This is a genomic window from Paraniabella hibiscisoli (assembly GCF_022512515.1).
GTDB classification, from domain to species: domain Bacteria; phylum Bacteroidota; class Bacteroidia; order Chitinophagales; family Chitinophagaceae; genus Niabella; species Niabella hibiscisoli.
Map to the genome: position 1 here is coordinate 1,122,464 of NZ_JAKWBK010000001.1, position 52,642 is coordinate 1,175,105.

The 52,642-nt window shown below is 42.5% G+C and carries 83 protein-coding genes, 4 pseudogenes and 1 riboswitch (2 of these 88 cut by a window edge); of the genes and pseudogenes, 52 read left to right on the forward strand and 35 right to left on the reverse strand.

What is annotated here, in order from left to right; genetic code table 11:
* On the reverse strand, positions 1-172 hold the beginning of the coding sequence (locus MKP07_RS07235; RefSeq protein ID WP_317235961.1) for a VOC family protein. The gene continues 185 nt to the left of window position 1, outside the view; 172 of the gene's 357 nt are visible here — the first part of the coding sequence; the start codon lies at positions 170-172; its stop codon lies beyond the left edge, outside the window.
* 327 nt (positions 173-499) lie between these two features.
* On the opposite strand from MKP07_RS07235, the gene MKP07_RS07240 reads away from it, so the two are divergent.
* The 13 genes from MKP07_RS07240 to MKP07_RS07300 all read left to right on the forward strand — a co-directional run bounded on the left by MKP07_RS07240 (position 500) and on the right by MKP07_RS07300 (position 8,356).
* Positions 500-1,081, forward strand: a complete 582-nt coding sequence (locus tag MKP07_RS07240) for a (2Fe-2S)-binding protein (RefSeq protein WP_240846211.1) — start codon at positions 500-502, stop codon at positions 1,079-1,081.
* Positions 1,078-1,443, forward strand: coding sequence for an FAD binding domain-containing protein (locus MKP07_RS37885; protein WP_262919188.1), 366 nt, complete (start codon positions 1,078-1,080; stop codon positions 1,441-1,443). Before MKP07_RS07240 ends, MKP07_RS37885 begins: the two co-directional genes overlap by 4 nt.
* A gap of 62 nt (positions 1,444-1,505) precedes the next feature.
* Positions 1,506-2,054: an FAD binding domain-containing protein gene (locus MKP07_RS37890; protein WP_262919189.1), complete on the forward strand. Its 549-nt coding sequence runs from the start codon at positions 1,506-1,508 to the stop codon at positions 2,052-2,054.
* A 76-nt stretch (positions 2,055-2,130) separates the two neighbouring features.
* Entirely contained in the window at positions 2,131-3,117 is a 987-nt protein-coding gene (locus tag MKP07_RS07255) for a xanthine dehydrogenase family protein molybdopterin-binding subunit (protein WP_240846213.1), read from the forward strand.
* Positions 3,118-3,195: 78 nt separating this feature from the next.
* Entirely contained in the window at positions 3,196-3,852 is a 657-nt protein-coding gene (locus tag MKP07_RS07260) for a molybdopterin cofactor-binding domain-containing protein (protein WP_240846215.1), read from the forward strand.
* Positions 3,853-3,910: 58 nt separating this feature from the next.
* On the forward strand, positions 3,911-4,348 hold the full coding sequence (locus MKP07_RS07265; RefSeq protein WP_262919632.1) for a molybdopterin cofactor-binding domain-containing protein: 438 nt from the start codon (positions 3,911-3,913) through the stop codon (positions 4,346-4,348).
* Between the two features lie 8 nt (positions 4,349-4,356).
* Positions 4,357-4,716, forward strand: coding sequence for a bleomycin resistance protein (locus MKP07_RS07270; protein ID WP_240846219.1), 360 nt, complete (start codon positions 4,357-4,359; stop codon positions 4,714-4,716).
* A gap of 267 nt (positions 4,717-4,983) precedes the next feature.
* On the forward strand, positions 4,984-5,394 hold the full coding sequence (locus MKP07_RS07275; protein WP_240846221.1) for an asparaginase domain-containing protein: 411 nt from the start codon (positions 4,984-4,986) through the stop codon (positions 5,392-5,394).
* Between the two features lie 218 nt (positions 5,395-5,612).
* Positions 5,613-6,887, forward strand: coding sequence for a TCR/Tet family MFS transporter (locus MKP07_RS07280; RefSeq protein WP_240846223.1), 1,275 nt, complete (start codon positions 5,613-5,615; stop codon positions 6,885-6,887).
* A gap of 105 nt (positions 6,888-6,992) precedes the next feature.
* Positions 6,993-7,373: an AraC family ligand binding domain-containing protein gene (locus MKP07_RS07285; protein ID WP_240846225.1), complete on the forward strand. Its 381-nt coding sequence runs from the start codon at positions 6,993-6,995 to the stop codon at positions 7,371-7,373.
* 41 nt (positions 7,374-7,414) lie between these two features.
* Positions 7,415-7,654 (forward strand): hypothetical protein, encoded by a 240-nt coding sequence (locus MKP07_RS07290; RefSeq protein WP_240846226.1) that lies wholly within the window; start codon positions 7,415-7,417, stop codon positions 7,652-7,654.
* Positions 7,651-7,866 (forward strand): helix-turn-helix domain-containing protein, encoded by a 216-nt coding sequence (locus MKP07_RS07295; protein ID WP_240846228.1) that lies wholly within the window; start codon positions 7,651-7,653, stop codon positions 7,864-7,866. Before MKP07_RS07290 ends, MKP07_RS07295 begins: the two co-directional genes overlap by 4 nt.
* A 10-nt stretch (positions 7,867-7,876) precedes the next feature.
* Complete coding sequence (locus MKP07_RS07300; RefSeq protein ID WP_240846230.1) at positions 7,877-8,356, forward strand: DUF983 domain-containing protein; 480 nt, start codon at positions 7,877-7,879, stop codon at positions 8,354-8,356.
* A gap of 2 nt (positions 8,357-8,358) precedes the next feature.
* On the opposite strand, the gene MKP07_RS07305 is transcribed toward MKP07_RS07300, so the two are convergent.
* The gene (locus MKP07_RS07305; RefSeq protein ID WP_240846233.1) at positions 8,359-8,715 is read right to left on the reverse strand and encodes an arsenate reductase family protein; all 357 of its coding nucleotides are present in this window, start codon (positions 8,713-8,715) and stop codon (positions 8,359-8,361) included.
* 105 nt (positions 8,716-8,820) lie between these two features.
* Between MKP07_RS07305 and MKP07_RS07310 the strand changes: the two genes are divergently transcribed.
* Positions 8,821-9,765, forward strand: coding sequence for a hypothetical protein (locus MKP07_RS07310; RefSeq protein WP_240846236.1), 945 nt, complete (start codon positions 8,821-8,823; stop codon positions 9,763-9,765).
* Positions 9,766-9,814: 49 nt separating this feature from the next.
* Here MKP07_RS07310 and MKP07_RS07315 read toward each other — a convergent pair whose 3' ends face one another.
* The 4 genes from MKP07_RS07315 to MKP07_RS07330 all read right to left on the reverse strand — a co-directional run bounded on the left by MKP07_RS07315 (position 9,815) and on the right by MKP07_RS07330 (position 12,438).
* Positions 9,815-10,627, reverse strand: a complete 813-nt coding sequence (locus MKP07_RS07315; RefSeq protein ID WP_240846238.1) for a vWA domain-containing protein — start codon at positions 10,625-10,627, stop codon at positions 9,815-9,817.
* Positions 10,628-10,731: 104 nt separating this feature from the next.
* Positions 10,732-11,118: an OmpA family protein gene (locus tag MKP07_RS07320; protein ID WP_240846240.1), complete on the reverse strand. Its 387-nt coding sequence runs from the start codon at positions 11,116-11,118 to the stop codon at positions 10,732-10,734.
* Positions 11,119-11,131: 13 nt separating this feature from the next.
* Entirely contained in the window at positions 11,132-11,983 is an 852-nt protein-coding gene (locus MKP07_RS07325; RefSeq protein WP_240846242.1) for an MSCRAMM family protein, read from the reverse strand.
* 41 nt (positions 11,984-12,024) lie between these two features.
* Positions 12,025-12,438 carry a hypothetical protein gene (locus MKP07_RS07330; protein ID WP_240846245.1) on the reverse strand — a complete coding sequence of 138 codons (414 nt, stop codon included), beginning with the start codon at positions 12,436-12,438 and terminating at the stop codon, positions 12,025-12,027.
* A gap of 285 nt (positions 12,439-12,723) precedes the next feature.
* Here MKP07_RS07330 and MKP07_RS07335 point away from each other — a divergent pair, with 285 nt between their 5' ends.
* The 4 genes from MKP07_RS07335 (at position 12,724) to MKP07_RS07350 (ending at position 15,064) form a co-directional block, all read left to right on the forward strand.
* Entirely contained in the window at positions 12,724-13,320 is a 597-nt protein-coding gene (locus MKP07_RS07335; protein WP_114790215.1) for a NifU family protein, read from the forward strand.
* 84 nt (positions 13,321-13,404) lie between these two features.
* Positions 13,405-14,034 carry a nicotinamide riboside transporter PnuC gene (gene pnuC / locus MKP07_RS07340; RefSeq protein WP_240846248.1) on the forward strand — a complete coding sequence of 210 codons (630 nt, stop codon included), beginning with the start codon at positions 13,405-13,407 and terminating at the stop codon, positions 14,032-14,034.
* A gap of 12 nt (positions 14,035-14,046) precedes the next feature.
* Entirely contained in the window at positions 14,047-14,601 is a 555-nt protein-coding gene (locus tag MKP07_RS07345; RefSeq protein ID WP_240850690.1) for an AAA family ATPase, read from the forward strand.
* The gene (locus tag MKP07_RS07350; protein ID WP_240846250.1) at positions 14,585-15,064 is read left to right on the forward strand and encodes an SRPBCC family protein; all 480 of its coding nucleotides are present in this window, start codon (positions 14,585-14,587) and stop codon (positions 15,062-15,064) included. The genes MKP07_RS07345 and MKP07_RS07350 overlap by 17 nt, the downstream gene beginning before the upstream one ends.
* Here the strand turns inward: MKP07_RS07350 and trxA are convergent.
* The 9 genes from trxA to MKP07_RS07380 form a co-directional block, all read right to left on the reverse strand.
* Complete coding sequence (trxA, locus tag MKP07_RS07355; RefSeq protein WP_240846252.1) at positions 15,061-15,360, reverse strand: thioredoxin; 300 nt, start codon at positions 15,358-15,360, stop codon at positions 15,061-15,063. The genes MKP07_RS07350 and trxA overlap by 4 nt on opposite strands.
* Positions 15,361-15,466: 106 nt before the next feature.
* A complete protein-coding gene (locus MKP07_RS07360) occupies positions 15,467-15,844 on the reverse strand; it encodes a transglycosylase domain-containing protein (protein WP_317235962.1) in 378 nt (125 codons plus the stop codon).
* The gene (locus MKP07_RS41045) at positions 15,757-16,161 is read right to left on the reverse strand and encodes a transglycosylase domain-containing protein (protein ID WP_317235784.1); all 405 of its coding nucleotides are present in this window, start codon (positions 16,159-16,161) and stop codon (positions 15,757-15,759) included. Before MKP07_RS41045 ends, MKP07_RS07360 begins: the two co-directional genes overlap by 88 nt.
* Before the next feature lie 104 nt (positions 16,162-16,265).
* The gene (locus MKP07_RS07365; protein ID WP_240846255.1) at positions 16,266-16,898 is read right to left on the reverse strand and encodes a LysE family translocator; all 633 of its coding nucleotides are present in this window, start codon (positions 16,896-16,898) and stop codon (positions 16,266-16,268) included.
* A 39-nt stretch (positions 16,899-16,937) separates the two neighbouring features.
* Complete coding sequence (locus tag MKP07_RS07370) at positions 16,938-17,636, reverse strand: GH3 domain-containing protein (protein ID WP_240846257.1); 699 nt, start codon at positions 17,634-17,636, stop codon at positions 16,938-16,940.
* An 8-nt stretch (positions 17,637-17,644) separates the two neighbouring features.
* On the reverse strand, positions 17,645-17,794 hold the full coding sequence (locus MKP07_RS43655) for a GH3 family domain-containing protein (protein WP_449588832.1): 150 nt from the start codon (positions 17,792-17,794) through the stop codon (positions 17,645-17,647).
* An 89-nt stretch (positions 17,795-17,883) separates the two neighbouring features.
* On the reverse strand, positions 17,884-18,018 hold the full coding sequence (locus MKP07_RS37900) for a hypothetical protein (RefSeq protein WP_262919190.1): 135 nt from the start codon (positions 18,016-18,018) through the stop codon (positions 17,884-17,886).
* Positions 18,019-18,032: 14 nt separating this feature from the next.
* Positions 18,033-18,467 (reverse strand): GH3 family domain-containing protein, encoded by a 435-nt coding sequence (locus MKP07_RS07375; RefSeq protein WP_240846260.1) that lies wholly within the window; start codon positions 18,465-18,467, stop codon positions 18,033-18,035.
* Positions 18,468-18,853: 386 nt separating this feature from the next.
* Positions 18,854-19,000 (reverse strand): hypothetical protein, encoded by a 147-nt coding sequence (locus tag MKP07_RS07380; protein ID WP_240846262.1) that lies wholly within the window; start codon positions 18,998-19,000, stop codon positions 18,854-18,856.
* Positions 19,001-19,100: 100 nt separating this feature from the next.
* Here MKP07_RS07380 and MKP07_RS37905 point away from each other — a divergent pair, with 100 nt between their 5' ends.
* The 7 genes from MKP07_RS37905 to MKP07_RS41050 all read left to right on the forward strand — a co-directional run bounded on the left by MKP07_RS37905 (position 19,101) and on the right by MKP07_RS41050 (position 22,986).
* Complete coding sequence (locus MKP07_RS37905) at positions 19,101-19,424, forward strand: inositol monophosphatase family protein (protein WP_317235785.1); 324 nt, start codon at positions 19,101-19,103, stop codon at positions 19,422-19,424.
* A complete protein-coding gene (locus MKP07_RS37910) occupies positions 19,394-19,726 on the forward strand; it encodes an inositol monophosphatase family protein (RefSeq protein WP_317235963.1) in 333 nt (110 codons plus the stop codon). The genes MKP07_RS37905 and MKP07_RS37910 overlap by 31 nt, the downstream gene beginning before the upstream one ends.
* A 31-nt stretch (positions 19,727-19,757) precedes the next feature.
* Positions 19,758-19,892: a hypothetical protein gene (locus MKP07_RS37915; protein WP_262919191.1), complete on the forward strand. Its 135-nt coding sequence runs from the start codon at positions 19,758-19,760 to the stop codon at positions 19,890-19,892.
* A 131-nt stretch (positions 19,893-20,023) separates the two neighbouring features.
* Positions 20,024-20,374: a four helix bundle protein gene (locus MKP07_RS07390; protein WP_240846264.1), complete on the forward strand. Its 351-nt coding sequence runs from the start codon at positions 20,024-20,026 to the stop codon at positions 20,372-20,374.
* A gap of 47 nt (positions 20,375-20,421) precedes the next feature.
* A complete protein-coding gene (thiL, locus tag MKP07_RS07395; protein ID WP_240846266.1) occupies positions 20,422-21,234 on the forward strand; it encodes a thiamine-phosphate kinase in 813 nt (270 codons plus the stop codon).
* Complete coding sequence (locus tag MKP07_RS07400; protein WP_240846268.1) at positions 21,203-21,448, forward strand: hypothetical protein; 246 nt, start codon at positions 21,203-21,205, stop codon at positions 21,446-21,448. The genes thiL and MKP07_RS07400 overlap by 32 nt, the downstream gene beginning before the upstream one ends.
* Entirely contained in the window at positions 21,430-22,986 is a 1,557-nt protein-coding gene (locus MKP07_RS41050) for a S41 family peptidase (RefSeq protein WP_240846270.1), read from the forward strand. The genes MKP07_RS07400 and MKP07_RS41050 overlap by 19 nt, the downstream gene beginning before the upstream one ends.
* Here the strand turns inward: MKP07_RS41050 and MKP07_RS07410 are convergent.
* The 10 genes from MKP07_RS07410 to MKP07_RS07455 all read right to left on the reverse strand — a co-directional run bounded on the left by MKP07_RS07410 (position 22,970) and on the right by MKP07_RS07455 (position 28,522).
* Positions 22,970-23,737 (reverse strand): hypothetical protein, encoded by a 768-nt coding sequence (locus tag MKP07_RS07410; RefSeq protein ID WP_240846273.1) that lies wholly within the window; start codon positions 23,735-23,737, stop codon positions 22,970-22,972. The genes MKP07_RS41050 and MKP07_RS07410 overlap by 17 nt on opposite strands.
* 24 nt (positions 23,738-23,761) lie before the next feature.
* Positions 23,762-24,343 (reverse strand): hypothetical protein, encoded by a 582-nt coding sequence (locus tag MKP07_RS07415; protein ID WP_240846276.1) that lies wholly within the window; start codon positions 24,341-24,343, stop codon positions 23,762-23,764.
* A 1-nt stretch (position 24,344) separates the two neighbouring features.
* A complete protein-coding gene (locus MKP07_RS07420) occupies positions 24,345-24,677 on the reverse strand; it encodes a PadR family transcriptional regulator (protein ID WP_240846278.1) in 333 nt (110 codons plus the stop codon).
* Positions 24,678-24,781: 104 nt separating this feature from the next.
* On the reverse strand, positions 24,782-25,540 hold the full coding sequence (locus MKP07_RS07425; protein ID WP_240846281.1) for a nitrilase-related carbon-nitrogen hydrolase: 759 nt from the start codon (positions 25,538-25,540) through the stop codon (positions 24,782-24,784).
* A 1-nt stretch (position 25,541) separates the two neighbouring features.
* Complete coding sequence (locus MKP07_RS07430) at positions 25,542-25,826, reverse strand: regulatory protein RecX (RefSeq protein ID WP_317235964.1); 285 nt, start codon at positions 25,824-25,826, stop codon at positions 25,542-25,544.
* Positions 25,763-26,032: a regulatory protein RecX gene (locus MKP07_RS07435; protein WP_240846283.1), complete on the reverse strand. Its 270-nt coding sequence runs from the start codon at positions 26,030-26,032 to the stop codon at positions 25,763-25,765. The genes MKP07_RS07430 and MKP07_RS07435 overlap by 64 nt, the downstream gene beginning before the upstream one ends.
* A 148-nt stretch (positions 26,033-26,180) precedes the next feature.
* Positions 26,181-26,591 (reverse strand): type III secretion system chaperone family protein, encoded by a 411-nt coding sequence (locus MKP07_RS07440; protein WP_240846285.1) that lies wholly within the window; start codon positions 26,589-26,591, stop codon positions 26,181-26,183.
* Positions 26,592-26,689: 98 nt separating this feature from the next.
* Positions 26,690-27,145 carry a S1C family serine protease gene (locus tag MKP07_RS07445; protein ID WP_240846287.1) on the reverse strand — a complete coding sequence of 152 codons (456 nt, stop codon included), beginning with the start codon at positions 27,143-27,145 and terminating at the stop codon, positions 26,690-26,692.
* Positions 27,146-27,197: 52 nt separating this feature from the next.
* On the reverse strand, positions 27,198-28,313 hold the full coding sequence (locus MKP07_RS07450; protein WP_240846290.1) for a YbjN domain-containing protein: 1,116 nt from the start codon (positions 28,311-28,313) through the stop codon (positions 27,198-27,200).
* 50 nt (positions 28,314-28,363) lie between these two features.
* Positions 28,364-28,522: a hypothetical protein gene (locus tag MKP07_RS07455; RefSeq protein ID WP_240846292.1), complete on the reverse strand. Its 159-nt coding sequence runs from the start codon at positions 28,520-28,522 to the stop codon at positions 28,364-28,366.
* Between the two features lie 419 nt (positions 28,523-28,941).
* Here MKP07_RS07455 and dnaN point away from each other — a divergent pair, with 419 nt between their 5' ends.
* The 3 genes from dnaN to MKP07_RS07470 are packed head-to-tail and all read left to right on the forward strand — an operon-like array spanning position 28,942 to position 30,764.
* On the forward strand, positions 28,942-30,057 hold the full coding sequence (dnaN, locus tag MKP07_RS07460) for a DNA polymerase III subunit beta (RefSeq protein ID WP_240846294.1): 1,116 nt from the start codon (positions 28,942-28,944) through the stop codon (positions 30,055-30,057).
* 30 nt (positions 30,058-30,087) lie between these two features.
* Positions 30,088-30,444, forward strand: coding sequence for a hypothetical protein (locus MKP07_RS07465; protein ID WP_240846296.1), 357 nt, complete (start codon positions 30,088-30,090; stop codon positions 30,442-30,444).
* 11 nt (positions 30,445-30,455) lie between these two features.
* Positions 30,456-30,764, forward strand: a complete 309-nt coding sequence (locus tag MKP07_RS07470; RefSeq protein ID WP_240850694.1) for a TPM domain-containing protein — start codon at positions 30,456-30,458, stop codon at positions 30,762-30,764.
* 13 nt (positions 30,765-30,777) lie between these two features.
* Here the strand turns inward: MKP07_RS07470 and MKP07_RS07475 are convergent, their stop codons facing one another.
* Entirely contained in the window at positions 30,778-30,987 is a 210-nt protein-coding gene (locus MKP07_RS07475) for a hypothetical protein (RefSeq protein ID WP_240846299.1), read from the reverse strand.
* Positions 30,988-31,027: 40 nt separating this feature from the next.
* On the opposite strand from MKP07_RS07475, the pseudogene MKP07_RS07480 reads away from it, so the two are divergent.
* The 17 genes and pseudogenes from MKP07_RS07480 (at position 31,028) to kdsB (ending at position 41,181) form a co-directional block, all read left to right on the forward strand.
* A pseudogene (locus MKP07_RS07480) lies at positions 31,028-31,776 on the forward strand (PQQ-dependent sugar dehydrogenase).
* 41 nt (positions 31,777-31,817) lie between these two features.
* On the forward strand, positions 31,818-32,471 hold the full coding sequence (locus MKP07_RS07485) for a hypothetical protein (RefSeq protein WP_240846302.1): 654 nt from the start codon (positions 31,818-31,820) through the stop codon (positions 32,469-32,471).
* A 119-nt stretch (positions 32,472-32,590) separates the two neighbouring features.
* A riboswitch (cobalamin riboswitch) is annotated at positions 32,591-32,795 on the forward strand.
* A gap of 100 nt (positions 32,796-32,895) precedes the next feature.
* Positions 32,896-33,099, forward strand: a complete 204-nt coding sequence (locus tag MKP07_RS07490; RefSeq protein ID WP_240846304.1) for a hypothetical protein — start codon at positions 32,896-32,898, stop codon at positions 33,097-33,099.
* Positions 33,069-33,164: pseudogene (locus tag MKP07_RS42230) on the forward strand (hypothetical protein); the annotation flags it as partial. The gene MKP07_RS07490 and the pseudogene MKP07_RS42230, both read left to right, overlap by 31 nt.
* A gap of 98 nt (positions 33,165-33,262) precedes the next feature.
* Positions 33,263-33,871, forward strand: coding sequence for a hypothetical protein (locus MKP07_RS07495; RefSeq protein WP_240846306.1), 609 nt, complete (start codon positions 33,263-33,265; stop codon positions 33,869-33,871).
* A 126-nt stretch (positions 33,872-33,997) separates the two neighbouring features.
* The gene (locus MKP07_RS07500; protein ID WP_240846309.1) at positions 33,998-34,177 is read left to right on the forward strand and encodes a hypothetical protein; all 180 of its coding nucleotides are present in this window, start codon (positions 33,998-34,000) and stop codon (positions 34,175-34,177) included.
* Between the two features lie 26 nt (positions 34,178-34,203).
* Positions 34,204-34,911, forward strand: coding sequence for a TonB-dependent receptor domain-containing protein (locus MKP07_RS07505; RefSeq protein WP_240850696.1), 708 nt, complete (start codon positions 34,204-34,206; stop codon positions 34,909-34,911).
* A gap of 10 nt (positions 34,912-34,921) precedes the next feature.
* Positions 34,922-35,059 (forward strand): hypothetical protein, encoded by a 138-nt coding sequence (locus MKP07_RS07510; protein WP_240846311.1) that lies wholly within the window; start codon positions 34,922-34,924, stop codon positions 35,057-35,059.
* A gap of 126 nt (positions 35,060-35,185) precedes the next feature.
* Positions 35,186-36,022, forward strand: a complete 837-nt coding sequence (locus MKP07_RS07515) for a DUF6923 family protein (protein WP_240846314.1) — start codon at positions 35,186-35,188, stop codon at positions 36,020-36,022.
* Positions 36,023-36,055: 33 nt separating this feature from the next.
* On the forward strand, positions 36,056-37,180 hold the full coding sequence (locus MKP07_RS07520) for a hypothetical protein (protein WP_240846316.1): 1,125 nt from the start codon (positions 36,056-36,058) through the stop codon (positions 37,178-37,180).
* 16 nt (positions 37,181-37,196) lie between these two features.
* Positions 37,197-37,739: a DUF5074 domain-containing protein gene (locus tag MKP07_RS07525; protein ID WP_240846319.1), complete on the forward strand. Its 543-nt coding sequence runs from the start codon at positions 37,197-37,199 to the stop codon at positions 37,737-37,739.
* Entirely contained in the window at positions 37,733-38,308 is a 576-nt protein-coding gene (locus tag MKP07_RS07530) for a DUF5074 domain-containing protein (protein ID WP_240846322.1), read from the forward strand. The genes MKP07_RS07525 and MKP07_RS07530 overlap by 7 nt, the downstream gene beginning before the upstream one ends.
* Before the next feature lie 79 nt (positions 38,309-38,387).
* A complete protein-coding gene (locus MKP07_RS07535; RefSeq protein WP_240846324.1) occupies positions 38,388-38,786 on the forward strand; it encodes a putative signal transducing protein in 399 nt (132 codons plus the stop codon).
* Between the two features lie 105 nt (positions 38,787-38,891).
* Positions 38,892-39,125 (forward strand): SRPBCC family protein, encoded by a 234-nt coding sequence (locus MKP07_RS07540; RefSeq protein WP_240846325.1) that lies wholly within the window; start codon positions 38,892-38,894, stop codon positions 39,123-39,125.
* A 113-nt stretch (positions 39,126-39,238) separates the two neighbouring features.
* Positions 39,239-39,424 (forward strand): SRPBCC family protein, encoded by a 186-nt coding sequence (locus tag MKP07_RS07545; protein WP_240846328.1) that lies wholly within the window; start codon positions 39,239-39,241, stop codon positions 39,422-39,424.
* A 283-nt stretch (positions 39,425-39,707) separates the two neighbouring features.
* A complete protein-coding gene (locus MKP07_RS07550) occupies positions 39,708-40,355 on the forward strand; it encodes a sterol desaturase family protein (RefSeq protein ID WP_240846331.1) in 648 nt (215 codons plus the stop codon).
* A 94-nt stretch (positions 40,356-40,449) separates the two neighbouring features.
* Positions 40,450-41,181: a 3-deoxy-manno-octulosonate cytidylyltransferase gene (gene kdsB / locus MKP07_RS07555; RefSeq protein ID WP_240846334.1), complete on the forward strand. Its 732-nt coding sequence runs from the start codon at positions 40,450-40,452 to the stop codon at positions 41,179-41,181.
* Between the two features lie 284 nt (positions 41,182-41,465).
* On the opposite strand, the gene MKP07_RS07560 is transcribed toward kdsB, so the two are convergent.
* The 3 genes from MKP07_RS07560 to MKP07_RS07570 are packed head-to-tail and all read right to left on the reverse strand — an operon-like array spanning position 41,466 to position 42,297.
* A complete protein-coding gene (locus MKP07_RS07560) occupies positions 41,466-41,822 on the reverse strand; it encodes a hypothetical protein (RefSeq protein ID WP_240846336.1) in 357 nt (118 codons plus the stop codon).
* A gap of 5 nt (positions 41,823-41,827) precedes the next feature.
* On the reverse strand, positions 41,828-42,187 hold the full coding sequence (locus MKP07_RS07565) for an RNA polymerase sigma factor (RefSeq protein WP_240846338.1): 360 nt from the start codon (positions 42,185-42,187) through the stop codon (positions 41,828-41,830).
* Positions 42,109-42,297 carry a hypothetical protein gene (locus tag MKP07_RS07570; protein ID WP_240851115.1) on the reverse strand — a complete coding sequence of 63 codons (189 nt, stop codon included), beginning with the start codon at positions 42,295-42,297 and terminating at the stop codon, positions 42,109-42,111. The genes MKP07_RS07565 and MKP07_RS07570 overlap by 79 nt, the downstream gene beginning before the upstream one ends.
* A gap of 103 nt (positions 42,298-42,400) precedes the next feature.
* Between MKP07_RS07570 and MKP07_RS37925 the strand changes: the two genes are divergently transcribed.
* From MKP07_RS37925 to MKP07_RS07590, 5 genes are all read left to right on the forward strand, one after another.
* Positions 42,401-42,907, forward strand: coding sequence for a CorA family divalent cation transporter (locus MKP07_RS37925; protein WP_262919192.1), 507 nt, complete (start codon positions 42,401-42,403; stop codon positions 42,905-42,907).
* Positions 42,844-43,512, forward strand: coding sequence for a magnesium/cobalt transporter CorA (gene corA, locus MKP07_RS37930; protein ID WP_262919193.1), 669 nt, complete (start codon positions 42,844-42,846; stop codon positions 43,510-43,512). Before MKP07_RS37925 ends, corA begins: the two co-directional genes overlap by 64 nt.
* Positions 43,513-43,629: 117 nt before the next feature.
* The gene (locus tag MKP07_RS07580; protein ID WP_240846341.1) at positions 43,630-44,289 is read left to right on the forward strand and encodes a DPP IV N-terminal domain-containing protein; all 660 of its coding nucleotides are present in this window, start codon (positions 43,630-43,632) and stop codon (positions 44,287-44,289) included.
* Positions 44,286-44,522 (forward strand): hypothetical protein, encoded by a 237-nt coding sequence (locus MKP07_RS07585; RefSeq protein WP_240846344.1) that lies wholly within the window; start codon positions 44,286-44,288, stop codon positions 44,520-44,522. The genes MKP07_RS07580 and MKP07_RS07585 overlap by 4 nt, the downstream gene beginning before the upstream one ends.
* Positions 44,471-45,736, forward strand: a complete 1,266-nt coding sequence (locus MKP07_RS07590) for a S9 family peptidase (protein ID WP_240846346.1) — start codon at positions 44,471-44,473, stop codon at positions 45,734-45,736. Before MKP07_RS07585 ends, MKP07_RS07590 begins: the two co-directional genes overlap by 52 nt.
* 58 nt (positions 45,737-45,794) lie before the next feature.
* Here MKP07_RS07590 and MKP07_RS07595 read toward each other — a convergent pair whose 3' ends face one another.
* The 6 genes and pseudogenes from MKP07_RS07595 to MKP07_RS07625 all read right to left on the reverse strand — a co-directional run bounded on the left by MKP07_RS07595 (position 45,795) and on the right by MKP07_RS07625 (position 51,750).
* Positions 45,795-47,834: a M43 family zinc metalloprotease gene (locus MKP07_RS07595; protein WP_240846349.1), complete on the reverse strand. Its 2,040-nt coding sequence runs from the start codon at positions 47,832-47,834 to the stop codon at positions 45,795-45,797.
* Positions 47,835-48,032: 198 nt separating this feature from the next.
* Positions 48,033-48,539: a DUF2480 family protein gene (locus MKP07_RS07600; RefSeq protein WP_240846352.1), complete on the reverse strand. Its 507-nt coding sequence runs from the start codon at positions 48,537-48,539 to the stop codon at positions 48,033-48,035.
* A gap of 96 nt (positions 48,540-48,635) precedes the next feature.
* Positions 48,636-50,042 carry a peptidylprolyl isomerase gene (locus tag MKP07_RS07605; RefSeq protein WP_240846353.1) on the reverse strand — a complete coding sequence of 469 codons (1,407 nt, stop codon included), beginning with the start codon at positions 50,040-50,042 and terminating at the stop codon, positions 48,636-48,638.
* A complete protein-coding gene (locus MKP07_RS07610) occupies positions 49,952-50,773 on the reverse strand; it encodes a SurA N-terminal domain-containing protein (RefSeq protein ID WP_240846355.1) in 822 nt (273 codons plus the stop codon). Before MKP07_RS07610 ends, MKP07_RS07605 begins: the two co-directional genes overlap by 91 nt.
* Before the next feature lie 290 nt (positions 50,774-51,063).
* Positions 51,064-51,295, reverse strand: a pseudogene (locus tag MKP07_RS42235) (4a-hydroxytetrahydrobiopterin dehydratase).
* 11 nt (positions 51,296-51,306) lie between these two features.
* Positions 51,307-51,750 carry an IPExxxVDY family protein gene (locus MKP07_RS07625; protein ID WP_240846362.1) on the reverse strand — a complete coding sequence of 148 codons (444 nt, stop codon included), beginning with the start codon at positions 51,748-51,750 and terminating at the stop codon, positions 51,307-51,309.
* A gap of 159 nt (positions 51,751-51,909) precedes the next feature.
* On the opposite strand from MKP07_RS07625, the pseudogene MKP07_RS07630 reads away from it, so the two are divergent.
* Both MKP07_RS07630 and MKP07_RS07635 read left to right on the forward strand, forming a co-directional pair.
* Positions 51,910-52,499, forward strand: a pseudogene (locus tag MKP07_RS07630) (FeoB small GTPase domain-containing protein).
* Positions 52,397-52,642, forward strand: the 5' portion of a protein-coding gene (locus MKP07_RS07635; RefSeq protein ID WP_240851116.1) for a hypothetical protein. It continues 219 nt past the right edge of the window; only the first 246 of its 465 coding nucleotides appear in the window; its start codon is at positions 52,397-52,399; its stop codon lies off the right edge, out of view. The pseudogene MKP07_RS07630 and the gene MKP07_RS07635 overlap by 103 nt, the downstream one beginning before the upstream one ends.

The following is a 52,642-nucleotide window of genomic DNA, read 5'->3' on the forward strand; positions in this document are numbered from 1 at the left end:
TGAACGTAAGCATATTCTTGTCAAACATCCCCTGGAAAAGTCCTATAACTGAAGTGCCGTTTTTGAGCACGATCCAGTTTTGATTAATGTCGCCGCCTTTATAGGTAAATCCCAGCTTCTCATAAAACGCTTTAGAAGCGTGAATATCTTTACTGTCAGGCTTACTGAAAATGCGCCAAGTTTTATGTTATCCATTTGATCCTTATTTTATATATAATAAATGTATTAAAATTTATTTCCCCGAAAAAATCTGATCGCAGTGGTCAGAGTCCTGCACAGGGTATTTATCGCAGAGAGCAAGAGAAGCTGAGATCAAGCAGAATCGTTCGCATTACATGTTCCAGGTTTTATTTCATCAGAATTGAACTATTCCCCGGCGAATCCCCTGCGTCCTCATTTCTTTGTAGTTAGCAGATTTAAGCAACTTTTAGTTATATTTATTGTATCGAAAACGTTAAGTAAAGACCTCTCCAAGGGTCTTTATGTAATATCTGCATACATGACAAGTTCACGCCGTTCGTTCATCAAAATTTCGGGAGCATTAGCAGCACTGGCCGCCCTGCCTAAGTCAGTAAAGGCTTTATACCAGGATGTAAAAAACTTTTTTGTTCCACCCAAACAAACGATCCCACTCACCATTAATATTAATAAAACCCCGTATCGGGTAACTGCCGATACCCGTACTACCCTGCTCGACCTGTTAAGAGAGGAGTTACAGTTGACGGGTACTAAAAAAGGATGCGACCATGGACAGTGTGGCGCATGCACAGTACATATCAACGGGGAACGAGTGCTCAGCTGTCTTACCCTTTCGGCGCAGGCTGCTGGTAAAGAAGTCACTACTATTGAAGGTTTGGCCAATGGAGACAAGTTGCATCCCATGCAGCAAGCTTTTATAGAATGTGATGGGTTTCAGTGCGGATACTGCACGCCGGGGCAGATCATGTCTGCTGTTGCCTGTGTAAAAGAAGGACATACCAAATCGGTTGCAGAAATAAAAGAATTTATGAGTGGCAATCTCTGCCGGTGTGGCGCTTACAACGGTATTGTTGAATCTATTCAAAAAGTAGCAGCTGTATGAGACCATTTAGTTTTACTAAAACGGAAAATGCCGCTAAAGCGGTAGCGGCGAAGAAGGAATTGACCCAGTTTGTTGCCGGTGGTACCAACCTGGTAGACCTGATGAAGAAGCATATTGCGCAGCCCGAAGCTTTGATTGATGTAACCGGCTCGCTTTCGGATAAAATAGAAACCACCGCCAATGGCATACGGATAGGAGCGATGGTTCGCAATACCTTGTTAACCACCGATAATCAAATACTGTCTAAATATCCCCTGGTAGCAAAAGCAGTTCTGGCCGGTGCCTCTCCCCAAATTCGTAATATGGCTAGCACCGGGGTAACCTGCTGCAACGCACCCGCTGCCCTTATTTTTATGATATAACGAGTCCTTGCAACAAGCGCAAACCGGGATCAGGTTGCAGCGCCATACAAGGAGAAAACAGGATGAGCGCCGTAGTAGGTTATAGTGAGCAGTGTGTGGCCGTACATCCATCAGACTTATGTGTGGCACTCGCAGCCCTTGATGCTTCCGTAAACATTATCGATCAAAAACAACAAAAAGCTTCAATTGCCTTTAAGGATTTTCATAGGCTGCCCGGCAATCAGCCCCAGTCAGACAACAAATTACCTGTTAACGCCTTAATTACGTCCGTTGATATGGCCGCCAACCCTTTTCATAAAAACAGTGCTTATGTAAAAATTCGGGACCGCGATTCTTATGCATTTGCCCTGGTTTCTGTGGCTGCTGCGCTCCATTTACAAGATAATAAAATTATGGATGCGAGACTGGCTTCCGGCGGCGTAGCGCATAAACCCTGGCGTTGGCATGCAGCCGAGGTCTATTTAAAAGGCAAAGAAGCGAGCTCTTTACATTTCGAAAAAGCAGCAACTATTGCTACAGAAGGATTGAAACCCTTAACCGGCAATGCTTTTAAAATACACATGTTAAAAGGTGCTATAGAAACTGCGCTGCAAAACTGTTTGACGGGCTAATGGGTTCATTTTAATAAAGATCAATTACGACGAAATATTATTCAACAAAAGCACCGGCTGATAAATAAAGTTTATTATGGCATTTTTTGATGAACCTTTTGATCTGATAGCACCTCCGGAAGGTAGGGTAGAAGGCGTTGCAAAAGTAACCGGTAAAGGAAAATATGCAGCAGAATACGAAGTGGCTGGTATTTGTTATGCTGTGCTGGTAGACAGCTCCATTGCCTCCGGTACCATCAAAAATATAAACCTGCAACACGCCAAACAGGTTGCGGGCTTGATCGATATTGTAACCCATCAGCACAAACCACTCGTTCCCGGCCTGGCAGATGAAGGTAAAATAAAAGAATCGAGGTTCGGACTTCCTGTTTTTCATACCGATAAAATATACTTTAAGGGTCAGCCCATTGCTATGGTCATCGCTGAAACCCTGGAAGACGCCACTTATGCCGCCTCGCTGGTTACAGCCGACTATGACTCTACTCCTTTTAAAGTTGATTTTGACAAAGAGCATCCCTTAAATCCGCTGTCTAATGCGGGAAAAGAAAGGGGCTCTTTAGATGCCTGGGGCAGCCTTCCCCATATAGTAGAAGCTTCTTATAATATAAAAGCAGAAGTGCATAACCCCATGGAAATGCATGCAACTATCGCGCACTGGGTTAGTAGCGATCAGCTTAAACTATTTGATAAAAACCAGGGGGTAAATAATGTACAGCGCAGTTTTGCCCGGCTTTTCAATATTCCTGAAAAAAATATAGAAGTGTTCAGCGAATTTGTTGGTGGGGGATTTGGCTCAGGTTTAAGAGTATGGCCCAGCGCCCTGGCTGCAGTAATGGCTGCAAAGCAGGTAAGCAGGCCTGTAAAGCTGATGTTAACGCGTCCGCAAATGTTCCACTCGGTGGGTTACCGCCCGGCATCCTGGCAAAAAGTGAAAATGGGAGCAGATAATGAGGGCAATATTGCGGGTGTATGGCACCAGGCAAAAACGGAACTTCTGTTTATGAAAGCTTTGGAGAGGGCATCACCAGGGTTACCCGCCTTATTTACAAATTTCCCAACCTGAAAGCAGAGTCATCGATCGTACCACTGAACCTTTCTACACCCACCTGGATGAGAGGACCGGGCGACTGTACCGGCGATTTTGCGCATCGAGAGCGCTATTGATGAGTTAAGCTATAAGATAGAAATGGATCCGGTACAGTTGCGGCTTAAAAATCTTGCCCTGGATAAAAACCCGGATTCAGGCTTACCCTGGTCAACCAACTATATTCATGAGTGTATCGAAAAAGGGGCCTCTATTATCGATTGGACTCAACGAAAAACACAGCCCGCGCAGGTAAAAGAGGGTGATTGGAGTGTTGGCTACGGCATGGCTGTGGGCATGTGGAACGCCGGGCGGGGAAATGCCAGTGCAGGCATCGAAATGCGAAAAGATGGCAGCATAACCGTACAAACAGCAATGACAGATATTGGCACCGGAACCGGAACGGGTATGTATAATATTGCACATGAGGTTACCGGTATTCCTAAAAGCAAAATAAAAATTGAACTGGGTAATTCTACTTTGCCACCTGCGCCCAGCCAGGGCGGTAGTAACGGATTATCTTCTGTTAGCGGAGCTGTAGTAGCTGTTTGCAATGCCTTAAAGCTGAAGCTGGCCGAATATGCTGCAACTATCAACGAAAAATATAAGGGGCCGCGGTTGCGGATATATTACTTTCGGAAAAGGGCATTTCTTATAAAACAGGCAATAGTGAATTTATTTCCTACGAACAGATCTGGGGTAAAAACAAGCTGACGGTCATCGACCTGGAAGCCAGTTCCGGCCCCGGCGATGAAAGAAAGCAATATGCCTTCTGCTCTCTGCCGCCCATTTTTGTAAAGTACGGGTGCATACCAAAACGGGAAAGGTGAAAGTAGAAAAACTGGTTTGCGTGGCAGATGGTGGTAAAATAGTAAATGAAAAAGCAGCCGCTAACCAAATGTCAGGTGCAGCAGTAGGCGGTATTGGAATGGCGTTGATGGAAGAGCAGGTGGCTGATGCCCGTTTGGGTGGACTGGTGGGCAATGACCTGGCGGGTTATCATTTTGCCGTAAATGCTGATGCACCTATTATCGAAGTGGCATTTATAGGTAAGCCGGATGTTAATATAAATCCTACAGGTGCTAAAGGTTTGGGTGAAGTAGGTATTATTGGTGTGGCTGCAGCCATTTCCAACGCTATTTATAATGCAACCGGCAAACGTTTAAGAGATTTGCCTATTACTCCCGATAAAATACTAGATTTAGCCTAAAAAGATCGATGCTTACAGCTATTAATCCCAAATTACCCATGCGTAGCAAGTCGGCTACCAAAGCTTATTATATTGACCGCCTGGGTTTTAAAAACTGTGGTGTGGTTGACTACGATGGCTACCTGATGATAGAAAAAGAAGGTATAGAGATCCATTTTTTTGAGTTCAAAGAACTTAACCCGGCAGAGAATTATGGACAGGTTTATATCCGTACCGATAATATCGATGGATTGTATCAATCTTTACTAGACAATAATATCCCTATTCATCCCAATGGAAAACTGGAAACTAAACCCTGGGGACAGAAAGAGTTTTCTTTGCTGGATCCGGACAATAACCTGCTGACTTTTGGCCAAAGCCTCCCTTAGTCCGGAATTAGTTCCATTAAGATTATTAGGAACCGCCACCTGATTTTCCGCTCCTCAAAGGTTTACCTGTTGACGGGCAACCCTAACAGCATTTTATTTTTTCCAAATGATGTTGGTATCCAGGTGTTTTCTCCTTATATCTGGTAGGTAGTGTTAAATGAATTAAAAGGATTCGGGCATTTTCTTTTATACTGTCCATTACTCCATTTAGGGGTTACCCGGCAGCAGGACAAAGTTCATTACATTTGGTTCTCAAACCAACCAACCATGGCAATCAGGATCTTTATTACAGGAGGCACTTTCGATAAGGAATATAATATGTTAAACGGGCAGTTATATTTTAAAGATACCCACCTGCATGAGCTACTGGAGAAAGGCCGTAACCTGGTGCCTGTAGAAATAAGAACATTGATGATGATTGACAGCCTGAAAATGACGGCTGAGGACCGGGATCTGATTGCTTATCAGTGTGAACAATGTGAAGAAGAGCAAATCGTGATCACACATGGAACCGATACCATGGACAAAACAGCCAAAGTTTTGGCAGAAAAAGTAAAGAATAAGACGGTTGTTATTACCGGCGCTATGATCCCCATAAAATTTGGTAGCTCTGATGGATTATTCAACCTGGGCAGCGCCCTGGCATTTGCACAAACACTTCCCCGGGTATTTATGTAGCCATGAATGGCCGTTATTTCCATTGGGACAATGTTCGCAAGAACAAGCAGTCGGGCATTTTTGAAGAAATTAAATAAAATGCAACAGGGGTAACCGCTTTTGTACTTATAGTTTTCCCATCTTTGCAGGCGCAATAAACGGAACGGAATCAGATTTCAAATATTCCGGCACACAGCTGGTATGGCAAAGTTCCGCGCGTCAAAATAAAAACCAATCGGATGAAAACTTCGAAAAGCGCTGCCATCGGCTTTATTTTTATAACCCTTACTATTGACGTTATCGGCTGGGGACTGATCATACCCGTAATGCCCAAGCTCCTTTCAGAACTGAAGCATATTCCGATTAACGAAACCAGCACCTGGGGAGGCTTACTCGTATCTGTTTTTGCAGCCATGCAATTCATATTCGCCCCATTAATGGGTAATTTGAGTGATCGGTTTGGCCGACGCCCTGTTATCCTTTTATCCCTTCTTGGATTTTGTGTTGATTACATCATATTGGCTTTGGCACATAACTATGCGTTGCTTTTCGTAGGACGGGTATTGGCCGGAATTACCGGGGCGAGCTTTACCGCTGCCAGTGCCTACATAGCAGATATAAGCACTAACGAAAACCGGGCTAAAAACTTTGGATTAATCGGTGCCGCCTTCGGGTTGGGTTTTGTATTAGGTCCGGCATTAGGTGGTTTATTGGCAGGTTGGGGTTTAAGAGCGCCCTTTTATGCAGCGGCAATTCTTTGCTTTATTAATTTCCTATACGGGTACTTTGTGCTGCCAGAATCCTTAAAGCCGGAAAACCGCAGGCCCTTTAGCTGGTTAAAGGCGAATCCGGTGGGATCACTTCTATTCTTCATCAAACACAAGGAAATAACAGGTCTTGTTGCCGGTTTCATTTTCATATACCTGGCAGCTCACGCAGTGCAAAGCAACTGGAGTTATTTTACCATGTTTGTGTTTAACTGGACCGAAAGGCAGGTAGGTATTTCTTTGGCAATTGTGGGCGTACTGGTAGGAGTGGTTCAGGGTGGTTTGATACGTATTATTAATCCTAAACTCGGAGACGAGAAAAGTACTTACCTGGGACTTTTGTTGTATGCTGCAGGTTTGACTTTGTTTGCTTTTGCTTCTCAAAGCTGGATGATGTATGTATTCCTGATCCCCTATTGTCTGGGAGGTATTGCCGGCCCGGCTCTGCAATCGATCATTACAAAACACATTCCTAATAATGAGCAGGGAGAATTACAGGGAGGCTTAACCAGCCTTATGAGTCTTACCTCTATATTTGGACCATTAATTATGACAGGCCTTTTCAATTATACTACACATAAAGAGTCGGCTATTCATTTCCCAGGCGCGCCTTTCTTACTGGGGGCTCTTTTCATGCTGATCAGCGTCTGGATTGCGCGAAAAGTTTTACAAAAAGAACGCAAAGAGAATCCCGAATTGGCCCACCGGCTGGATGAGCCCGCAGCAGAGCAAACCATCACACACTAAACTTCATATAAATACTAAAATCTCCGTTTAGTACCATTTTTCCTCCGAAAAGCAACATAGCAATACCGGGATTGGGCTGTAATTTTGCTTTGTATTACATCAGCTATGACAAAGTTCCCGGTATATAATATCTGCAATATCAGCGCTTCGCCAACGCCACCAGATGAGGATATACTGGTTGAAGATTTTGCCGAGTATATTGAGCGTCATTATGCAAAGCTCAACTACCCGCACCGGCACGCTTTCTATCATATTGTTTTATTTACTGCCGGCAACGGAACCCATACCATTGATTTTAAAACCTTTCCTGTACAGGCGGGCCAGGCATATTTCATGATTCCGGGCCAGGTGCACGGCTGGCAGTTTGAGGGGAAAGTAGAAGGCTATATTATCAACTTCTCTGAAACCTATTTCAAGTCGTTTTTATTAAATTCTGCCTACCTGGATCAGTTCTCTTTTTTAGTGGTAATTGTGACGAAGGCGTAATTCAGCTAAATGAGCCGTCTTTTAAAGAAGGAGCACAATTAATGAGTGAGATGCTGAAGGCCGCTGAAAATGGACAAGCTCATGAGGATCTGATCAAAGTATTGCTACTCCGTTTCCTGATATTGACAGAAGAAGCTTCGGGGAAAAAAGTGGCGAATACCATGCCTAATCAAAAAATGCTGACCCTAAAAACATTCAGAAACCTGATTGAGAAAAATTATCGTCAGCTGAAGTTGCCTAATGAGTATGCCGCGCTGATGTATATCACCCCCATCATTTGAACGCGTTATGCCAGGACCTTACCGGGCAAACCGCCGGTGAACTGATACGCGACAGGGTGATACTGGAAGCCAGGCGGCTCCTGGTAAACGACGAAATGACGGCGGCAGAAATTGCCTGGAACCTGAATTTTAAAGATGCCTCTTATTTCAACCGCTTCTTCAAAAAAGCAACCGGTCTTACTCCTTTCGAATTTAGAAAACAGATTAAATAAAAGAATTGATATGCATACACAAACTATTCCCTCCGTTCAACCTACCGAAGAAAGCAAACCCAGCTTTTTAAAAGTGCTGCAATGTAAATGTCCACGCTGCCGCAAGGGTAATATGTTTGTTGAAAACAACCCTTACAAGTTATCGAGCATTATGAAAATGAACGAGCCCTGCCCTGTTTGTGGTCAACCTTTTGAGCTGGAAGTAGGTTTTTATTATGGCAGCGGCTATATAAGTTACGCACTTTCTATTGCATTAAGCGTTGCCTCTCTTATAGCCTGGTGGGTTTTTATTGGCCTGAGCGTAAATGATAACCGTATATTTTATTGGCTTATTTTCAATGCTGTTTTCCTGCTTAGTATGCAGCCACTTTTAATGCGACTGGCGCGGGCGATATGGTTATCCTTTTTTGTGAGGTACGATAAAAACTGGCGAACCAATCCTCCCAAAAAATCAGAAAGATTAAATAAAGAACAGGGAGGTAACTGGTAGTATTATTGCAGCGCTTCTTTTAAAGCCGCAACATTTTTCTTTTCGCTGCCAATAAAGATCTTGTCACCCAGAATGACTACCGGGCGCTTCAGGAAAGTGTCGTGCTCTAATATATAGTTTTTATAATCTTGCTCTGCCAGGGCTTTATCTTTTAAACCCAGCTCTTTATACTTAAGTGCCCGGCGACTGAAAAGAGACTCAAACGACCCTGATAGCTTTTTCATCTCGTCCAATTGTGCAGACGTCATGGGCTGCGTCCTGATATCCTGCAATTCGAACCCTGTTTCCTCGCTGATATTGGCATCCTTCATGATCTCGGCACAAGTACTGCAGGTTGACAGGTAGTAAATTTTCTTCATAACAATCAAAGTTAAGAGAGAAGAAATAGACCTTTCAAAAATTTTGGATTAAATTGCTGCCAGTCGCTATTTCATTTTATTGTTGAAAAACTAACACTTTGACTTATGAAATACCTGATAACATTAGCCGCTATATTCATGGGATCAGTCGCTTGCGTACACGCTTACCCAATTGCTCCCCGCCCATTGAGGTTACTTGTTAAAGAAAGCCAGCATATTATTGTAGGGTATGTAATCAATGTACAGGATGGCTTTATAAGAAGCGATAAAATAGAAAACGGTAAGCTCATTTCCAGTACTAGTTTTGGACCTGAGATTGCTACCATTAAAGTATTAGAGAATTTGCAAGGCGGGATCACTGCTGATTCAATACGGGTTGAATCTTACGTCAATGTCATTTGTCCCGAACCCGCCCGGTATCAAAAACAAACATGGGTTATTGCCTTTCTGGACAAGGATGAATATGGCCGGTATAGTACTCACGCGTTGAGTTACGGCTTAAAAACCCTTAATCAGCAAGATATCGCTATTTATAAGAAGAGAATCAGGGAAATGCAGCAGATACTGACAATAAATGACGAGAGGGTAAAATTTACAGAAACTATAGAATGGCTCGTTAAATGTGCTGAAATAGAAGTCACCCGAAGGGAGGGTTTAACCGAATTAAACTCCGGACAGGGTTATGTTTGGTTGTATCCGGATGGTAAAAAGCGGGATTTGAGTACACTGGTGAATACGAACCAGGCAGCCAGGCTGAAACCCTTATTAATTAATGCTCAAACTGGCATTAATTGGGGGATAGCCGATCTCCTTTACAGCGCCTATCCAGGTGAGATCGAAAGCTGTTTGATTGAAAATTTAAACACTATAAACAAGACGAATTACCTGTCAATTGCAGAATCTGTCCCCAGGTTAAAAAGCCTACACCACTTGCCGGAGGTAAAACAACTAGTTAAGGAATACAACCTGCTGAGTTTTGATGAAAGGAAAGAAAAATGTGGCGAATGGATCAAAAAACTTATCGCAGTTTATAAAATGAATAAAAAATAAACCGCCAGTACAGGCGGTTTCTGAAGGAGAGAGAGTCCGAAGAAAAGAATTACTTGCGCTGGCTTTCGTTGCAGATATTTTGAATCTGGCTGATAATATCTTTTGATATATTGCTAAAAGTAGGCGCTACTACAGCAGAACCACCCGTGTTATTAGCAATAAGCTGCAGCTGGTAATTAGCCGGATGCAATGAGTTGCCACTAAAAGTGGTGAGCAATACACACTGCACGCCCATACTGTTCGCGGTAGCCGCAAGGGTTTGTAAAAAGCTATCATCTGTTGCATTCGCATTATCATCATCGCCGCTAGCCGGGGCATCGGTAATAATGATGGCCAGCTTCGTAATGTTGCCCCCGCGCCAGGTTCCGGCAAAACTGTTGTTTAAAATTTCATCCAATAACAAATCTCCGGGTTCTGGCCCTCCGATACCCCAACCCATCGGCATGTTGGGGTTATTGTTGAGAAAAGAGAGTTGATTAGTGAAAGAAGTAGCATTTGCCGGTGCAAATTTTTCCATCATCGTAAGATGCTGATCGGTGTTAGTACCCGTTGTTATCACTTTCTTTTGAGCGGCGGGAAGCGCTGTGTAAGCAGGACTGGCGATATAAGAAGGACCCGCTTTTTTAGAGTATTCATCAAAAATACCCAAAGCCAGCCTGTAGTCGCCTCCAGACTCTGCCATAATAGTACTAACAATGCTGCTTACTTCGCTTTTTATAGAATCGATAGCGCCGCCCATACTCCCGGTATAGTCAATCAAGAAGGCTACATCCATACCGGCAGCACAACCAGTAGGAGCTTCATCATAGTCGCACAAAGCCGCATTCTTTTTGCAGGAAATAGTAAAAAAGGCATTATGCATATCAATAAAATAATAAGCGGTTTTGTAAAATGAGTTTTCATAATAAAATTTTTAAAGGGTTGAAAATGGGAGGCTGCAGGTGCAACCTCCCCGGTTGGTTAGGGCTATCGGTTATCAGGACAAATTACTTTGATTTCGGTACGGCGATTGATCTGGTGTTCTCCCTCACTGCAGTCTACTCCATCTTTGCAGCGGTTCAATAATTTTCTTTCGCCATAACCCACCGGAATCAGTCTTTCCTTTTTTATGCCTTGTATTACCAGGTAGTCTACCGCTGCATCTGCGCGCTTTTGAGAGAGCGTCATGTTATAGGAATCCGAAGCTCTTGAATCGGTATGCGATGAGAGTTCTACTTTTACGCCGGGATTATCTTTCATAAACTGTGCAAGCTTGTTCAGTTCCGGCTTTGCATCCTCTCTTATAAAATACTTGTCAAGATCGTAGTAAATATTTTTAAGCACGATCGCTTTACCACAGTCTGTTTTTTCCATGCACACTTCCAGCTTAATAAACAGAGTCTTGTTGCGGTCGAAATTTTGAGTGGTGATGGTTTCTGTCTGCGAGAAATAATCGTTCTTTTTTAGCATATACCGAATAAGCAGCGTTCTGTAAAGCATGAAAAATAAAGGAGCCCTTATCATTGGTGTTGGTTGTTTTTTGCTCAGCTTTTGCATTGTTTGTCAGCACCACCGATGCCCCGGTTAAAGGATTGGCAATATTACATTCTACCACCTGCCCGCGAAGTATAAAACGGTCATCGGTATACAGTATCTCTTTTTGAAGTGTCTGATTAGATTTGAAATCGCTTTTATTCGCAACAGCACCCTTCAGATCTACATCAAATAGCTTTCCGGCTATTGAATAATTATCGGGTGTGATATTATTAAATACAACCACCCCATAATTATTGGTAGTACCGCTATGAATAATTTCGCCATACACATTTTTGAGCACCACATCTGTATTCGGTAGTATTTCGCCGGTATATTGATCCTTGGCTGTAACGGCCAAAGCATAATTATCGCAGGTATTACAATCTTCTTTAGGTGCCGGCTTTTTTTTTTTAGGGAGTTGTATGCTAACTCCGGCAAAAGCTCCCAAAGAACTAATGTCGCAGTTGCAGGCATTACTGCGTTGCACGATGGATGGCTGAGGCCCGGCATTATCACCCGCAAGCGGAAGATAAGCCGCTGAAAATCCCAATTTAGTATCGGTAAGCTCCGGCGTTTTAAAATGCCTCAGGTAATAAACACCTGCATGCAATCCAACAGAGCGGGTAAAATAATACGTAAACTGAGCCTGGGCCTTGGCAGATAATACATTTTTAGCATCATATCCTGCATGATGATTCAGCAATTGAGGGGGCGAAGTAACAGACAGGTTCGTATATCCACCCTTTATATTGGCCAGCCCCCGCGAAGAAACAGTTCGGCGGCAAACTTCTCTGTACGTTGGTATTTGAAAGAAGGACCGATGCCATAGAACATACGGCTGATCTTATCTTCCTTCAGGTCTAATACGCTACTGGTATACGCAGCGGTTGGATAAGTACTTTGGGGACGATTTTGTATATAGTCAAAGTCGCCGCCCAGGCCGAGCCAACCCCAATAATAGTTAAAGCTTGCTCCCGCTGCCAGGCCGCCCTTATAATTAATATAAGTAGTATTGTTATTATAAGTTGGCAGCCAATCATAGCCGCCTCTTAAAGATGCCCCGAAACCATTGCCGGCAGCACCATTTGCGTTGGTTTGTGCTATTATAGCCGTTGCCAGCGTTTGTAATACACATAATAAAATAAATATCTTTTTCATAATATACCTGTTTAAAATGAAGCCTACTCTGTCAGTTTTCGGCATTCCCCGGTGAGTTTATTTACAGGTATATCAGGTATCTGTCTCAATTGTTACCCCTGATCACAATTTTTTTATTGAAGACATTAAACCTGATTCTTGCGGGTAATTTATCGGGTAGAGTGTATTCATCAGTCGCAACAGGTGGGTGCGGCCTGCTCTCATCTGCCAACGGTCAATATCCCGCTCAAAATCCCAACCTTTCCTAAAAAGATTTGTTATCTTTGCGTACTAATTTTCACAGTTATGATTAAAACAGGAAGTCCCGTAATCAGTATATATACAGAAATGACACCCAACCCGGAAACCATGAAGTTTGTTGCCAACAAGCTTTTATATCCAGGTAAGAGTATTGATTTCCCCGATGCGGAAAGTGCCAAACCGTCTCCATTGGCGACAGAATTATTTGGTTTTCCATTTATTAAGGCTGTTTTTATTGCCAGCAACTTTGTTACGCTTACTAAAACGCCTGATGCTGAGTGGATGGATGTAACACCTTCGATCCGCCAGTTTTTGAAAGATTACCTGGAAGAAGGTAAGGAAGTAATTAACGAAGACGAGATCGTCGAAGTGAAAAAAGAAAGCAGTAACGAGGTGTTAGCCGACGATGATGACGTGGTTAAACGTATTAAAGAGTTACTGGAAAACTATGTAAAACCGGCGGTTGAAATGGACGGCGGTGCGATACAGTTTAAAAGCTATAACGACGGAGTGGTAAACCTGATGATGCAGGGAAGCTGCAGCGGATGTCCTTCATCGATGATCACTTTAAAATCGGGTATTGAGGGTATGATGAAGCGTATGATTCCCGAAGTGAAAGAAGTGGTAGCAGAAGCCGAATAATTTTTTCAATTTTTGTTTTTTTGAAAAGCTGTGCATTAAACCGCACAGCTTTTTGTTTAGCCTTACTTTTGGAAAAATCAATTCTTGCAGGAAATTTTTAACCAGTTTATTAGTGGTCTTAAAGCTACTACCCTCCCGGAATACATTGCTGTACTGGCGGGTATTGCCAGCGTGTGGTATAGCCGTAAGGAGAATATCCTGGTTTATCCCTCCGGACTGCTTAATACAATTATTTATATCTGGCTCAGCTTTAAATATCATTTGCTGGGTGAGGCCACTGTAAATTTTTACTATACCATCATGAATATGTATGGCTGGTATTTGTGGACACGTAAAGATGAGCAACAGCAGGTCATCGTTCAGGTCCGTTTTTCATCAGCAAAAGAATGGGGTGGTCAACTTGGTTTTTTCACCTTTTTCTACCTGAGCATCTTTTTTGCATTGAGTTATTTGAAGAAAGCTTTTGCGCCGGGCGCCATTCCGTGGGCGGATGCACTTGCGTCAGCAAGTGCCTTTACCGGTATGTGGCTGATGGCAAAGAAAAAAGTAGAAAGCTGGTATTGGTGGATCGTTACCAATATCTGCGGCATGCCTTTATATTTTGTAAAAGGCTTGGTATTTACATCTGTTTATTATTTTGTTTTACTGATTTTAGCAATAGGAGGGTTGATGAAATGGAGGAGAAGAGCCTATTTAGATAAGAGTGATGGTTAAAAAATCGTAATTATAGGGCCGGAAAGTACGGGTAAAAGTACGCTTTGTGAGCAGCTAGCGGCTCATTATAACACTATTTGGTGCCCCGAATATGCGAGGCAGTACCTGCTGCAAAACGGCACTAACTATACATTTGATGACCTGGCAATAATAGCAAGGGGTCAGCTGGCATTGGAAGACGAGTATGTGGAGCAGGTAAGAAGTCAACAATTATCCAGCACCCAAAATCCCACATCCAATATCCAGCCTCTTTTCCTCGATACCGATATGTATGTGATGAAAGTCTGGTGCGAGTTCGTTTTTGGGCAATGCCACTGGTTTATATTGGATGAAATTGTTGACCGCAAATACGATCTTTACCTGCTTTGTAATACCGATCTGCCCTGGACAAAGGATGAGTTACGGGAGTATCCCGACCTGGAAACCCGGGAAACTTTGTTTAAAATGTATAAAGACCTGCTCATTAATCAATCAACGCCCTGGGTGGAGATCAGGGGTAACAATGATGATCGCCTCAAAATGGCTATTAAAGCCATAAATAAACTACTATATGAACATCGCTATTAAAAAATACTCAGGCATTTATGTTTTGCAGGCGACACAGCAGTTAAATACTACACTTGCTGAGGCCTGGAACTATTTTGCCACGCCAGCCAATCTTCAAAATATAACACCCGAAAATATTGGCTTCGAGATCACCTCGGGCAACAAAGGCGATATGTATCCAGGTAAACTTATTACTTACCAGATATCCATCTTTCCTTTAATAAAAAATAAATGGGTGACAGAAATTACGCATATCGCTCATCAAAAATATTTCATCGATGAACAGCGAAAGGGGCCTTATGCTATGTGGCATCATGAACACCATTTCGAGGAAAATGCAAATGGAGTAATGATGACAGACCTGGTCAGTTATAAACTACCGCTAGGGTTCGCGGGTCGATTGGTAGCGGGCAGGCTAATAGCTAAAAAACTACAACATATTTTTTCTTTCCGTTACAAAACTTTGCAACAGGTTTTTGGTTAATGAGCTGCATTAGATCTTAATACTTGCTCTAACTCGGCCAGTGGTCGTACTCCGGACTGTCTCCAAACCGGCTTCCCATTTTTAAAAACAATCAATGTTGGAACGCCCTGCACCTGGTACGCGTTGGCAGCCTGAGGGCTTTTATCTACATCGATTTTAATGATGGTTGCAGTATCACCTACACGTTCTTTCAATTGATCCAACACCGGTGCCATCATTTTACAGGGTCCGCACCATTCTGCAAAAAAGTCTACCAATACGGGTTTATCCTGGTTGATGATTTCCTGAAAAGTCATATTTGTTCTTTTTGTTCCTCTTAACTATTGCAAAAAACAGACCATCGATTCGTGGCTGGAAGCCATGATTCATGCGGCTCCTATCGATACGTAGATTCGACCTAACTTATTGACCACTAATAATCGCCTGTATATCCCTGTCAGGTCTTAAAAAATTCATCTGCTGTACAATCTTCTTCGTCCGTGCAGATACATAGGGGCTCATCGGTTTTACCGAATACTTTTTAGGGTTAGGTAATGCTGCGGCTATAGCCGCGGCCTGGCTTTGCGACAGGTCTTTCGCCGGTTTTCCAAAGTAGGTTTGTGAAGCTTTCTCCATTCCAAAAATACCTTTGCCCGTTTCTGCTACGTTCAGGTATACTTCCAGGATACGCTTCTTTCCCCATATTTTTTCTATCATGAAAGTAAAATAGGTTTCAAGGCCTTTTCGTACCCAACTGCGCCCTTGCCAAAGAAAAACATTTTTTGCCGTTTGCTGGCTGATGGTACTACCACCCCGAACGCGCCCGGCTTTCGCTGATTATAATCCAGTGCCTTTTGAATGCTTTTCCAGTCAAACCCGTTGTGATCTGGAAAAAGCTGGTCTTCAGATGCGATAACGGCCAATCCGGCATTTACCGACATCTGGCTCAAGGGAACATATTCCTTTTCCAGGCCATGCTCCTGTATCAAACTAATTAATTGCGTGATGGTGATGGGCGGATTTATCCATTTTAAGGCGACGATATAAACGAGCTGGGCAATGAAAAGAACAATGAACGTTCTCTTTATCAATTTCCATATTCTCTTAATCAGCTTCATTCCCTTGCAATATATATAAAAGTTTGATGGTTATCTATTAACAAGCGCCCGCCTGATCATAAAAGATCGTGAAATCACCCAAGGAAAGACAGTTCCGCCTTTCATTAGTGAGGCTTATAAAGCAGCAGTCCCGCAACCAGGGCGATGGAAAAGCCTATCAATATGATACCATTGATCCGGTTGATGAGCTGGATATTGTGTGGCGTAAGCCGGTTGCGTATTTTACCGGCCAGCATAACTTTAGTAATATCTGCAGCAAGCACAATTAGTAAGCAGGTGGCGAAAATAACCACACGTTCCTGTATAGTATGATTGATAACGGAAGAGGAGGCCATGAGCCAATATAAAAATACAGAAGGGTTAAGGGTGTTCATTAAGAAACCGGAAAAAAACATTTTGGCATAATCCCGCTTGCGAAAATTGATCTGAATGGCTTTTCCCTGCTCGTTGATCTTTACCTTTTTAAAGAAAAGAAAGTAGAGCCCCAATGCCAGTAAAAACAAACTGCCGGTAATACCTATACCCTGTTTGTATTCGCTGATCTCCAAAAACAAGGCGGAGAATACATTACTTACCAGGGCGAATGTAATATCACTGGCAGAAACGCCGGCAACAAACGCGATTCCACCCTTATGCCCCACATTGATACTATGCTTGATGATAGAAAAAAGTACGGGGCCAACCGCTATGCTTAACAATAATCCTAAGGTTAATCCTTTAATTAAGCCTTCAATCATAGTGCCGGCAAGATTAGTGAAGTTTTTTAAGGAGCGAAGTTAAATTTTACCTGTGGCCAGGAACTTATCCCAGTTTTCGAGCATATTGCCTTTCATAACCCTGGGGAATTTATTTTGACTACCCAGCTTACCTCTTAATTCCATGAATTTAAGAAATTTTTCTTCGGGTAAAATTTCAATAAAAATATCACTCAGGGCGCTGGTTCTTTCTGTTGCGTAGTCATCATTGATCGCTTTCAAGGTATCGTCAATAAACTTCAGCAACTCATTGGGATCTACATTATCATCAGTAGCAATATACCATTTATGCGCAAAGTAATTCTTATAAGGGAACCCGGTAACAGTGTATTCGGGTATGCTGATGTTAAAATGATTATTGGCCTTTTCGATAGCACAGTTCATATTTTCCACGCTCAAATGCTCGCCCACCAGGCTTAAAAAGTGTTTGGTACGGCCGGTAATAACCACCTCACATTTTTCCACGTTCAAAAACCTGATGGTGTCCCCGATAAGGTAGCGCCAGGAACCTGCATTGGTATTCAGCAGAATTGCGTAGTCCTTACCATACTCTACCTCATCAATCAGCAAAGCTTCTGCATCTGGCTTTACATTCCCGTCAGCGTCGAAATTGTTGCTATCGAAAGGAACAAACTCAAAAAAGATATTATTATTGGTAATCAATTGCATGCCCAATGCATGCTCTTTCATTTTGTAACCGATAAAACCTTCACTAGACAAATAATTCTCTATATAAATAATAGGCTTGCCCAGTAATTTTTCAAATGATTTTTGTATGGCTGGAAAGAAACACCCCCATGCACGAAAACCCCGAAGTTCGGCCAGATTTCGTGAATATTATTAACCTTGTATTTCTCAATGATCATTTCCATGCACATCTGGCACCATGCAGGAACACCTACGATGTAACCGATATCCCATTCCCGCGCATGCTCTACTATTTCCTTGAGTTTTTCATTCCAGTCTTTTAATGCAGCAATACGTCCGCCGGGCTTATAAAAGGTCTGAAACCAAAACGGTCTTTTTTAGCCAGGATACCGCTTAAGTCTCCCGCATACCAGCCAATATCACTTTTTTGGAGATCGGTAGTGCCGCCAATCATCAGAAAGCTCTTCCTCAGTGCTTTTTATTGGCTTCCTGATAGGAAAACACGCTGATAAGCTGGCGTATATAATTAATGGTGTTGCTACGCAAAAGATCTTTGGTAACGGGTATATACTTGCTTGCAGCCTCGGAGGTACCCGAACTCAGCGCAAAATATTCTATTTTCCCCGGCCAGGTAATATCCGGAACCCCGTCAAGAGTTCTTGCCCACCAATCGTTGTAAATTTTATTATAATCGTGAATAGGCACAGCCTGCTGAAAAGACTTTTCAACATTTTTGCTCAGCAGAACCTGGTCAAAATTATACTTTTGGCCAAATTCGGTAAATCTTGCCTTTTTAAGTAGCTTTTTAAGCACTTTACGCTGTTGCTTTCGGGCATCTGAGGTGGGAAGACCCAGGGCCCTGGCAATCGCTTTCGGTATTTTAAAATCTATAATTGAAGCCATAAAACTACTACCTTGTGGGTGCAGCAAAGTTGCAAGATACGATTTTGTGAAAAATGGTTTTTTCTGACCGGATTTATACGATCTCGAAAATTGCTGCAAAGAGATGTTATGGTTTAGGTTGGTGCAAAACAACCTTAAAATCTCTCCCGCTTAACCTTAATGTTTATAAACAAATATAATGATTGCACCCTAAAAGCAGGGAATATACTTTACCCGGTGCTAAAGTTGCCGGCGCGTGCAGTAAGGCTATTGAATTTTGAGGCGAATGAGGGGCGCGGAGGAAACTGCGAATTAAACAATTGCAGACAGGTTTGGGTATCTATGTTTTTGCTAATAAACAAAAAACATAGACAATATTAATAATACAAACAGAGCAAAGATGCCTGCTAAAAAAGAAATGCCCAGAATAAGCAAAAGCTTATCTTTTTTGGATGAGCCGGTTTTGCCCCATTTTGTTTCAGGGCTTTTAATGCCTCCTGCAATCTTTCAGGTGTTTGCTCGTTGGTAAGAAAACTGATCATTGTGTGGTTCATTTCTGTGTATTTAGAAGAAAGCTGCATATTATTGTTCAAAGAAAGCATAAAATAAACAGCCGGAACAGGGGATTTTCCCGTATTTTAATGCCCCTGCCGCATGGCTTCCTATCTTTGCCGCATGTTAAAAACTGTATTACACGAAGCCATCATGGCCGGAGGCGAGCAGGTATCGAAGTATTTCAACCAGACCTTCGAAATAAAGTACAAAGAGGGGCGTAATAACCTGGTTACAGCAGCCGATCACGCATCGGAAAAAGCGATTCTTGAAGTAATTCAAAAAGCTTATCCTGATCATTATATTCTTACTGAAGAAACCGGGAGCTTCCTCAAAACTCCGATTATAAATGGATCATTGATCCTATTGACGGTACGATCAATTTTGCCCATGGCATTCCCCTTAATTGCATATCTATTGGTGTAGAGTTTAAAGGTGAAATGATTTTGGGCATGGTTTATAACCCTCATATGAACGAATTGTTTTTTGCTGAAAAAGGCGAGGGGGCTACGTTAAACGGGCAAGCCATTAAGGTAAGCGCAGAAACGGATGTTATGAAAAGTTGCCTGGTAACAGGCTTTCCTTATACTTATATACAGCAAAATAACGGCCCGATCGAAGTGTTTGAAAGATTTGTTCGGGAAGGAGTACCGGTTCGCCGCCTGGGTGCTGCCGCTATTGACCTCTGTTGGGTGGCTGCGGCGTTTAGATGGATTTTACGAGCATAAACTGCAACCATGGGACAGTGCCGCAGGATTTTTGATTGTAGAAGAGGCCGGCGGGAAAGTAACGGATTTTGAAGGCAACCGCTATAGTCCCTATGAACCGCGGATTGTATCTACCAATGGGCTGATACATGGGCAGCTGCTGGATGTGATTCATGGGGTGAAGTAGGTGTATGAATGTATAATTTACGATGTATGGTGTACGATGTATGGTGTACGATGTATGGTGTACAGTGTTTAGAGTTCCCTTTGTAATTTTGTATAATGGAATGATTTTCCGTAATCCCAAAAATACAGCCTATGAATGCAGAGGAATTAAAACAGCGTACCAAAAAGTTTGCAATTGAAGTAGGATTGTTCACGCAATTATTACCTTACAATAACCTAAATAAGGCCTATTGTAATCAAATCATCCGATCCTCAAGCTCAACTGGTGCCAATTACAGAGCGGCCCGAAGGGCCAAATCGAAAGCCGATCATATTAATAAACTAAAAATAGTAGAAGAGGAATTAGATGAAAGCCTATACTTTCTGGAGTTGCTTGTGGTTTTCAATCCTAGTTTTGAAGAAAAAATAAATAGTATATATAAAGAGGGTGAAATCTTATTAAAAATTATTGTAGCCACCCTTATAACATTAAGAAACAATTAAAAAATAAACGGACCGCGTCCATCGTACTCCGTACATCAAACATAAAAATGTCAGAACGTACAGAAATATCCGATTTGGGAGAGTTTGGTTTGATAGATCATCTTACCAGAAATATTGAACTTCAAAATGCTTCATCACTACTGGGAGTGGGTGATGATGCGGCTGTAATCGACCACTTTGGTAAACAAACCGTGGTTACTACCGATTTACTGCTCGAAGGGGTTCATTTTGACCTCATGTATACACCACTTAAGCATTTGGGTTATAAAAGCATTGTGGTAAACATCAGTGATGTGTATGCAATGAACGCTACGCCCACACAGGTTACTGTTAGCCTGGGATTGAGCAACCGGATAAGCCTTGAGGCTTTAGATGAATTTTATGAAGGAGTTTATGCGGCTTGTAATCATTATGGGGTGGACCTGGTGGGGGGCGACACAACGACCTCTCAAAAAGGCTTTGTTATCTCGGTAACGGCTATTGGCGAAGTAACTCCCGATCGTTTCGTTAAACGCAGCACAGCGCAAAAGGGCGATTTGCTTTGCGTAAGCGGCGACCTGGGTGGCGCATATATAGGGCTGCTCTTCCTGGAAAGAGAAAAGAAAATTTTCCTGGAGAGCCCGGGCGTACAGCCTGACCTTGAAGGAGAAACCTATGTAGTGGGTCGTTTATTGAAACCGGAAGCAAGAAAAGATATTGTTGATTTTTTTGCAGAGCAGGAAATACAACCTACTGCTATGATGGATATCAGCGATGGTCTCAGTTCTGAAATATTACATATCTGCAAGCAAAGTAATCTCGGATGTGTGCTGTATGAAGATAATACCGGTGGCAGAAGAATCACGCCTGGCGGCTTTTAAGTTTGAAATTGATCCTACTTCCTGCGCATTGAGCGGGGGCGAAGATTATGAGCTGCTATTTACTGTATCTCAAAATGATTACGAAAAGGTTTCAGCTAACTCTAACATTAGTATTATTGGCTACATGACCGAGGATACCGAAGGAAGTACCATCATCACCAAAGGAGGCGGCAGGCATGCTATTACCGCACAGGGGTGGAACCCTTTGAAGTAGCCGTTAAGATGATCCCTGTCTTTACGCACGGTGATGTATACCGAAAGCTGATAGTTAGCTATTGCAGCAGGTTTCTGGCGCTTGTTTTGTGCGCTTCCCTGTTTTCATGTGCCGGAAGTCGCAAAACTTTTAATCCAAATAAAAAGTTTAGTGCAGCACAACTGAACGAGGATTACCAGCTATTTCAAAACATCCTCGAGCAAAAGCATCCAAGCCTGTACTGGTATAGCACAAAGAACCAGATGGACAGTGCTTTTACTGCAGGCCGTGAGTTATTAAAAGACAGCATGACAGAGTACCAGTTCAGGAACCTGCTCGCTTTGGTCATTAGTAATATTCAATGCGGACATACTTCTGTCAGATCCTCTACCAGTTACCAAAAGCACTTTGATACCTTACAATCTAAACGCAGTTTTCCGCTTAATGTAAAAACCTGGAAGGATACAATGGTGCTAACAGCACCGGTGAAAAATACACCCCTGTTGCGGGGAGATATCATTGATTCCATTAACGGGGTATCAACAAAACATATTCTTGATACGCTGCTTCGTTTTATTCCTGCAGACGGCAACAACATGATTGCCAAAAGCCAGTTATTGAGCGGCACCAGCTATTTTGCCTCCCTGTATACCGGTGTTTTTGGCTGGCCTAAGCCATTCAGAATTGCTTATACAGATAGCCTGGGCCATAGGCAGCAAACAACCATACAGCCGGTAATTGTTCCTAAAGACAGCATATCCAAAACGAAAAAGAAGCCTGCGGGAAAAGACAGGAAGTCTAAGGCCGAAAAGCTGAAAGAGCAACGCAACTTACAGCTTTGGCCCAATGAAGATTACGCTGTTATGGACCTGGCCACCTTTTCAGGAAGTCCGGGGTTGAAGCGCTTTTTCCGAAAATCATTCAAAACGTTGGCAGATTCTGGGATTGCCAACCTGGTAATTGACCTCAGGTTAAACGGAGGCGGGAGAATTACCAATTCAAATTATTTAACACGTTATTTGGCTGATAAACCATTCAAAACCGGTGATTCTATTTATGCCAGAAGGCCTTCCTTTAAATATGGGCAATTCATCAAAAATAGTTTTACAGAAACTCTTTATACACTGATTCCTACAAGAAAAAAGGGTGATCAATACCATTTCCGTCATTTTGAGAATAAATACTATCAACCCAACAAAAGAAATCATTATAACGGCCACATCTATATGCTTACCGGTGGTTATACTTATTCGGCAAGTGTTTTGGTTTTAAACGCCATCGCCCATCAACCTAATGTCACCATTGTTGGAGAGCCTTCTGGAGGCGCCGCTTATGGGAATACGGCTATGATCATCCCCAATGTAACATTGCCTCACACAAAAGTGCGCTTCAGGTTGCCATTGTTCAGGCTGGTGATGAATAAAAACACTCCGCATAACGGCAAAGGTGTTCAGCCGGATGTGTACGTGAACGCCAGTCCGGGAAGCATTCGAGAAGGCGTTGATACCAAAATGGTTAAAGCGCTGGAGCTGATAAAAGGTTCTAGCCACGAGAAGTAAACGCCAGAGGATATTGTTTTCTTAAGTTGAAGTAGGTCTTTTTATAGGCATCATATTCTGCCTGGCTTGTTATAATAATGATGGCGGCGAAACAGCATAGCAAAATGTGCTGTATTAAACTGTAACCTGGGTCAATATTCCATCCACGTAAAATGAAAAAATACAAATTGGGAGCCTGGATAGCTATTCCCCAGATATTGAAACCATTTTTATAATGGTCGAACACCATTAGTTTTTTAGACGGCTTTTTGAATGACTTAAATGTCGAAATCCATAGCAGCAATCCCCAAAGGCCAGCCAGGACTGTTATTGCGGAATAATACATTTTAAGGTCTTCTATTTCCAAAATGAAAGCCGACATATTTAACACCAGAACTATCAATGCCGTGATCAGCAGTTTGGGATAGGTAAAGTAGCTTTTGAAATGTGCCCAATGCGCTCTTCGATTGCTTTTCCACAATGCATTTTCCCGATCGGCTATCACCCGCGAAAAACCGGTTATACCAAACTCTTTATAAGTATGCATCAATGCGTCTTCAAAGGTCATTTCTACATTGATCTTTTGCTTTTCTGCTATAGCTTCACTTAGGTGATCTACCAGTTCTGATTGCAGATCATAAAAACGAACGCCTTTTCTTTCGCAGAAATCGTATAAATACTGTATCTCCTGATCGGTAAGCATGATGGTTTTAATTGGCAAAAAGAATTGGGTAAGCGTTTTTCGCAGCCTGGTACTGCTGTTTTTTAGCATCCATTTTTGCCAGGAGACCAGCGATCATTTGTAGTTCCAAAAAATAAAAACGATAAATATGATCGTTTGATCGACCGGCGGTATAGTGTGCTGTCTCAATATGTTCAAAAACAAGAATCCCGGAATAATAATCGGGAAAAGATAACCAGATAATCTTTCAGGAGAATAAACGCTCACTTTTTTCCTTGGATTCTTATATTTTCTTTTAAACTGTAGCAGATAGCTTAAATACCATCCCGTACCTATAAGAAGATACAAAATTTCCATATAAATAAGCAGCTCCTTATTTACAAGAATGACCGGTAGTACAAGCAACAGAAAAATCAACAGCAATATTCCTATTCTTTTTAGTGTAAAGTATCTCCATTCTTTAAGTGGGCTGTATTTCTCATGTGCTTCAGCAAGCTGAAGTGCAAGATCCTTCCTGGTAAACTTGCGTGTTTCTTCTTTAAACGCCTGTTCGAAAGATATATGGTAATGGGCACTCATTTGGTTCTCGATCGCTTCGGAAACATGATCTACCAATTCTGTTCGCAAATCATAGAACTCCATCCCTTTATCTTCAAAAAACCAATCTATCTTTTGTATTTGTTCAGGTGTCAGCATATCAGGCTAATTTAGGATTTAGCAATAACTGCAGGGTGTTCTTAAAGTTTTCCAGCTCCAATACCGCTTTGGACTTTTCCTTTTTACCGGCTTTCGTTAGCGAATAATATTTACGCACCCGGTTGCCGATATTTTCCATTTCCACTTCCAAAACACCTTCTGCCTCCAACCGGTGTAACAATGGATATAACGCCCCTTCGGTAATATTCAATTCGCCGGCTGTGGCTTCTTTTACTTTTTGAGTGATTTCGTAACCATACATACGGCCATTATCATCCAGGAGCTTTAAAATAATCGGCTCCAGGCATCCTTTGTATAAACTGGTTTTATTCACTAAACCAAATATACATCAATTACCAATACATTGGAATCTTAGGCATTAGAAAATTTTGAACTCATCCCCATCCTCCCAAAAAGGAAACCGGGTGCGAACATCATTCAGGTGATTCTTATCGAGCGTAATGGTGAAAAGGTCCTCTTCATCTTTTTGTGGTATAATACTTCTCCCAGCGGATCCACGACCATGCTATCGCCACTATGATAAATGTCATTACCATCGGCGCCCACGCGGTTCACGCCTATAACATAGCATTGATTCTCTATGGCGCGCGCCTGTAATAAAGTTTTCCAGGCATTACTTCGACGTTCGGGCCAGTTGGCAACATAAATCAGCACATCGTATAAGCCGCGCCAGTTTTCCCCGGCAGTCTGCGGCACCTGCCTGGCCCAAACGGGGAAACGCAGGTCATAGCATACCTGCAAATTGATCTTCCAGTCTTTAACCGAAGCGATCAGCCGCTTTTCGCCGGCCGTATAATGGTCGTGCTCATGGGCATACGCAAATAGGTGTCGTTTATTGTATACCCCCAGCTGACCATTGGGTAGCATCCATACCAACCGGTTAAAATAAGTTTCATCTCCATTCTCCTCTTCCTCTTTAATAATAAGGCTCCCGGTAATTATTTTTCTTTGCTCAGCAGATATGCGCTTCATCCAGGCCACAGAAGGGCCCTCCATGGTTTCAGCAAGCAACTCAGGCATCATGCTAAAACCGGTAGAAAACATTTCAGGCAATACCACGATCTCCGTTTTGTCCGGAATACTCTTTATCTTTTCCTCCAGCATGCTGAGATTGGCTGCTTTATCTTCCCAAAACAGCTGTGTTTGTACCAGTGTGACGGTTAAAGCATCTTTCATCTTAATCGGTTGAGGTATTAAATAATGGTTGGATCAAATGAGATTCGAATCCTTTCTGTAAAAGATAATCCGTTGCTTTTTTCATTTTTGCAAAACGGTTGGAAGTGCCCCGAAGGCTTTCCCATTTTTGGGTAAATAGTTTTTGGAGCGTTTGTTCATAATCCTCCTCATCTATTTCTTTTAGCCCTGTTTTAATACAATAGGGACTTACGCCTTTTTGCTTTAGCGCCTGCACAATCTTGTTTTTGCCCCATTGTTTGGTTCTGAAATGCCCCCTGCGAAAGATTTGGCAAAACGCTCTTCATTTAAATAATTTTCTTCAATAAGTGTGGAAATTATTTCGTCATGTTCCTTTTTCCAAACACCCAGGTCGTACAATTTGCTTACTACATCGCTATGGCAACGTTCGGCGTAGGCACAGTAATGTCTTAGCTTTTGTAATGCCTGTTCCTTTGTTAAATGCTGCTTTGATATTTGTGGCTTTTCATCCATCACCCCAACCTTTAAACTTCTTCCAGCCTGGCTATGCAGCCAAACTCGTCTTTTAAATAGTCATCATAATGATCTGCCTGCTCAAATAAGTTTTTAAACTCAGCTACACCGGTTGCCTGGGTCATGTCCAAATCGTAGATCAGCCGGCTTAATACAATATTATTTTTACACAGCTTAATACGAGTCCGCTGGGTTTATTGTTTTCCTGCAATAAAAACTGATAGAGCGGTTTGATCTTCTGCGCATCTAACGGCATCTGGCATAAATAGGCATCACCGGCTACAAAATAATTCTCGGGATTATAACTGATTTTAACTTTGGCAGACCCGGCTTTAACGCTCCACATATTGGCGCCATCTCTTGCCAGCCGCACATCTTTGCCCAACTCCTTTAATATATCTTCAATCAGTTTGGCCACGCCCATCAATTCTACCTCTTTCTCCGGCAGCTGTGGCAGTTTTACTTCCGATCCGCAACTGGGACAATACTTATTATTATCAATCGTATCTGCAGTAACCAGGTAATCGCAATTGGAGCACCTGGTTGCCGCATTACCCACATGGGGCAGGTATAAGTCGAGCGCCTCTTTTAACGTACTTACCGGCAGAGCGAAACCCAGGTTGTCGCCACCCTTAATAATAAAAGAGTTAACGCCAATTACTCACCGGCGTAGTTTACCAACGGCCCACCGCTGTTGCCCGGATTAATTGCCGCATCAATCTGTATATATTTTTCTCCGTCACGAATGCGATCTACTTTGGAGATCACTCCCTGTGTAGCAGAATAATTCAGGCCGTAAGGGTGACCTATTGCTATTACATTATCGCCATCCTTCATCGCTTCATAATCGCCCAAAATTATCTCTGGCAATTCAGCTTCTGCGGGAGGCTCCAGGAAGGCCAGATCGTGCTGACTATCGGTATACCATACCCTTGACAACACTTTTTCGAAGGTTTTGCCAGCTATGGTAACTTCGGGGTTATTGGCAACCACGTGGTTATTGGTTACAATCAGCCCATAGTTCTTTAAATAAAACCCGGTGCCTGTACCCGATTGGGTGGCTATTTGTATAATTGCGTTCTGATACGTATTTATAATTTCTTTCGAGTTCATTATTCATTACTTGTTTAACATTCAGCCTCTTGTATTAATTACTAATACCTCTTCACTCATTATTCAAATTCAACAACTCTATCTGGTTGGTAAAGCTTTGGTTGAATCGCAGTAAGCTGGCATAAGAGATCTGGTCGGTATTAAAGTTCATCAGCGGATACTTCTGCCTCCATTGGTTTTGTATCTGCCTAACCCTGCCTGCAATAATATCCTGTTCAAATTTATTGGCAACCGGCATATAAAGCGGTTGGGTATATCCCAGTGCTTTGAAATATTCGGGATAATTTACCTGCATATAAATTTCAACCAATAAACTAACAGGCTTAGGTAAGCTGTAGGAGTATTGGCAATAGGTAAGACCATACTCTATGATCTTGTTGGCAAAGTACTCATGGTTGTTATCTCTGTACCACAGCATATTTTGATTGGCTTCATTAATAGCGTCCGCGATGGTTTTATGCGGTTGAGGCGTTACTATTGAAAAAGTATACCTCGACCGGAACAGGTTTTTAAATACTTCTTCCTTCGGTTTATCACGTAGTTTTTTAAACTCCTCGATCATGTCCCGGTTCTTTTCCACCATTTGCCGGTCATCTTTCTTAAAATAGATGCCGGATATTTTCTCCAGGTCGTTGAGTAACTGCCCTTCAGGAGCAATCAAAAAGTCGATACGATATACCAGTGCTAATAATAAGTAACAAATGCCGCCCGAAAACTTATCTGCATCAACCGTTGCAATTTTATCCAGCGTTTCGGTGATCCAGCTTTGCATGGCTTCGTGCTTTACCTGCTTTTCTGCCTCCGGAATCTCATAAATATGCTCCTGGTCCAGCCTTTCTAAAAATGAAAAGTCCTGAACCAGTAGATCGTCCTGTTTATCGCTTTTGATGGCCAGTTCTTTTAGCCCATAATAAAGCTTACTGGGGTTAGCAGTTTCTATATTAGTATCAAACCTCATGCACAATTCGTTCTCCTGCAGTGCATAGCGGCTGTAATACAGGGCAAAATTCATTTCCAGCAGGCGACGCATCACCGGCACCGACGGCTGCACCATTTTAGCGAGTTTGACCTCGGCAGATAATAGTCCATTTTCCATCCGCCCCCTGATTACTTTCGACCCCTGGAAAAATTCGAAGTTAAAGCGTTCATTATCACCCGAAAAGATCACATTTTTTTGATCATCATCCTTTAAATAATCAAAAAAGGCATTAATGGACTCTATATATTTTTTGTCCTTAAAGAGATTATCGGCATCTGTCCACGGCTTCCTTTGGCTACCGTTTTATTATTATCAGAATAGCGACCAAACGGAATGCGCACTGCGTCGGCGGCAGGGTCGCTTTTCCCTTTTATAAGGTTGATTAGCTTGTTAAACATGCTGTCCTTTTTTTAATAGAGTGGGGGAAGATACAAAACCTTTTGAGAACCGATTCACTTACAAAATCTTAAATATTGGGTGCCTTAAAACTATTTTGGGGAATCTTACATTGTACCCGTTACGGATTGTTTTGTGTTATGCTAAGGGCGAACCCGGATGTAAAATGGAAGTAAATAAACAGGGCCGGAGATGCTTTCCCCGCGGCTAATTTCTATTTACCAGGGGCACAAAGTGGCATTATTATAATAAATTATATTGCGCTCATTCTTTTTTATAGTAGTTTCGCTGCACCCAAAAAACGGATAGAACAATAAAATTTTTAAACGGATGAAGCGAGCATTAAGAATTCTTCTGATACAGAAGGATGATTATTTGGCAAATTCCATCCGGCCACTAAAAAAGATATAAAAACAGACAGATGAAATTTATAGCATCATCGAACGCTTTGCTTAAACAACTGCAGAACCTTTCGGGCGTTATTAACGCTAATACTGTATTGCCTATATTGGAGGATTTTCTTTTTGAAATTGAAGCGAATAGGCTGACCATTGTAGCAACGGACCTTGAAACGGTGATGAGAACCGAGATGGAGATTGAAGCAAAGGACAACGGTCGTGTTTGTATCCCGGGTAAAATCCTGATTGACTCTTTAAAAAATATACCCGATCAGCCACTGACTTTTAACATTGACAAAAATTTCAGTGTTGAAATTACCAGCGATAGCGGTAAGTATAAAGTAATGGGTGAAAACCCCGATAATTTCCCGAAAGAACCGGCGGCGGATGATACTACATCTTTTACCATGACCTCCTCGGCCCTGGTAACCGCTATCAACAAAACCCTGTTTGCGACCAGCACAGATGATCTGCGCCCGGCTATGACCGGTGTTTTCTTTGAGCTGGATAAAAACGGAATTCAATTTGTGGCGACCGATGCGCACAGGCTGGTTCGTTACAAACGGAAGGACGCACAGGCTACCGGTGGTGATAATTTTATTGTTCCCCGCAAACCGCTCAACCTGTTAAAGTCTGCCTTACCTGATAATGACGATATTATTACTTTAAATTATAACACCAATCACTTTTTTGTAACACACGGTACTACCCGTTTAAGCTGTCGCCTGATTGACGCCCGTTTCCCTGACTATAAAGTGGTAATTCCAACAGAAAACCCGTACAGGCTTACCGTAATCCGTACAGATTTCTTAGGCGCTCTGCGTCGTGTTAGTGTATTTAGTAATAAAAGCACTTACCAGGTAGCGTTAACCATTAGTGGCAGTGAATTACAATTGGCGGCGCAGGATGTTGATTTCAGCTTCGAAGGTAATGAACGTATGAAATGCCAGTACAACGGTGAAGACCTGCAAATTGCCTTTAACGCCAAGTTTTTAATTGAAATGCTGAACAGCACGCATAGCGAAGAAGTGTACCTGGAGCTAAGCACACCTACTAAGGCCGGATTGATCAAACCGGTGGATCAGGATGAAAGCGAGGAACTGCTGATGCTGGTAATGCCGTTGATGTTGAATCAATAGTTTGTATTATAAGATATAATGGCATCGATTTTGCCTTTCAAGGATTTCCCGGCACAACCGGGTTATCGTTCCATTATTATGACAGCAATTTTTCAGCAATTTCGTACAATGCGACACGCTTCTTTAAAAAGTAGTAGCTGTGGCTTCTTGCTTAGCAAATGGTATTTGTTGGCAAGCCTTGCTATATGCTTAACGGCATGCAATTCTTCAGGCAAAATCAATAGCACTGCCGGCAAACCTAAAACAGAGGCGAAGGTGATACTGCCAACGCAGCAGGTTGCAACACCGGCAGGTATCAATTATGTGTATGACTATGAAAACATATTTACACCGGGAGAAGAGAAAAAGCTGGATTCCCTGGCCAGGCTGTTTGAAAAAGCAACCTGATTCCCATCAGGATTACAACAGTAAATGATCCGGCAGTTACGGCCGAAAACTTTGATCAACGCAATAAAATTGTACTCGACGAGTGGTCCGATATTCACGGCAAAAGTGACCGTTGTATGTCCATCAGCATCAGCAGGCAGCTGCGACGCATCCGAATAGATTATGGCGCCTTTGTATTACGCCTGCTTAGCGATGATGAAGCTAAGGCTATCGTTGAAAACCAATTTAAACCTTCGTTTAAGCAAGACCTGTTTTACGCAGGTACCAGTAATGGTTTAAACGAGTTGATGAATACCATCCGAAAAAACATTAAGTTTTAGAATATCCTGAGTTTTAGTGATTAAGAGCTGGGAAACGGCTCAATATTTGCATTGGAGCATTGCTGATAGTTTTTACCCCTAAACTATTTTTATGATCCAACGCACCCTCAACACATTTTTGTCCTTCTGGGCATTCCTTTTTTATCGTTCCAGCTTTTTCGCAAGCAACTCCCGAACTTGCGTACCAGTCCGTAATTTCCGGCAATGGCTTAGCGGCTCCCATTGATATTGTGAATGCCGGAGATGGAAGTAACCGGATTTTTGTGGTACAGAAAGGCGGTACCATACGTGTTTACAATCCGGCACTAGGTTATATCGGAGAGTTCCTTACTGTTACCGGTGTGGCCAATACCGGCGAAGGCGGATTATTAAGCGCGGCTTTCCATCCCAACTACGAAACCAACGGCTTCTTGTTCGTATATTATACCAGGGCTGATAATAATAGCCTGGAAATTGCACGTTACAGCGTTAGCGCCAACACTAATGAGGCAGACGCTGCCAGCAGGCAAATCGTACTCAATATCCCCCACCCGGGACAAACCAATCACAACGGGGAAAAATACTTTTCGGTACTGACGGTTATCTTTACCTGGGCACAGGCGATGGAGGAGGTAGTGGTGACCCGCTCAATAACGCCCAAAACGGTAATAGTTTACTGGGTAAAATGCTTCGTATCAACGTAAACACACTTCCCTATACCATTCCTGCTGACAACCCTTATGTTTCTGATCCGAATGTAGCGGACGAAATATGGGCTATTGGTCTCAGAAACCCGTTCAGGTGGAGCTTTGACCGCTCTAATGGGGATATGTGGATTGCAGATGTGGGACAGGGAGCCCAGGAAGAAATTAATTACAGGGCAAGCGGAACAACCGGAGGGATCAATTACGGCTGGAGATGCTACGAGGGCTCTGTAGCCTATAATGCTCAGGCGATTGCCTGCCTCAGTCCAGTTATATATCTCCTATTTATACCTACGGACGTAATAGCGCAGATGGTGGCCAGTCGGTAACCGGCGGCGTTGTATACAGAGGAACAGAATATCCCGGCCTGGTGGGTTATTATATTTTTGCTGACTATGTTTCGGGTAACCAATGGGTGGTTAATCCATCCAGAACCTTAACAGAACAGCTGACGGATGATGCAGCATTTCCTGCTAATATTGTTGCTTTTGGAGAGGCTGAAAATGGTACCCTTTATGCAGCGTCCCTGTCGGGTAACGCTATTTACAAGGTATTGGATAACGCGGCGTTACCGGTAACCTTTGGAACCATTAATGCGGTTCGCAAAGGAACTACGTTACACATTAACTGGACAACAGAAACAGAAACCAACAACAGCCATTTTGAAATTGAAGGATCTGTAGACGGGAAGACTTTTACAACTATAAAAACAGTTGACACCAAAGCTATAAATGGCAATAGCAACAGCACTATCGAATACGCAGTAACCCTGGACAAAAACAGCCTGGGTATTGTACTGGGCATTTCGCTGCTCACTTTGCTGAGCATTGCCGGGTGGAAATCGGGTAAAAACTGGAGAAAGATATCCCTGTTGGCAACAGCCTTTTTTATTATTGGCAGCGCTTGTAATAAAAGCGATGTAGCGGAAGAGCCCGGCGACAGTACCCTATTTATACGCATTGCCCAGGTTGATAAAGATGGCACTAAACGGTATTCTCAATCGGTGCAGGTTGTAAACCCTTAAGCACTTTTCCTGGTCTGATAAAACCTATTCTCTTTGTAAAAGCTGTAACTCATTTACCGGATTGCAGCTTTTACTTTTTGTGCATTTGTAATTCCGCCATCAATCTTTAAAAAATACTCCTACCTTCGCGCCGCATTGGTTCTTAACATTAGTTTCACAATGTTTAAGATTAAAAGGGAATCAGGTGTAAATCCTGAACAGTCCCGCTACTGTAAGTTCTAAAAAACATTTTGACCAATCTTAGCCACTGTTCCGAAAGGCGGAACGGGAAGGCCGTTCAAGATGAGAATAAGTCAGGAGACCTGCCAAAGCAGATAGATGTTGAGCTTTCGTGGACTGAAGCTTGAACGCAAATGCTTTTTATAGCAACATATTTGTTTTCAGTTGTTCGCAAAGCTGTTTGATTCATTTAATCAAATAGTTAATGCATTATGTTTTAAAAGCCCTGGCAGGCTTATGTTTATTGCTGTTCGCTATGTTATGTCCCAACCCGGCTGGCGCACAAACACGCGATTCCATCAATACCCGTGAGCTGGAGGAGGTACAGGTAAGCGGCAGTAAAAAAGATTCCTGGCGACATCCGTTTCACCCCTGCAAATACTATCGGGTGAGGCATTACAGCGCTTAAATAGTTTCTCGGTTGCAGATGCGGTCCGTTATTTTTCAGGCATACAGTTAAAGGATTATGGCGGCATTGGTGGTTTAAAAACCGTGAACGTTCGCGGCATGGGAACACAGCATGTGGGTGTTTTTATGATGGCCTGCAACTGGGAAATGCACAAAACGGTATCGTGGACCTGGGAAAATTTTCTCTTGATAATATTGAAGAGGTTTCTTTATACAATAGTCAAAATCCGGATATATTTCAGTCTGCAAAAAACTTTGGCAACGCCTCATCCATTTATATTAAAAGCCGCCGGCCGGCTTTTAAAGACAGTCAGTTCCACTATATACGTGCTGCATTGAAAACCGGCTCCTTCGGGCTCATTAATCCTTCTGTATACTGGCAGCAGAAAATAGCGGATAATATAGCCACAACCATTAACGCAGAGCTCATCAATGCACATGGCAGGTATAAAACACGATATAAAAAATGGGCCTATGATACGACCGTCGTAAGGCAAAATGCAGATGTTGCTTCGCAAAGAGTAGAGTTAGCTATACAGGATATTAATAAAGACACCGCTACTCACTGGAAAATACAAGGGTATTTTTATAACTCAGAGAGCGAGGCCTGCCCGGGGCCATTGTTGCAGAACGTTTCTATAACTCTCAAAGGCTATGGGATAAGAACTTCTTTGCACAAGGTTCTTTCCAACATCGGTTTTCGCAGCGCTACAGGGTGTTACTCCAGTTTAAATATGCAAACGATTTTACACGCTACCTGGACACTACCATAAAAAATAGGAGGCGAGCCTCTTAACAATAACTACGAGCAACAGGAGTATTACACTTCACTGGTAAATGAATTTGCTTTAAAAAAATGGTGGAAAGTTTCGCTGGCAACCGATTGGGTTTTTAACCAGATGCAATCCAACTTAGATGAGTTTGCCTATCCCAAACGTAATACGAAGCTGGTGGCTGCGGCTACGGAAATGGACTGGGATCATGTTACCATCTCCGGCAATGTACTCGGCAGCTTTATCAACGAAAGGGTTGAACACGGTGAGGCTGCTACAGCAAAACGGGAAATAACGCCGCGCTAAACATCTCCTGGAAACCCTGGACGGAAATACCGCTTAGCTTTCGCTCATTTTATAAACGTATTTTCCGAATGCCTACTTTTAACGATTTATATTACACGATTGTAGGCACCACGACCTTAAGGCCCGAGTATGCCAACCAGTACAATATAGGTGCACAGTACAATAAGTATTTCTCACAATTAAAACTAGGTTTCAACATACAGGCCGATGCTTATATCAACAAGGTACAGGATAAAATAATAGCAATCCCTGCCAACAATTTATTTCGCTGGAGCATGATCAACCTGGGGGCTGTTGCTATAAAAGGGTTAGATATTCAAACTTCTTACTTCTTCACCGTAAAGAAAAAACTGGCGCTAAATGGTACGTTAAACTATTCATATCAGGAAGCCATTAATAAAACTACGGGACAGCGCTCTTACGGCAACCTTATCCCTTATGCGCCTCGACACAGCGGCTCTGCAACCCTGCAGGCATCTTACCAAAACTGGGGTATTAATTACAGCTTTATCTATACGGGAGAGCGATATATGCTCCCCGAAAACGATCCGCAAAATTATTTGATGCCCTGGTATACGCACGACCTATCGTTTACTAAAAAGCTGGCGTTTCGAAAAACGGCTGTTGTTGTGGCCGCAGAGGTTAATAATCTTTTTAATCAATACTATGATGTGGTTATCAACTATCCGATGCCGGGAAGAAATTACCTGGTAAAACTTTCATTCAATTTATAATTCAACTTCTATGAATCAAAAACAAATTAACGCACTACTCTTCTTTACCTTATCGATCCTGCTAGGTTCCTGCAGGAAAGATCACGAGTACACGCCACCTCCTCAATCAACAGAAGCCGACTCTACCAGTAGTGGTTTTTATTTTTAAATGAAGGAGGATGGGGCTATAACAACGCTACCCTCGATTACTTCGATGTGCATAATGGTATCTACACGAGGGATGTATTTACCAAAGACAACCCGGATGCAGTGTTAGGCCTGGGAGATACCGGCAATGATATTGCATATACGGCAGCAAACTATATGTGGTAATGAACTGGTCAAAAAAATTGAAATACTAAATGCTGCCACAGGTAAACGAATCAAGACGCTTACCGATAATACGCATAAAGCTATAGAAAACGCGCGTTACATCACATTTGCCAATGGCTTCGCTTACCTGAGCTCTTATACTACATCTGAAAAAGGGATGGTGCTTGAAATAGATACCGCTACACTAACCATCAAAAGAGCGGTGGAAGTAGGCCGGCAGCCGGATGAACTGGAGGTAGTGGGTAATAAATTGTATGTAGCCAACAGCGGGGGCTACAGCCAGTCGAACCTGGAAAACTATGTTTCGGTAGTGGACCTTAATTCTTTTACCGTTGTAAATGCCATAACTGTTGCGCCTAACTTAAGACGATTGAAAAAAGACAGCAGGGGCACTTTGTATATCTGTCCATGGGGGACTACCAATAAACTATACGTAGTGGATACAAAGACAGATAAGCTGTCTGATTCCATAACGATAAAAGTGGAAGACTTTGTTATTAAAAATGACACCGCTTATGTATATGGTGCTGATTACGGAACAAAGAACCATTCCTATACCCGTATTGACCTTAAGACCAAAACAGTATTACCCGGATCCTTTATTACAGACGGAACAAAAATAGAGATCCCTTATGGCATTGCTGTTGACCCTAACAATGGGAACATTTATATAGCCGATGCAAGAGACTATGTGGAAGCTGGGGACCTGTTCTGCTTTGATGCGCAGGGACGGTTAAAAAACACGATTAAAAAAACGGGTATTATACCAGGGCATATTGCCTTCTTTAACCGGAAATAATAACTACAATATTTAAACACAAAAAATACACGAATGAAACATTTGAAACTATGGTCGGTCTCTCTCTTTTTCTTATTGCTCTTAAACAGCTGTTCTAAAGATGATGATATGCCGGCACCCGTTATAGAACTATCTGTAACGGAAAAAACCATCCAGACGAAAATAAAAGAAGCGGTAACTATTACTTCCCGTATTGCTGTTGGTACTGCGGTAAAAGAAGAGTGGCATGTAGGCACTCAACTAATCTCTACCAGCAATACATTCAATCATGTTTTTGAAGTGGCTGGCAACTATAAGATCTATTACCAGGCCAGTAATAATTATGGCACCTATAAAGACAGTTTTGATGTAAAAGTAGAAGCGCTGGTTAGAGAAGGTGGCGCCAACCAATATGTAACATCCTTGTTTGAGTTTGTTCCGGCTCCAGGACAGTTCATTAACAAAGCGCCAGGCAACCTGGTAAGCGCAGAAGGTCTTGTGGGAAAAACGGGCATGGTGAGCCTGGGAGCCTGGGGAGGTTACGTAGTTTATGGTTTTGATCACAGTGTTCCGAATAAAGAGGGTAATGATATAGATGTAATAGGTAATGCGCTTACCGAATGGAGTGAGCCGGGTATTATCTACGTAATGGTAGATGACAATGGCAATGGCAAACCTGATGACACCTGGTACGAGCTGGTGGGTAGCGAATTTGGCAAAACAGATGGTACTTATATGCGCAATTACGAAGTAACCTATTTCCGCCCCGAAACTTTAGATAAAGACATTGCGTGGACGGACAACAAGGGCAACACCGGCTTTGTAAAGCGAAATACTTTCCACAAGCAGGCTTACTTCCCTGAATGGATCACAGGCAGCAGCTATACCTTAAAAGGCTCCTGGTTAAAAACAAAAGTAGATCCGTCAAGGCCCACTTATGTGGTATCGCTGCCTTACGACTGGGGTTACGCTGATAATAAAACAGAAGCTTCCGGTGGTGGAAAGGTAGACATCAGCAATGCAGTAGATACTAATGGCAATAAAGTAAACCTGAAGGCCATCGACTTTATTAAAATACAGACGGGTGTATTGGGTGATGGCGGCTGGCTAGGCGAAGCATCTACCGAAGTTATTGGCATTAAGGATATGCACTTTTCAGTAAACACTACCAATAAATAAAAAATCATTTCAACTAATGACACTCTTAAAAAATAATCTGTTCCGCTTATCGGTTATAGCTTTAATAGCTGTTCTTTCAACCGCTTGTTCCAAAAACGAAGACCTGCCAATCGGCGGTCCTGATCCGGTTGAAACAGCGTCCTATTCCAATGGCTTCTTTATTGTAACAGAAGGATCTTACGGACAAACTGCCGGAACCGTGCAATACTATGCTTACGGTGCGGACACCATCGCCACCAAAGTTTATGAAAAAGAAAACCCGGGTAAAGTAACATCAAATGTAGCTAAGACCAGCACCTTGCAATTTGCATCGCTGTACAATAAAAAGCTATACCTGGTGAGTAAGATCAATGGCCCGGTGTTAAAGCTCGATGCAGCAACTTTAAAAGAAGAAGCGCGCTATAACCAGGAAACCAGCAACTGGAGAAGTTTGATTGGAGTAAAGGATAACAGCGGTCTCATCAGCGCAAACGATGGTGTTTATAGTGTTGATTTAAACAGCCTGAATATACAATACAAGCTTTCTTCTGTTTCGGCGGTTAACACCGCGATATGCTGAAAGAGGGTGACTATGTATATGTACTACAATCTAACGGCGCCAAAATTATCTCCACCGGTAACTATTCTTTTGTAAAAGGGTTCAGTAATATTACCCGCGGCTTTGCCAAAACGCCCAATGGTAAGGTTTGGGCATCAACAGGAAGCCGGCTGATCGCCATCGATAAAAACCTGGATACAACTGGTGTAGCGTTGCCTGTTGCCATTGGCTCTTTTGGTTTAGATGCACCTACTAGGCTTACTGCATCTACCAAAGAAAATGCCGTGTTTTATCATTCCGGTGCCAACATCTATAAATATACGGATGGCAGTATTGCTTCTCTAAGCCAGCCTTTTATCACCATCGACATAGCCCCGTTTATGGTATATGGGGCCATTCGCTACGATAGCAATAAGGACTATATTGTTGTAAATGGTATACAGGGATATGGCGGCGCCTCGGGAGTTAACTATTTGCTTATTTATAATGCCAGTACCGGGGCTTTGGTAAAAAATATTAAATACGGTAACGACGGGTCGGTGGTAGATTTTAATCATATTTACTTTCCCGGATTAGCGGTATTTCAATAACTGGTTATTGAAAAATTCTTTTTGAAAAATGTCGCATCATGCGGCATTTTTTTGCCTGTAATTGCGCTAACTTTAATACATGAATTTTGTAATCGCCGCTGTATTCGATAACTACATCAACGCACATGTAACGCTGGGTCGCTTGCAGGAAGAGCATATTAACTGCTGGTTGAAAGACGAAAATACAGTTACGATAGACCCAATACTCACCAATGCTATTGGCGGCATCAAACTTATGGTAGCTGAACCACAGATTGAACGGGCCCTGGCTTTACTGGCAACCGACCGGCAGGAGTACCAGCAGCAGCATCCCTGTCCGCAATGTGGCTCCGAAAATATAGACCTGGTGAGCACGCCACGCAAACCCAGCAATTGGCTGGGCACTATCACCAGCGCCGTATTGGGCGTGGGCTCGGCTACACCTATCGATAAAGTATATCATTGTTTCGATTGCGGTAAAGAATATGAAATGGAATAGTTTATAAGCTATTGTTATCGCGATTTATTGTCATTTGGCAAGAGCCCGTTGCAAGCCTGATAACTAACTTCGTTTATCATTTATTAATAACCAAATTTGCTTAAAATGAAAATCTTAAAACGCATCCTGTTCGTAATACTGGGATTAATTGCACTGCTGTTAATTGTTGCCATTTTTGTACCTAAGGATTACGCAATTACCAAAGAGGTAGTCATCAACAAACCGGTTGCAGAAGTTTTCAACTATGTAAAATACCTGAAAAACCAGGACAATTATAGTATCTGGAATCAGATCGACCCGGGAATGAAAAAAGCTATACGGGTACGGATGGTACAGTAGGATTTATTTATGCCTGGGACAGTGACAACAAGAATGCCGGGAAAGGCGCCCAGGAAATTAAGGCCATTGACGAAAACAAAAAGGTAGATGTCGAGATCCGGTTTGAAAAGCCGATGGAAGGAACCAACCAGGCGTCGGTTATCACAACCCCGATTGATAGTACGAAAACAAAAGTGGAGTGGGGCTTCTACGGCAACAGCCCTTATCCGCTCAACCTGATGAACTTATGCATGAACGCAATGGTAGGTGGTGACTTACAAACAAACCTCGAAAATCTTAAAAAAGTATTGGAAAAATAAGCTGCTATCAACGCTATTGTTAAACCCGGTCCATCGCTGAAGGACCGGGTTTATTTTTGATGTAACTTTAAAATAAGTTACAGACAATTTGCTATAAAACGATCGCCGATGGAAAAAGTCATTGCCTATTTTTCAACATTAGAACAGCGTCCATTAGAACGTATGGCCCTCCTGGTAGGTGGCCTGCTTTTTTCTGGATCATCGAAGGTGCTATCCCCCTGGTTCAGCTACAATACCGGAAAAGCAAGTTCAGACATGCACTTGTGAATTTGGTTTCACCGTAATGCACCTGATCATACACACCGGGCTGGCTGTTTTTATTGTGCTGTTAAGCGACTGGTGCCGCAATGCCGGATTCGGGATGGTGTATTGGTTTAACGCCGGTGTATGGGGCGCTATTCTGATTGGTGTGTTAGCGCTGGATCTCAGCAGTTGGCTGGTGCACTGGGTCATGCATAAAAATCCATATTTATGGCGGTATCATCTTATTCATCATAGCGATAACAAGGTAGATGTAACTACCGGCCTGCGGCATCATCCCGGAGACAGCCTGTTAAGAGGCATTTTCTTTTTGTTGCTGATCTTTATCAGTGGCGCACCTATGTACAGTGTAATGATCTACCAAACACTGGTGGTGATCACCACAGCTTTTACGCATGCCAATATTAGTTTGCCGCCCGTATTGGATAAAACGCTTAGCTACCTCTTCGTTTCTCCCAACATGCATAAAGTGCACCATCACTGGATGCAGCCTTATACTGACAGCAATTACGGTGCAGTGTTTTCTATCTGGGACCGATTGTTTCATACATTTTCCACACTGCATCCCTCTAAAATAAAATATGGCCTCGACAGGTATTATCCCAATGAAAAAGATGAAGATTTCCTGGATCTGTTGAAGGACCCGTTTCTACATAAAAAGAAATTGTGAATTGTCAGTGGTGAATAATGAATCGATTAGCCATGGCCGCAATGGACTATTAACTATTACCCATTATCTATTCACCATTCACTATTTTTGATGCATGAGTAAAGTAATTGCCATGATACCGGCTCGCTATGCGGCTACCCGTTTCCCAGCCAAATTAATGAAGATACTGGGAGACAGACCGGTTATTGTACATACTTACGATGCTGCGTTACAAAGCGGCTTATTTACCGATGTATATGTAATAACCGACAGCGATGTGATTTACGAAGAGATCGTCGGTAGGGGTGGCAAATGTATTATGAGCCTTACTGAACACGAAAGCGGTACCGATCGTATTGCGGAGGCTGCACGCCACCTGGATGTGGATGTGATTGTAAATGTACAGGGCGATGAGCCTTTTATTCAAAAAGAGCCATTGGAAAAGCTGGTCCGCTTGTTTGATAATGACCAGGTACAAGTGGCTTCTTTAATGCGAAAAATGGAAAATGCCGCTGATGCAGCTAATCCGAATATGGTAAAAGTAGTTACCAATAAAAATAATAAAGCCTTATATTTTAGTCGCAGCATTATTCCTTTTCAGCGTGATGCTGACATGACCGTTGACTATTTTCTTCATATTGGCGTGTATGCGTTCAGGAAAAACGCCCTACTCAACTTTACCGGTTTACCCCAGGCTCCGTTAGAGCAGATCGAAAAGCTGGAACAATTACGTTTTCTGTACAATGATATCGATATTTATATGGCAGAAACCAGTTATAAAAATATTGCTATTGATACACCAGAAGACCTCGAAAAAGCAAAAGAGCAAATAAATAGCAATTCATAGTTTGGGTACTGAGAATCCGCCAGAGGTGATAAAGTAAGTATTCGGAGCAAAGACGCCCCGGACAGCACTTGTTTATGCCCGAACAGGGTTATCATCATCCATATTAAAATCTTTTATTTGCTGATGAAGCTTCCTGATCCAGCGGGACCAGAGTTTAGAAGAGAGTAGGATCAGCTGGAAAAAAATGACTACGCTAAAAACAAGCAACAGCGCCTTTTCTTTTGTAAAAAGTATAGAGGATATAAAGAATACAACTATAGAGCTGCTGTATAGCAAAGTAACTATTAGCGAAAAAAGGAAAGCCGCTTTACCCGCGCTAAGTAATCCCAAACAGACTGCTTCAGATTGGATTTTCCCACTGGCTTCGTGAGGGAGAGATAACCCATAATATCATTGAGCACATATAATACTAAACCGGTAACCAGGGCCAGGTTAGCGTATAATGGTTTTTTATCTCCATCGAACCAATCGTAGTAAACAAATAAAAAAGCCAGCAACGCCACTGTTTGAATCAATAGCTTTGTTTTTATGCGTTTTATAACCGGGTGATTCATCATTTTTGTCATCTTGCCTAACTCTTCTTCAGTTCTTAAGTAGCCGCCTGCATTTTTCCAGCCAGATTTTAATTCATTCAGTTCCATAGTTTCTATTTTATTATTGCTTTCAATTTATTTTTGATCCGATGAAGTCTTACCCCGATATTGTTTTCGCTGATTCCGGTTATTGCCGCAATCTCTTCATAGCTAAAGTCTTCCAGGTAAAGCGCGATTATGGCCTTCTCCGGATCATTTAAGCTTCTTAGAGCTTCAAACAATCGCTCTTCATTTTCAGAAATAGTTTCTTCCTGTAACGGATGAAGATCAATAGGCAATTCCGGATAATGGGCAACCTGTACCCCGGGTTTGCGATATATGGCAATGGCCGTGTTTAAAGCAATACGGTACATCCATGAACTCGCTTTTGATGCACCCCTGAAACCGGGGTACGATTTCCATAACTGGTACACAATTTCCTGAACAGGTCTTCCCGGTCCTCCTTACTGTTGCGGTACAGCGCACTTACTTTGTAAATGATCCCCTGATGGTCATGAATGAGTTGCAGAAACTGTTTTTCCATACACCTTCAGTTTTAATTCCTGCCTGATTTAAGCTGCATAATACATAAGTAGCGTAATTAGTATAAAATCTTACAACATCTAAAAAATAATTATCTTTCTTGCATGAAGATGCGTCCTGAAAAATATTTGCGTTACCTGTTTTTACCCAACCTGCTGGAACTCTTTGGTACCGAGCGCACCAAGGAAATTCTTACCGTAAACCCTACCATTATCCCCACGCGGGAAGAAGCCGCTACGGTAATTATTAACGCCTATGTTTATAGTAAGGCTGCGATAAAAGAATACAAAAATATTTCGATAGAAGAGGCTTTATCGCTAAAATGCAATGACCAAATAATCTGGATCAATATAGACGGTCTTAGAAAAGACGACGTAGATCAATTAGGCGATCAATATGGTATTCACCCTTTATTGCGGGAAGATATTCTGAGCATTAACCAGCGGCCTAAGGTGGATGAAATTGATGAGATCCTTTTCTCCCTGATGAATATTCTTTACTATAATGAAGAAAAAATTCGATCGGGCAGGAACAGATCAGCCTGGTATTGGGTAAGAACTTTGTCATTACTTTCCAGGACGATCCTTCAAGAGACTTGTTTAACGCATTGAGAGAAAGATTAAAACTGTCTACCAGTAAAACCCGCGGCAAGGAAGCCGATTATTTGTATTATACGCTGATAGATACCATAGTGGACCATTATTTTATTGTAATGGATAAACTGCGCGACCGTATTGAAGACGTAGAGGAGGAGATCGTTCGCGGTACCAATAAAAGATCCCTTGCTTTAATTAATGTGCTGCGTAAAGAGCTCATCGTTTTAAAGCGTAGCATTTACCCGGTGCGTGATGTTGTAAGCGGCCTGCTTAAAAGCGACAGCGAATTGCTTACCCAGTTCAATGAACGGTTTTATAAAGATGTATATGACCACGTAGTGCAGGCGATTGACCTGGTGGAGAACTACCGCGATATGATCATGGGTATGCAGGACCTGTACATCAGCAATGTAAACCTGAAGATGAACGAGGTAATGAAGGTGATGGCCATAGTAACCTGCGTGTTGGCCCCGGCTACCGTTATAGGAGGTATTTTTGGTATGAACTTCCAGGTGATTCCTTTAAGCGGCCAGCACTGGGGTTTCTGGATTGCAGTTGGCGCCATGTTTATTATTCCCGCGTGGATGTTAATGATGTTCAAGAGGAGGGGCTGGTTTTAATTACAGCCCTATTCTGCACATCAGATAAAATGTAAGAATATTCTGGTAAAAAGCAGCCAGCCTTTGATCTCATTCTTTGTTATTTTAGACACTGTTCCAAAATAACAAATGATCATCATGAAGAAAATTGCAGCCCTTCTTTTCGGCGTTTCTGTTGCCGGTATTTCTTTTGCCCAATCCATTACTTTGGAGGACTACAACAGGGCAGTAAGCTATTTTAGAAATAACCTGGCTCAAAAAACCATCTGGAATATCAGCACTTCACCCAGCTGGCTAAGAGATAGCAGCGGATTTACATATTCTGTTCAGGATGCTAAAGGTTCGCATCGTAAAAAATACGATTTTAAAACAGGCGCTATATCTGATGCAGCAGATGAACCGGCAGGCCAGCGGCAGTGGACGGGTGGCAACCGGCGTCGTAACGAGGAGTCGGCTTCGCCCGATAAAAGCCAGACAGCTTTTGTGAAAGATTACAACCTGTTCATCAAAAATGCTCAGGGCAATAATGAAAGACCGCTAAGCAAAGACGGCGCAAGAAATTATGAGTATGCCAGCTACTACGGCTGGGGAGAATTGATCGAAGGAGAGAATGGCGAAAGGACCCCTCATTTTTCTGTGAACTGGTCTCCCGATTCCAAATGGCTGCAAGCCTATATATGCGACCTGCGTAGCGGCAAAAAATGTACCTGCTCGACTGGAGCATCGACAGCCTGTACAAACCTAAATTACTATCTTATTACCGCGGCTCGCCGGGCGATACAGATATGGTATACATGACCCCGGTTGTGTTTAATGCGGCAACAGGAGCAACCCATCGAATGGACGAGTTCAGGAATGTAAACACGGTTGGCTTTGAGTGGATTCCCGGATCAGCCCAGGCTATTATTTATGAAAGAGAGCGGGGTTATCAGAAAATCAACCTTTACCTGTATGATCCTGTAACCAGGAAAAAGATCTGTTGTATACTGAAAGTAGTCCCACCAACATCGACAATTTTAATTACCGGTTAGTAAACGAGTGGAACCAGATCGTTTTTACATCTGAAAAAGATGGCTGGAAACAATTATATACAATCAACCTGAAAGATAAAAAGGTAACCCGGTTAACCCAGGGCGATTATTATATTAATGATATTACTCTGATCAACGGGAAAACAGGAGATATCTTCTTTACCGCCAAAGGAAAAGAAGGAACGAATCCCTATTATGATTTTGCTTATAAAGTGAATGCGAAAACCAGGAAAACAATGCTACTCACCCCGGAGAAAGAAAATCATGATGTCAGCTTCTCACCCGATGGAAAATACCTGGTAGACAATATTTCAACCATGTCGAAACCTAACCGTGCTGTACTACGTGATGGAGCCACCGGTACAATTTTAAAAGAACTGTCTCAAACGCAAATTAACCTTGCCGAAGGTAAAACACACCCTTTACCCCAGGAATTTACAACACTGGGACGGGATGGGAAAACAACTATTTACGCCGCCATCTGGAAGCCCTCTCATTTTGACCCGGCAAAGAAATACCCGGTTATTGATCAAACCTATACCGGTCCTCATACCTATATGTTCCCCAACGGCTTTGCCAAAGCAATAGGCAGGGGTAACCAGGCGTTAGCAGAGCTTGGGTTTATAGTAGTAGCTATTGACGGACTGGGAACAGCCGGGCGGTCAAAGGCCTTTCACAATATATCCTATAAAAATATGGGGCAAAACCTGCTGGACCATGTAATAGCCATCAAGGCCATGGGAAGGCAGTTTTCATGGATAGATACGACCAAAGTGGGCATTTTTGGCCATTCTGCAGGTGGTTATGATGCGGGACACGCTGTTTTAGAATTCCCTGATTTTTACAAGGTAGCTGTAGCCAGCTCGGCTGATCATGACTTCAGAATGGAAAAAGACTGGTGGCCTGAGATGTATATGGGCTGGCCGGTGGATAGCAGCTATCATAAAGTTTCTAATATTACCATGGCGGGTAACCTGAAAGGAAAGCTATTGATCGTGCATGGAGGTATCGATGAAAACGTGAACCCTTCCGCCACTTTTAAACTGGCTGAAGCCCTGGTAAATGCCGACAAGCAGTTTGATATGCTGATACTGCCTAGTCAACATCATGGCTATGTAGGTAAGGCTTCAGATTATTTCCAGAAGAAACTCTGGAACTATTTTATAGAACACTTGAGAGGGGTAGAACCTATTTGGGATTTCAAATTGAGATAAGCACGAAAAAGGCGGAAAGTATAAGAACACTTTCCGCCGTATTATATTGATGCATTGTTTATTCTGAAATCACCGAAACCGAACGGCTGAATTGGATGGTACCGTCTTTATCAACCTGTGCAATCCTTATATATTTAACATGGTTATCGTTGCTGTTGGCTCCTGCATGATCTCTTTTCTGGCAGGCTACGAAGATTCCCGCTGCAACAACAGCAGTCAGTAGCATCCATTTTCTGTTCCGCTTGAAACTAAATAAGGAGAGCGCTGCAATCAGAGCGGCTCCCAGGGAAACAACTGTTCCTTTATTATCTATAGAAATATTGTAGCTCAGCGAAGAAGCAGATATTCCGTTTACAGCCTTTGTATCTACTTTAGCAATGCGGGCAAAGTTTTCACCATCAAAAGATGCTTCTACAAAAAAGTGATCGTTATTCGTTTCACTTGCTGTTTTCCAGTCCACAAAAAGTTGATCATTTTTTATTCTTGCGGCCACTCCATTAAAAACAACAGGTAATGCCCCATCAATGCTCACCCAAAAATCTTCTGTCTGTCCAACAAGTAATGCTCCACCCGGTCCGAAATTGCTGTTATTGATAAAATCTGCTCTTACCCGCATGCGCAGTAGCTCGTTTCTGGCAGTTCCTGCCGCCGTCAATTTGGCTACCGGAATCTCAACTGAGTGGCTAAAAACACCGGTGCCCGCTGGCGTATTGCTCTCTAATATCAGTTCATCGCTGTCAAATACACCATTGTTGTTGAAGTCGATCCATACTTTACAGGTTTGCCGGTTGACTCCGCCGGTTGTTACCGTTAACTGTTGACCGGTTGTTGCCGCTAATGTTGTTCCCAAATTGCAGGAATGGTCCTGGTAAAATTGTTGATTGTCATCATTGTAGCCATAAGATTGATACGTCAAATTACCCAGTGTTACGTTCCTGGGACCTATTGATGTAATGCTACCATCAGAATTGCTTGCCGGGGCCTGGGTTGCATTGGCCTTAACGGCAGTTACAGGTGGTGGTGTTGAGGCTACAGATGTCATCAATCCGCCCCGGGCAACGTTCAGGGCAGCCATCATTCTTGTGCTTTGCCCTGCTGTAAACCGGTCGAGACAACCACCATAGCCCATTATATTTTTCTGTATACCATTGTAGGGGCTATTATTGTAGCAGGAATTAGGATCCGTATTTAAGATCGCGCAGGCGCCTCCCTGCAACAGGTTTTTTATGGGATCGGTATCGCAAACTTTATCGCCTATTGTTGAACAATTCGTTCCATCAGTCATAGGAGAACAGTCGGTTTGCGAACCGCCCTCAAAAGTATGGTAGAGTCCGAATGCATGGCCCAGCTCATGTGTAAGCGTAGTAGAGGTAGGGGATACTAACTGAGAAGCAATGATCATCATTCCCTCCATCCAGTGAGAAGGCATATTTTGAAAGCCTTCATTCTCTAAGGGCAAATTAGCATAACCGGCCACAAAGGTTCCTACCGGGCCCTCTGCCGCAATTTTCCAAACCACCCAGATATTGTATACCTGGTTATTGGGCCAAAAGCTCAGGCTCCTGATGGCATCGTTATCAGCTCCATCTACAGTTGCCGGCGAATTAGGTACCACAACACCGTTGTCGTTGTAACCCGGCACATTACCCCCATTTACCCTTACAATGCCATCGCTCGGGCTACAGTTCAGCGTTCTTTTAGCCAGTGTAAATTTTATGGGGGTAGAGGCCCCAACACTACGCGTACTGGTTGCAGCAAAGTCGGCACTCAGGCGATCGATGGCGTCTATGATCTGCTGATCTGTAGGGTTTACCCAGCCTGCCGGATTGTTGGATGGCGCAATTACATGCACTACCACCGGTATTTCATAAGCAGGTCCGGGCAATACATTCAGGTTTTGAAACTGCGCCCTGGTTCTTACAATACGGTCAACATCCTGTTGTATTTTATACTCTGTTGCAGCCAGTTGCTGAACATAATCCGGGTTTTTTCGCAGGTGCTGGTTTACAAAATCGAATCCGCAAACAGCCTGTTGGGAAAAAGATATCGTACTAATGAATACACTGCTGATAAGCAGGAAGAAGCGAAAAGTTCTCATGACGCTATGTTGACCTGGTTTTGATTTAGAGTTGATTGATTTATACGGCTGATGCTAAGGTACTTCTTTCCCTTATAACTACATACAACAGATTTTTTTAAACCATCAATTCAAAAACCATCCGGCAATAACAACCACGGTCACAAATACTGCATAAAGTAGTACCTTAAAATAATATCAGAATCTGGCGATCAATCCCTACTTCTTCTTAAACACAGGAACCGTGCTGCAAGGCTCGCCATACATAAGGCTTTTTACAAAAGGAAGCAGTACACGGGTAATTTCAGCATAGGCCTCTTCTCCAATACCCAGGTCTCCACAGCCCTTAATCACCACCCGCTTGTCCAGGTAATCTGCTGTATTAATGGCGTTGATATTGTTGATCAGCAACCTCTTTTTAAGTTCTTCGGAATTTGCTGCAGCCACAAAGCTTACTACGGGTTGCAGGTAGGTTATAATAAGCATATAGGCCCAAAGCGGAACAATCGCATCGGCGGTACAGGTAACTCCCACCGCTTTGCCGGCATATTGCTGCCAGTCGTGCTGCTTTAATGCCTCGCGAAAATCTTTCTCTTTCAGGATCATTTCCATAAATAAATAATCCTTGATATCAAAAACAATCACCTCTTCCAGCGGGTAAAAATCCTCCAGGTTCAGGGTAATAATTCCGCTTTCAGCTACTTTGTTCCTTATAACTTCTTCCATACTTTAAAATAACCATTAATTTCTCTACTTGTTCAGTTACATAAAAACAAAAATCCCGGCCTAAGCCGGGATTGAGTATTATTATTGATCCGTCTATTAATAAAACTTGCTGCGATTGTCTTTAATAGTCGCATCTTCTCTTAATGCCTGCAGTGATTGGAACTGAGCTTGCTGCTTAGCCTGCATAAAACGCATTTTACGGGCTTCCTCTACATTAGCTGCCTGTACCGGCGTGTTACCAATGTTATCCACTCTTACTACATAAACACCCTGAGTACCTGCAATTGGCTCGCTGATCACTTTATTAACATTCGCTTTATTAAATGAAGCACCAATTACTTTAGGCTCGAAACCTAAATTAACCGAAGGCTGTCCGGCAAAACGAAGGCTATCGGCCACTTCAACCGGCTTTTTCAAAGCAGTTGCAGCAGCTTCCAGTGTGGTTACTTTTCCTATTTTGTTGGTGATGATCTCTGCCTTCTTTTGGTTTACCAATAAAGGCTCTACCATCATTCTTGCTTTTGCAGGGCTCATGGTTCCTTCTTTATTGATTTCAGTTACCAAAGCCACTACATAAAAATCACCCACACGCTCAGAAATAACGTCTCCCAGATCTGCATTATAAACTCCTTTTACCAATGCACGTGATGCACCCAGTCCCTGGATCGTAGATCCGGTTGGAGGCAGATCCTGCGCTACTGATTTAAAGATGCCTTTTTCTTTTTGCAATTTAGCTGCTGCTGCATCAAATGTTTTTTGATTGGTAGCTTCTGCTGCAAATTTTGTTGCCGCTTCATTAGCTACGCGGTCTGTTTCTTCACTGGCTTCAATTGGCTTGTTGATATAGGCAATTTTGTACCCTGTTGCGCTACCTTTCTGAGAAAGGATCTCAATATAATGGTATCCAAAATCTGTTTTAACTACTCCTTTAGCGCCTACAGCATTTCCAAAAATAAAATCGTTAAATGCAGGCACCATTTCTCCTGATGGAACATTATCGTACACACCACCATTATTTACACTTCCCTGGTCAGTAGAAAATTTAACAACCATTGAATCGAAATTGGCACCGTTGCGAATAGCCAAAGCTACACTATCCGCCAGCTTTTTAGCGGTAGCCGTGTCCCTGATAGGAATTTGCTGACCCGTTTGAGGATCTGCCTGAGCCGTACCGATCAATATATGCCTGATCTTTACTGTATCCGGCATTGGCCTTGCTGCCACTATTTTAGCTAATGTATAGTTTCCGCCATCCAGGTAAGGTCCGTAGATATTACCCACGCCCACTCTGAGGATAGAATCCTTCATAGGAACCTGTATACGGTTACCACTGATATATCCATCATAGTAGTTGTTAGCGCCTTGCGTCATCAGGTAATCTTTCATATTTCTGGCGCTATCAAAAGCTGATTTTAATGCCAGAATATTTTCCCGGGCCTGTAAGCTATCCGCTCCGTTAGGCTGGGCGTTGAACGCCACATAAGAAATGCTGCGGCTGTCCAATTGTTTAAAGTCTTTTTATGCTTGTCGATATAGCTCTGAATATCGGCATCAGAAACTTTTACAGCAGAATCAGAAATGCTGGTGTATGGCTCTCTCACAAAAGAAACCTTTGAGATCAAACTGCTTTGAGCATTTTCTTTTTCAATCATCCATTTAGGAAAATTGATGCTGTTGGTTAACAGTCCATCATATTTCTGCGCCAGGCGCTGAAACAGCATCTGGTCAATAAACGCATTTAACTGGGCTTTTTGCTCAGCAGTTCCTTTTGTTTTTACCTGGTTAATTTGTTGCTGAGCCATTGCAGGATTATATACTCCTGTTTGAGGATCGGTAAATGCCTGCTTTAACTCCTGTGGAGGGTTAGCGCCAAACAACAGATCGTTCAACTCTTTCTTACCAATTTCAATACCTACTTTTTCGGCCTCCTGGCTTAATAAAACACGTGCGATCTCTGTGTTCCAGGCGCTTTCGTTAGCTTGTTGGTTCAGCATTTCGCCACTTGCGCCCATGCCTCTTTGCTGCATCATCTGTGATTGTTGCTCAACCTGGGCATTGAAAGCTGCAAAGTCTATTGATTCGCCATTTATTTTACCAACACTTGCAGAGTCATCCCTGAAAAGGCTACCTCCGTTCTCAAAAGCAAGCATTACGACAAACATAACTAGGGCCAAAGCAATAATTACGGCCATAACTTTGCCGTACTTGTCCTGGATTTTTTGAATAACCGACATAATATATTAATACATTAAATAAAAGGACGGCAAAAATAGGGTATTTGAAAGTATCAACAAATTGTGGAAAATTAGAGCACTATGCTTAGAACTTTTTTGCTTAACCGTCCAGGCGCGGACGCAATGGGTTTTAAGAGGTATTGCGCTATTTTCCTTGCGTCATAACATCTTTGCGGTTAGGTTCCCGGTGTATAATAGAAGAGAATCTGTATCGGACCTTATAAATGTGTTGGGAGTTACCACAGGCCGTAGCAGGTATAAAAGCTAACCAAACAGGCGATTGACCAAAGTTATGGAAGGATACCGTCAATTTTTTGGGCCAGTTTGTGGTCTTTTTCGGTTACAATATCACCGGCATCGTGCGTGCTCAGCCAAACTTCTACTGTGTTGTATACATTTTTCCATTCAGGATGATGGTTCATTTTTTGCTTCAAGCGCCACCCGTGTCATAAAGGCAAAAGCCTCACTAAAGTTTTTAAACTCGAATTTACGGTACAACTTGTTCTGTTCTTCCTGCCACATAATATTGATTTTTAGAAGATAAGGTACTCTTTATTTTTTATTTTTTCATTGGTGAGCTCCGTAACCAACTGTACTCCCGGAATATTTCGCAACATCGCTTTGATCTGATCCAGGTATTCCTCCGTGACGGTATCGTTTTTCATGAGCCACAAAAAATCGAGATTTTTAAACTCCGGTAACAGATACTCTCCATCATATAAATTATTATACAGGTAATGGCAAAGAGCACTATTAGGCTCGTGATATTCGTAAACACTGAAAAAATAATACCGCTTTTTACGTTTCAGGTTAATTTCAATATCATGGTTAATTCTAAAACTTAGTCCCAGCAAATTATTAAGGTTCCAGCAAAAGCGATAGTCCTTCACTGTTGTTACGATGCCTAGTAATTTGGTGTCGTCAAAAAAATTATCAATTATTTCCTGGGTATCCAGTTCTAATTTCAGAACGGCCATTTATATTTCCTTTACTGTTCGCAAATGGGTAAGTTTGGGGGTAAAGGTAGACAAAAGATAATAGGGCAAATATCTAAAGTTGCTATAAATCTCCGTATTTCGTAAACATATTTAGGGCATTGCCGGTTAAATTTGCGGTTTTACATATTGAAAAATTCAATGTTACATATAGCATTAGCAGGAAACCCTAATAGCGGGAAGACCTCCTTATTTAATTCGCTTACCGGATTAAATCAAAAAGTAGGAAATTTTCCGGGTGTAACTGTAGATAAGAAAACAGGAACCACTTCACTGGGTCACGGCACTGCAGAGGTGATTGATTTACCGGGCTCCTATAGCTTATATCCCCGTCGTCTTGATGAAGAAGTTGCCTACAAAGTATTATTGAACCAGGATGTGCATTTGGTAGCTGATGTGATTGTAGCCGTAGCTGACGCCAGTAGCCTGAAGCGAAACCTGCTTTTTGCACTCAGATCATAGACCTGAAACGTCCCGTGGTAGTTGCCCTAACCATGATGGATATTGCACGGAAAAAAGGCATTCAGATCGATATTGCTGAAATGGAGCGGGAACTGGGAGTACCAGTGGTGGCCGTAAATCCCAGAAAAACAAAGGCATTACAGAACTCAAGAAAGCAATTGAACTGGTGTCGGGCAAATTGTACAAACCGGCCGCCCGTAATTTTATTGATATTGCGGCGCTGGCTCCCGGGGCTATTAAACAGGCCCAACAAGCCGTTCCCCATTTAGGCGATTATGAAGCCGTTCACTACCTGATCAATCATGAAACTTTTGCGTTACCCAATGATGTGCAGGAAAAGATTGAGCAGGCAGAGATCGATAACCAGTTTAATCCAGCCCGAACGCAGGCAGAAGAAATTTTACAACGATAC

What these genes read in the sequence shown, in the direction of transcription:
- MKP07_RS07240 (WP_240846211.1), top strand. Translation starts at nt 500, where the DNA reads ATGACAAGTTCACGCCGTTCGTTCATCAAAATTTCGGGAGCATTAGCA.
- MKP07_RS37885 (WP_262919188.1), top strand. Translation starts at nt 1,078, where the DNA reads ATGAGACCATTTAGTTTTACTAAAACGGAAAATGCCGCTAAAGCGGTA.
- MKP07_RS37890 (WP_262919189.1), top strand. Translation starts at nt 1,506, where the DNA reads ATGAGCGCCGTAGTAGGTTATAGTGAGCAGTGTGTGGCCGTACATCCA.
- MKP07_RS07255 (WP_240846213.1), top strand. Translation starts at nt 2,131, where the DNA reads ATGGCATTTTTTGATGAACCTTTTGATCTGATAGCACCTCCGGAAGGT.
- MKP07_RS07270 (WP_240846219.1), top strand. Translation starts at nt 4,357, where the DNA reads ATGCTTACAGCTATTAATCCCAAATTACCCATGCGTAGCAAGTCGGCT.
- MKP07_RS07275 (WP_240846221.1), top strand. Translation starts at nt 4,984, where the DNA reads ATGGCAATCAGGATCTTTATTACAGGAGGCACTTTCGATAAGGAATAT.
- MKP07_RS07280 (WP_240846223.1), top strand. Translation starts at nt 5,613, where the DNA reads ATGAAAACTTCGAAAAGCGCTGCCATCGGCTTTATTTTTATAACCCTT.
- MKP07_RS07285 (WP_240846225.1), top strand. Translation starts at nt 6,993, where the DNA reads ATGACAAAGTTCCCGGTATATAATATCTGCAATATCAGCGCTTCGCCA.
- MKP07_RS07290 (WP_240846226.1), top strand. Translation starts at nt 7,415, where the DNA reads ATGAGTGAGATGCTGAAGGCCGCTGAAAATGGACAAGCTCATGAGGAT.
- MKP07_RS07300 (WP_240846230.1), top strand. Translation starts at nt 7,877, where the DNA reads ATGCATACACAAACTATTCCCTCCGTTCAACCTACCGAAGAAAGCAAA.
- MKP07_RS07305 (WP_240846233.1), bottom strand. Translation starts at nt 8,715, where the DNA reads ATGAAGAAAATTTACTACCTGTCAACCTGCAGTACTTGTGCCGAGATC.
- MKP07_RS07310 (WP_240846236.1), top strand. Translation starts at nt 8,821, where the DNA reads ATGAAATACCTGATAACATTAGCCGCTATATTCATGGGATCAGTCGCT.
- MKP07_RS07315 (WP_240846238.1), bottom strand. Translation starts at nt 10,627, where the DNA reads ATGCATAATGCCTTTTTTACTATTTCCTGCAAAAAGAATGCGGCTTTG.
- MKP07_RS07320 (WP_240846240.1), bottom strand. Translation starts at nt 11,118, where the DNA reads ATGGAAAAAACAGACTGTGGTAAAGCGATCGTGCTTAAAAATATTTAC.
- MKP07_RS07330 (WP_240846245.1), bottom strand. Translation starts at nt 12,438, where the DNA reads ATGAAAAAGATATTTATTTTATTATGTGTATTACAAACGCTGGCAACG.
- MKP07_RS07335 (WP_114790215.1), top strand. Translation starts at nt 12,724, where the DNA reads ATGATTAAAACAGGAAGTCCCGTAATCAGTATATATACAGAAATGACA.
- MKP07_RS07350 (WP_240846250.1), top strand. Translation starts at nt 14,585, where the DNA reads ATGAACATCGCTATTAAAAAATACTCAGGCATTTATGTTTTGCAGGCG.
- trxA (WP_240846252.1), bottom strand. Translation starts at nt 15,360, where the DNA reads ATGACTTTTCAGGAAATCATCAACCAGGATAAACCCGTATTGGTAGAC.
- MKP07_RS41045 (WP_317235784.1), bottom strand. Translation starts at nt 16,161, where the DNA reads ATGAAGCTGATTAAGAGAATATGGAAATTGATAAAGAGAACGTTCATT.
- MKP07_RS07365 (WP_240846255.1), bottom strand. Translation starts at nt 16,898, where the DNA reads ATGATTGAAGGCTTAATTAAAGGATTAACCTTAGGATTATTGTTAAGC.
- MKP07_RS43655 (WP_449588832.1), bottom strand. Translation starts at nt 17,794, where the DNA reads ATGTGCATGGAAATGATCATTGAGAAATACAAGGTTAATAATATTCAC.
- MKP07_RS37900 (WP_262919190.1), bottom strand. Translation starts at nt 18,018, where the DNA reads ATGATTGGCGGCACTACCGATCTCCAAAAAAGTGATATTGGCTGGTAT.
- MKP07_RS07375 (WP_240846260.1), bottom strand. Translation starts at nt 18,467, where the DNA reads ATGGCTTCAATTATAGATTTTAAAATACCGAAAGCGATTGCCAGGGCC.
- MKP07_RS07380 (WP_240846262.1), bottom strand. Translation starts at nt 19,000, where the DNA reads ATGAACCACACAATGATCAGTTTTCTTACCAACGAGCAAACACCTGAA.
- MKP07_RS37905 (WP_317235785.1), top strand. Translation starts at nt 19,101, where the DNA reads ATGGCTTCCTATCTTTGCCGCATGTTAAAAACTGTATTACACGAAGCC.
- MKP07_RS07390 (WP_240846264.1), top strand. Translation starts at nt 20,024, where the DNA reads ATGAATGCAGAGGAATTAAAACAGCGTACCAAAAAGTTTGCAATTGAA.
- thiL (WP_240846266.1), top strand. Translation starts at nt 20,422, where the DNA reads ATGTCAGAACGTACAGAAATATCCGATTTGGGAGAGTTTGGTTTGATA.
- MKP07_RS07410 (WP_240846273.1), bottom strand. Translation starts at nt 23,737, where the DNA reads ATGCTAAAAAACAGCAGTACCAGGCTGCGAAAAACGCTTACCCAATTC.
- MKP07_RS07415 (WP_240846276.1), bottom strand. Translation starts at nt 24,343, where the DNA reads ATGCTGACACCTGAACAAATACAAAAGATAGATTGGTTTTTTGAAGAT.
- MKP07_RS07425 (WP_240846281.1), bottom strand. Translation starts at nt 25,540, where the DNA reads ATGAAAGATGCTTTAACCGTCACACTGGTACAAACACAGCTGTTTTGG.
- MKP07_RS07435 (WP_240846283.1), bottom strand. Translation starts at nt 26,032, where the DNA reads ATGGATGAAAAGCCACAAATATCAAAGCAGCATTTAACAAAGGAACAG.
- MKP07_RS07445 (WP_240846287.1), bottom strand. Translation starts at nt 27,145, where the DNA reads ATGAACTCGAAAGAAATTATAAATACGTATCAGAACGCAATTATACAA.
- MKP07_RS07455 (WP_240846292.1), bottom strand. Translation starts at nt 28,522, where the DNA reads ATGTTTAACAAGCTAATCAACCTTATAAAAGGGAAAAGCGACCCTGCC.
- dnaN (WP_240846294.1), top strand. Translation starts at nt 28,942, where the DNA reads ATGAAATTTATAGCATCATCGAACGCTTTGCTTAAACAACTGCAGAAC.
- MKP07_RS07475 (WP_240846299.1), bottom strand. Translation starts at nt 30,987, where the DNA reads ATGGGAGCCGCTAAGCCATTGCCGGAAATTACGGACTGGTACGCAAGT.
- MKP07_RS07490 (WP_240846304.1), top strand. Translation starts at nt 32,896, where the DNA reads ATGCATTATGTTTTAAAAGCCCTGGCAGGCTTATGTTTATTGCTGTTC.
- MKP07_RS07500 (WP_240846309.1), top strand. Translation starts at nt 33,998, where the DNA reads ATGCAATCCAACTTAGATGAGTTTGCCTATCCCAAACGTAATACGAAG.
- MKP07_RS07510 (WP_240846311.1), top strand. Translation starts at nt 34,922, where the DNA reads ATGAATCAAAAACAAATTAACGCACTACTCTTCTTTACCTTATCGATC.
- MKP07_RS07515 (WP_240846314.1), top strand. Translation starts at nt 35,186, where the DNA reads ATGATATTGCATATACGGCAGCAAACTATATGTGGTAATGAACTGGTC.
- MKP07_RS07520 (WP_240846316.1), top strand. Translation starts at nt 36,056, where the DNA reads ATGAAACATTTGAAACTATGGTCGGTCTCTCTCTTTTTCTTATTGCTC.
- MKP07_RS07525 (WP_240846319.1), top strand. Translation starts at nt 37,197, where the DNA reads ATGACACTCTTAAAAAATAATCTGTTCCGCTTATCGGTTATAGCTTTA.
- MKP07_RS07530 (WP_240846322.1), top strand. Translation starts at nt 37,733, where the DNA reads ATGCTGAAAGAGGGTGACTATGTATATGTACTACAATCTAACGGCGCC.
- MKP07_RS07535 (WP_240846324.1), top strand. Translation starts at nt 38,388, where the DNA reads ATGAATTTTGTAATCGCCGCTGTATTCGATAACTACATCAACGCACAT.
- MKP07_RS07540 (WP_240846325.1), top strand. Translation starts at nt 38,892, where the DNA reads ATGAAAATCTTAAAACGCATCCTGTTCGTAATACTGGGATTAATTGCA.
- MKP07_RS07545 (WP_240846328.1), top strand. Translation starts at nt 39,239, where the DNA reads ATGGAAGGAACCAACCAGGCGTCGGTTATCACAACCCCGATTGATAGT.
- MKP07_RS07550 (WP_240846331.1), top strand. Translation starts at nt 39,708, where the DNA reads ATGCACCTGATCATACACACCGGGCTGGCTGTTTTTATTGTGCTGTTA.
- kdsB (WP_240846334.1), top strand. Translation starts at nt 40,450, where the DNA reads ATGAGTAAAGTAATTGCCATGATACCGGCTCGCTATGCGGCTACCCGT.
- MKP07_RS07560 (WP_240846336.1), bottom strand. Translation starts at nt 41,822, where the DNA reads ATGGAACTGAATGAATTAAAATCTGGCTGGAAAAATGCAGGCGGCTAC.
- MKP07_RS07570 (WP_240851115.1), bottom strand. Translation starts at nt 42,297, where the DNA reads ATGGAAAAACAGTTTCTGCAACTCATTCATGACCATCAGGGGATCATT.
- MKP07_RS37925 (WP_262919192.1), top strand. Translation starts at nt 42,401, where the DNA reads ATGAAGATGCGTCCTGAAAAATATTTGCGTTACCTGTTTTTACCCAAC.
- MKP07_RS07580 (WP_240846341.1), top strand. Translation starts at nt 43,630, where the DNA reads ATGAAGAAAATTGCAGCCCTTCTTTTCGGCGTTTCTGTTGCCGGTATT.
- MKP07_RS07585 (WP_240846344.1), top strand. Translation starts at nt 44,286, where the DNA reads ATGACCCCGGTTGTGTTTAATGCGGCAACAGGAGCAACCCATCGAATG.
- MKP07_RS07595 (WP_240846349.1), bottom strand. Translation starts at nt 47,834, where the DNA reads ATGAGAACTTTTCGCTTCTTCCTGCTTATCAGCAGTGTATTCATTAGT.
- MKP07_RS07600 (WP_240846352.1), bottom strand. Translation starts at nt 48,539, where the DNA reads ATGGAAGAAGTTATAAGGAACAAAGTAGCTGAAAGCGGAATTATTACC.
- MKP07_RS07610 (WP_240846355.1), bottom strand. Translation starts at nt 50,773, where the DNA reads ATGTCGGTTATTCAAAAAATCCAGGACAAGTACGGCAAAGTTATGGCC.
- MKP07_RS07625 (WP_240846362.1), bottom strand. Translation starts at nt 51,750, where the DNA reads ATGGCCGTTCTGAAATTAGAACTGGATACCCAGGAAATAATTGATAAT.